Below are 44,197 nucleotides of genomic sequence, written 5' to 3' on the forward strand. Positions count from 1 at the left end.
TCCGGTGCTGAATAAGCTGCTCCAGCATGTTTGTATACCGCCCTCTCAGAAAGGCTTCTGTATTGGCGCATGACTCTATGGCTTCCTGTCCGTAATCCGCATGCAGCGCCTCGCTTTCTTGCGAGTTAGCCTTCATGAGCTCCTTCAGCAGAAGCAGCAGCTCTTGCGCGACCTGGTCGAGCATCGCCGGCTTCGTCACGCCATTGCTCTCGAGTTCCCTCATCATATGGCCAAGTGTTGCCGTTACGCCTTCAAGGTTGAGATCGTTATAATGGGATCTAACCAGCTGCTTGAAGGTGGCGAGCGAATAAGACAAGTCCAGTGATAAGGGACTTCGTTCGTTCTGGGCAGCTTCCAATACCCGCTTGCAATTTTGCAGTGCGTTATTTAGCTCCTTAGGATCAACTGGCTTCAATAAATAATCAACCGCTTTATACCGAATTGCATGCTTTGCATACTGAAAATCATCATACCCGCTAATGACGACAGTTTTGATATGCTGATGCTGTTCATTCAACATTTGCAGCAGCTGGACGCCGTCAGTGCCGGGCATGCGCATATCTGTAATGACGATTTGGGGCTGGAGTTGTTCAATTAATTGGAGCGCCTCTTGGCCATCTTCCGCTTCCCCTATAATTTGCATTCCGAGCTCATTCCATTCACCAAACGCTTTAATAATATCTCTTGTCCAGCTCTCATCGTCCACGATTAATACCTTAATCATGAAGCTCACCTCCTCGTTCCATCGGAATAATTACCGTTACCGTCGTTCCTTTGTTAAGCTCACTCTCCATAGCAATACCGAAGGAAGCGCCAAAATGCATTTGAATGCGGGTCGCTACGTTCTGAATTCCGATACGGTTCCCATGCGTCCATAGTTGCCCTGTCTGGTTATGAAGCCGTTTCTGCAGGCTCGTAAGCTTAGCCTCGCTCATCCCAACACCATTATCGCTAATTTGAATTTTTACCGTTTCCTGTTCGCAATTAATCCTGATTTGAAGATGCCAATCGCCTGATTTATTTTCCAATCCATGCATAAACGCATTTTCTACGATAGGCTGCAATGTCAGCTTTGGAATCCGGCAAATCATCGCAGTCTCATCTATATCGATTGAAAAGGTTAGCCTAGAGGAGAATCGCTGCTTCTGAATAAGCAAATAATTGTTCAAATGATCCATCTCTGCCTTTAACGTGGCTAGGTCATTCGGGTCACGAATGACATATCGGAACATATCGCTTAATGAGCGAATGATCTCGTAGCTCTCGATCGGTTTTTTGGTAAAAAGCATGCTGCCGATCATTTGGAGCGTGTTTTGCAGAAAATGAGGATTAATCTGAGCTTGCAGCGCTTTTAGCTCCGCCGTCTTCTTCTCGAGGTTCATGCTGTATTCCGTTTTAATATGCTCTCTTATGCGGTAGGACATGTTGTAGAGCTTTGTCTCAAGCAAGCCGATCTCGTCTACGCGAGTAGTTTGCGGCAGTTCCGTTTCTTTAATAAGACCTAATCCTTGCATCGATCTCGCCAGCGTCACGATTGGGGTCGCCGTCCGCCATGCTAATAGCGTGGCAACAACTATCGACAATACAATCGTAATCGCTCCAATAATAAGCCCAAAATGCATCGTTGACTGGGAGCTTTTGTTAATGAAGCTGGTCGGAATGATCGTGACCAGCTTCAGCCCTACCGATTCAATGGAATTATAGAAGACATATTCCTTGGGCATACGGAAGTACCCTTGCCCTTCACCGGTTTTCTGCACCATGGCCATCACCTCATCCGACGGCTTCTCTCCAAAAGGCTGGTACAGGATATCTCCGTCTTCACCAGCAATTAAAACTTTGTGCTCTTCTCCCCTCCCGATCAAATCCAACGTTTGATCCAGCATCGACCATTTAATTTTCAACGAAATACCTCCGAGCTTGTCCCGGTTTTCGAATCGGTTAATGCTGCGGATGAGTTGAAATTCCCCACTGGCAGCCTGCGATCTTATAATCAGGTCCTTCTGCTGCTCTACCAGCTGCTTGTATGGTTCCGGAATGGTCAGTGGCGTCTCCAGATCATACTGAAAAGAGCTAATCGTAAACAGCTTGCGCGGCTCGCTTAAATAAAGCTCGACGCCGGTGACTTGGTTGCCTGCGGAATAAAACAAATTGCTGAGCGTGTCCATAATGTTTTTTTGAGCAGCGAACTGGTTATAGATGGTAGACCCTTCCGTACTCGCCAAATAGTCGTTTAGATGAGGGCTAATGAGTACGGTATAGATCATATTGTTAAGCAGAGTAAACTGATCGCCCAAATATATGCCCGTCCATTTCATATTGGAAAGATTCGTGCTGATGACCTCCTCCTCCATGGACTTGCGGTTGTTTTCGGTGGCGAGCACAGTAACCGCCACGATCGGAATGACGGACAAAAAGATCATCGTAAATATCAATTTATTGCGAATGCTTCTCCGGAATGGATCAGTGACTATTCTTATAAGCCTCTCAAGCATCAGATCGGCCACCCCCTGCTTCTCTTCTAGTTGATAGGATATCCGGGATTGTAACTTTAAATCGACGCCCACACGCAAAAAACTAACACCCGTTGTCCCAGCAGGCGTTAGTTCGTTTACTTCTGCCGTCCCGTGTGGAATGACAGCTATATAGGGGCATCATAGGTTGAAAGCTGACGCCGCAGGTATCGCCTTTTCCCTGTGCAGCTGCAGCGTTCGATCCCCATTGTATCCGTTTCAGCTCTTTTCTTGCAAATCCTGTTTATTGTAAGCGTTTTAAACAGTATAGCTCGTTCGTAAATACGTTTAATTGGATTATTTTAACCTGATCGGTTGGACTATTTTAAACTTATTGGCTTAATAGTTACCGGTCTCGTCCATGAGGTAAAATATTTCCGGCTAACATAGCCTGTCTTCACTTTCCCAAGCCTCATAATTAATTTTTTGTAGACAAACAAAAAAAATCAAATGTTTCATACACTTGATATAGATAAGTTACTCATTCATCAATCGGGGCAGCTATGCCCCTTGACCGTATCCTATTGATCAAAGGGGGTGAATCCAATACCTCTGGTCGTCCGTGCAACCTTAAATGCAACCGGCGCCATTACGTTTACAGGGAATACGCTGGGTCTTAGCCGCTCCGAAGTAGCAGGGGTTCCGGGCACATCTGACAGCATTGGCGCATTCGTTACGACAAACACTGCCGTTAGATATGGTACATACCCTCTCGGAACGACAAGCAACTATTTGGAGAACAGTTCCGCGGCCACTCTCGTACTGCCAGCCGGGAGCACTGTCCTTTATGCGGAGCTGATTTGGGGCGGAACCTATATTAATGGAACCGTTAATTTAAGCGCGGCCATCAATAATCCAGTTTCATTTCGAACACCGCTTGGCCTATCGAGCGTATCGCCAGATGCGGCAACAAGCAATACCTTTGATCTTGGGGGAGGCGCTTTCGGTTATACCCGATCGGCAAACGTTACCGCTCTTGTGCTGCCAGCAGGTGCCGGTACGTACACAACGGGCAGCGTCGTCGGAACGATTATCATACCGGGAGATTCTACAGCTAATCACGCAGGCTGGACACTGGCCGTTATTTATCAGAACCCTACCTTGCCCTTTCGCAATATGTCTCTTCGTGCGGGAGCGATTCTCGTCCAAAGCACGTCTGGACCTGTTAATACGACAATCACTGGTTTCGCTACACCGATATCCGGAGCGCTGGGCGGCAGAGCCTTGTTCAGCGGGCAGGAGGGAGATGCTAACCGTACAGGAGACCAGGCTCTCTTTGGGCCCACCGCGGCAAGCTTGGTTGCCCTTTCGGGAACGAATAACTTTGCAGCCAATTTCTTTGCCTCACAGATCAATAATGACAGCGGCGCGTTAAACACGACAGGAACCTTCGGTGACCGCAATCAAATAAACGGGGCTCCCGGTTCCAATATTGTTGGTGGTCGCCAAGGCTGGGACATTACCAACGTCGACATTTCGGCAAGACTCACCAATAACCAAAGCTCCGCGGTGCTGTCACTAACAACCTCGGGCGATGCCTATGTGCTCAATGCCAATGCGATTCAGGTCAACATTAATGCCCCTTTGATTACTGTTGCCCTAAGCGAGAATGCAACGGGGCCGACGATCGGCGACATCATTACGTTTACGGTTACGGTCAGCAATTCAGGAACGGCCAACGCTGCCAGCGTCGTATTGACCGATACATTGCCGGCCGGCGTAACCTTTGTTCCCGGCAGTGTTACGGTCGGAGGCGTCTCCAAACCGACCTTCGACATCCGAACAGGCGCTCCGCTCGGATCTCTGAATCTTTCAAGCTCGATTACCGTTACTTATCAAGCTGTCGTTACGTCTTTGCCAAGCACCGCGCAGCTGTCAAGCACTGCAAATGCTGCTTTTACCTTCCAAAGCGTCGCCGGCGGTTCGATTATCACAGGGGTTATTCCATCGAATACGGTTACGATTCCCGTATATGCCCCTAATTTGTCCATTGTAAAGAGTGCGAATACTACGAACGCAACGGTTGGCGATCAAGTCACGTATACCCTGCTTGTATCCAACAGCGGAAGCTCAGCTGCGATAGTCAATTTAACAGATAACATTCCAGCGGGGACGACGTTTGTTCCGAACAGCTTTCGCATTAATGGCGTCATCGTTCCTGGAGCGAACCCGCCAGCTGGTGTCTCTATTGGTTCCGTAGCGGCGGGAGGATCTTCTACCATCACGTTTCAAGTCCAGGTCAATTCGCTGCCCTCACCGCCGCAGCTAGTCAATCAGGCATCTTCCACCTATACGTACCAAATTCCGGATGGAAGAGTCTTTTCGGGATCACTAGCATCCAATACGATAACAATTCCAGTCCGGCTTCCTAGCGTCATGATCGTCAAGAGTGCCAGCCTCGCCGATATTGCCGTTGGTGAAATCCTTACCTATACCTTGGTCGTTACGAACAGTGGCATTGCTGCCGTTACGAACGTTATCGTGACAGATCCTATTCCTTCCGGAGCACAGTTTGCAGCGGGAAGCGTTATCGTCGCGGGAGTGTCACAACCAGCGGCAAACCCGGCAAGCGGCATATCGATTGGAACCATAGCGCCTGGCAGCTCGGTAACCGTTACGTTTGGGATTAACGCGGTAGCCGTTCCAAGCACAGGTACCTTCATCAATCAGGCTTCCGTCTCTTACAGCTCGGGCGTTTTCTCGGGTTTGTCCGTTTCAGGCTCCGTGACTACTCCCGTCTACCAACCGATTATTGGCGTTGTCAAAACAGGATCGCCAACCAATGCCACCGTCGGCGGGACGATCACCTATTCGTTCACAGTAAACAATACTGGTAATATTACCGCACAGGGCACTCTGACGGATAACATTCCAAGCGGAACAGCTTTCGTGCCCGGCAGCGTAATCGTGAATGGCCTAGCTCTGCCAGGTGCCAGTCCCGTTACCGGAATTCCGCTTGGCGCATTGACAACGGCGGCTCCTTCTACGGTTTCTTTTCAAGTGGCGCTTAACACCTTGCCATCGCCTGCCACTCTGATCAATCAAGCCGCGGTCGGCTACACCTACCAACTGCCAAGCGGTCGAAACTTATCCGGAAGCAGCAGCTCCAACACCGTAACCCTTACCGCCCAAGCTCCGAACGTAACGGTATCCAAAAGCGCAAATTCCACAGCAGCCGCGATTGGCGACATCATAACCTTTACGATTAATGTTGGGAATAGCAGCATTGTGCCCGTCACGAACGTTAATTTCTCTGACTCCATACCTAACGGAACAAGCTTCGTCAGCGGCAGCACGACGATTAACGGCGTGACAAGCGCCGCCAATCCGAACACGGGTCTATCACTTGGGACAATTAATCCCTCAACAACGGTAACCGTTGCCTTTCAGGTACAGGTAACTTCACTGCCTACTCCTGCAATTATCGCCAACCGTGCCGGCGTCAGCTATACTTCGGGCGCCTTTAGCGAATCATCTTTATCCGAAACGGTGAATATCCCCGTCTTCCAGCCAATCATAATGCTTGAGAAGCTGGCCAGCACGCAAAGCGCAACGGTCGGGGATACCTATACTTACACGATTCGGATCAGCAATAGCGGCAATACCGAAGCCACTGTGACACTGTTGGATAACATCCCTGCAGGCACAGTGTTTGACCAAAACAGCGTACTCATCGGAGGGGTTCCTTTTCCTGGCTTAAGTCCGGTTACGGGCATTCCGCTCGGCAACGTCTTCCCGGGTACAGTAACTGAAGTCAGCTTTATCGTGACCGTTACCTCCTTGCCTTCGCCTCAGCAGCTAGTCAATCAGGGTGTAGCTCAATACAACTATATCCTGCCGAATGGAAGATTGCTGAGCGGGGTTTCTTCTTCGAATACGGTTAGCATTCCAGTATCGCCGCCGAATGTCACGTTAACCAAATCCGTTGGGCCAGCTTCAGTAGTCGTCGGCGACACTTTTACGTATGCCTCCGTGGTGACGAATAACGGAATCGCTCCTGTCAACAATGTGGTGCTTAACGATGCCTTGGCGTCAAATATTTCTTTCATCGCAGGAAGCGTATTAGTAAACGGCAGTCCCCGCGTGGACGCAGCACCATCCACCGGCATTCCAATCGGTACCCTAGCCCCTGGCGGCTCTGCTACCGTAACATTTGAGGTGAGAGTAACGATGGCAGTCCCCTCCCAAATCACGAACCAATCAACAGTCAGCTTCACTTCGGGCGCTTTCTCTGCTTCATCCTCGTCCAATACGACGACGACACCTGTCACGCAGCCGCAAATATCCTTATTGCTGAGCGCAAACACGAGCAATGCTACGTTAGGAGATACGGTTACTTATACGGTTCTCGTTAGCAACGCAGGAAACCTCGAAGGCTTACTTACCCTTAGCGATTTGCTGCCGCCCGGAACAACCTTCTCTCCCAATAGCGTCGTTGTCGGAGGCGTACCGCATCCCGGGGAATCTCCGGTTACAGGCATCAACGTCGGATCCGTTCCTCCGGGAGCCTCTATTCCCGTCACTTATTCCGTTGTCATCACGACATTGCCGAGTCCTCAATTTCTGGTCAATCAAGCGACGGCTGCGTATACATTCACGCCGCCTGACGGAAGACTGCTTAACGGAACTGCCCAATCCAATACGCTTTCGATTCCCGTCTCCGCGCCTAACGTTGCCGTCGTGAAAAGCACGGCTGCGGTAGATGCAGCAATCGGAGAGGTCATCACATATTCCATAGCTGTTAACAATAGCGGAATAGAATCGATCAACAACGTCATTCTCAATGACGCTACCCCCGCAGGCGCCACTTTCGTGCCAGGCAGCGTAACCATTAACGGCACACCTAATCCAGGCATACCTGCTTCAGGCATCTCGCTTGGATCGATTGTCGCATCCGCTACAGTAACCGTAACCTTTCAGGTTACCGTGGTTGCCATTCCCGCCACAGGCCAAATTGGCAATCAAGCGAGCGTCACCTTTACCTCTGGTGTTTTCTCTGGCATGACGATGTCCAACCTCGTCAATACGCCAGTATATCAACCGATCATTTCCATGGCAAAGAGCGCAAATACCATTAACGCAACCGTCGGCGATACGGTTAGTTACCGGATCGATGTCAGAAATACGGGAAATTATGCAGGTACGGCAACCGTCACCGACAATATTCCGGCTGGTGCAGTCTTTGTCCCAAACAGCGTGTTGATCGGAGGGGCTCCACAGCCTGGCGCAGACCCTGTAGCCGGAATTCCAATTGGTGCCGTGGCGCCAAACACTACGGTTTCCGTCGTCTTCTCGGTTACTATCGATTCGCTCCCGAATCCGCAGCAGCTAAGCAATCAAGCGAACGCGACCTTCTCTTTCACGCTTCCAAGCGGACGTACGCTCGGCGGGAGCGCCAGCTCCAATACCGTTGTCATTTCGGTATCCGCGCCTAATGTTAGCGTCGCCAAGAGCAGCGCTTCTACATCCGTTGCTGTCGGAGATATTGTCACGTATTCCATTTCCATTCTTAACAGCGGCATAGCGGCCGTCAATAATGTCATATTTACGGACCCGCTGCCCGTGGGCAGCGCTCTGGTTCCGGGTAGCGTGCTGGTTGATGGCGTAGCAAGGCCTACCGCAAATCCAGCTACCGGAGTAGCGATTGGCACGATTGCCCAAGGCCAAACGGTGCTTGTTACCTTTAATGTAACCGTTACTTCCCTGCCATCCCCAGCTCAGCTCAGCAATCGGTCATCGGTTAGCTTTACATCCGGAGTATTCTCAGGCGTAACCTTCTCCAATACCGTCATTATCCCGGTGTACCAGCCAATCCTGACCGGTGTCAAAAGCGGAAGCACAAGCAACGCTACGATTGGCGACACCGTAGTTTACACGATAGCAGTGCAAAATACCGGTAACTATCCGGGAAGCGTCATTCTCACCGATATCATCCCTGCTGGTACCAGCCTTCTGCAAAATAGCGTAATCGTGAACGGCCAGCTCGTACCGGGAGCAGATCCTGCTGCTGGCATTCCACTAGGGAATGTTTCCACGACAGCAACGGTTTCATTTTCTATTGTTATCAATGCTCTCCCGCCTGGCCAGCAGCTTGTCAACCAAGCTTCAGCCACCTACAGCTTCACGCTGCCAGATGGACGCACCTTAAACGGATCTTTTAGCACAAACGTTTTGTCTATCCCGGTTTCTTCGCCGAACGTGACGGCTGTCAAAAGCACGACTGCAACGGACGCCGTTATTGGAGATATCGTCACTTACCGATTATCGGTAACCAATAGCGGAATTGCTAATATTAATAATGTGCAGGTCGTCGATCCGATTCCTGCAGGCGCCTCCTTCCAGACCGGCAGCGTGCTGGTCGATGGAGTGCCTCGCCCTGCTGCCGATCCGGCCAATGGCATTATTCTCGGAACGATTGCGCCTGGCGCAACCGTACTGGTCGATTTCAATGTGCTCGTTAATACGCTGCCAAATCCAGCATCGCTTAGCAATCGCGCCACCGTCAGCTTCACATCGGGCGCTTTCTCAGGCAGCACCTTCTCCAATACCGTGGTGACACCGATCTATCAGCCGCTGCTATCGCTGGGCAAATCAGCTGACACCTCAAATGCGACGGTTGGCGACACGATTACCTATTCACTCGCTATTACAAATACAGGGAATATTGCCGCAGACGTATCGGTGTTCGATACCATCCCAACTGGTGCGTCTTTCATACCAAACAGCGTACTCGTAAACGGAGTTCCGCAGCCAGGCGCCAATCCCGCCGCGGGCATTCCTGTTGGAAGCGTGCCTCCTGGCGCAACGGTGAACGTTGTCATCACGCTTCAGGTCACTGTCGATGCCCTGCCTTCGCCTCAGCAGCTGGTGAACCAAGCGACAGCGAACTTCTCCTTCTCGCCGCCGGATGGGCGAGTGCTTACCGGAACCATATTGTCCAATACATTAACGATCCCGGTCTCATCGCCAAATGTATCTGTCGTGAAGAGCGCTTCATCCATCGACGCGGTCGTAGGCGACACCATTACGTATACCATTATTGCAACGAATAACGGCATTGCAGCCGTTAACAATGTCATTCTTGTCGATCCGGTTCCCGCGGGCACGACCTTTACGGCAGGCAGCGTCACCGTCGATGGCTCGCCAAGGCCTTCCGCCAATCCGAATACCGGCATTTCGATCGGTACGATCGCTCCAGGAGCCAGCTCAACCGTAACCTTCCAGGTGCTGGTTACAACCATATGAGCCCGCAGCCTCTCAATCAACCAATGCTCCAAAACCAATCGCTCGTTCAATTTGCTTCGGGCAGCGTAGAGATGGTTACTTACTCCAATACTGTCAACACCGCTCTGATCGGCACCCGCATCCTAATTGACAAGACTGCCTATGAGAGCGAAGTTTTCCTTGGAAGCACGATCACGTATTCACTCGTCGCCACGAATACGGGAAACATTGCGGGAACGGTCACGTTAACCGACAAGCTGCCAGAGGGGACATCATTTGTTGCCAACAGTGTCCTCCTAGGCGGCGTTCCCGTCCCGGGCGCTAATCCTGATGCAGGGATTGCGCTTGGGAGTTTGGCGCCACAGGAAACGGCGCGCGTCGTGTTTCAGCTTATCGTAGTCTCTTTGCCGGGAAGCCTGCAGCTTGTCAACCAAGCCCAAGCGGATGCGGTATTTCAAACCGCCGAAGGACGATCCATTACAAGCACCAGCTATTCCAATAAGCTAGTCACTCCGGTAAATGCCGTATCCATCGCAGCCGTTTTAAGCGCAAGCACAAATCAAACCTTCCCGTCTGACTACGTAACGTATCAATTAACAGTCGTCAATGAAGGCAACCTCGCCCTTCGGGACGCTACCGCTTTCGTTACCCTGCCTGCCGGTGCACTCTTTGTCGCCGGCAGTGTCACGGTCAATGCCGTCATTTCTCCCGTAGCTGATCCTCGAACCGGCATACCGCTTGGCTTGCTAAGGCCGCAGTCAACTGTCGTTATTACGTACCGTACCCAAACGACGGAGGATTCTCCCGAATTGTCCGTTAGCCAAGCCATTATCCGTTATTTGGTCTTAGGCACGCCTAGCTTTGTCGAGTCTAACGCAGTTACCGTTACGCTAATTAAGCCGGAAATCACGGTTACCAAGCAGGTAGACCGGACCAGCGCGCTTCCAGGTGATTGGCTGCGCTATGCCATCACGATTAGCAATGGGCAAAACATCGCGGTAGACGCTGTACTTGAGGATATCATTCCCGCTGGCACCGCATTCGCAGCAGGCAGCTTAAAACTTAATGGCGCGCCACTGCCGGGTGAAAACATAGAGGATGGCATTATGCTCGGCACATTACTTGGTCAATCCCAAAACGTAATCACCTTCGATGCTATGATTTCCTCGCCTTTTACAGGCAGCTCGCCATTAACCAATACAGCGAGGGCTAACTATACGTTCAGGCTCTCTGATGGGAGGGTTGTAAGCAATACCGCTTACTCCAATGCTGCCGCGACAACGGTGGCTTCGCCAATTATTACGATTGCTGCGAATGTAAATCCGGCTATCGTAGAGTATGGCGATTCCATTACGATCCATTCAATGGTTTCGAATAAAGGCAATTTGGCTGCGGATGTCGCTTTTATTAGCGATTTTCCTCTAGGTGTAGATCTTTTGCCGAAATCATTTCGAGTAGACGGCAGACGCCTCCCTCCTACCGCTTTTGATGGAATAGGGAGCTGGAAGCTCGGCAGCTTACTGCCAGGCGATTCATTGCAAATCGTATACTCCGCCATCGTAACCGATGCGGTCGTTGGAGATGAAATTTTAGGGTATGCCAGAGCCAAATTCAGCTATCAAAGCGGAAACCAGACATTTACAGGTGAAGTAGAATCTAACGTACTCCCCGTAACTGTCACTGAAGATGATGAATAGAAGCCACAGCTTCTCAAGATTGAAGACTGCTTTATCCCGTCACTCCCATACCTTGTTATAGGATTAAAAAAAAAACCTGGCTGGCCTCCACTAAGCGTCCAGTCAGGCTTTTGCTATAGGCTCGATTGTTGCCACAGCTGCTGTACAAGTTTCTTCAAATATAGCGATTGCGCCCAGCGGTCGCTTATTTCGGCAGTTCTGGAACCAGCCTCATCTACTGTAATGGCATAAGGCGCTGGCCCCAATTCAATGACTACCGGGAAGCAATCGCCCTCTTTTCTTACCGCTTGTCTCCAATGCCGCATCGCACTCTCCCACCATCTCTCGAAATGCGGCAGCATGGGATGAGTACCGGCCTCTCCCGGATCAATCTGAATCTGCTCACCGTTTGAGATACGCGTGTGGATGCTAGCGGCATTTGGCAGCAGCGACTGAAGCAGCTTCTCCGCTTCTGGAGACACCGTATGCAGTTCCCCTGCTACAACATAATGAGAGTAATCGATCGTAAGCTCCAGCGATGGAAGCGACTCCAAAAATTGCGCCGTGCGAATCAAATCCTGCGTGATCGTGCCCCGATGCGTTTCAACATAGACCGGAATGCCCGCTTGCCGAGAAAGCGCATCGATGCCCGAGAGCAATTCAAGCGCCGATTCTCCAGTTAAAAAGGGCTTCATGACCTGTGCATTAACATAACGAACCCTGCCAAATGCCGCTGCCTTCTCCAAAAATTCGGCCATATCCGTTAAGCAGGCGGGATACGCATTGACACTGTAACCTAAACCGTAATGGTCCAGCAGTTCCTTCCAGCGTCCGCTCTCCTCTGGAGGCGGCACAAAGGCATTGATGCCGTCGAAACCGTTCTCTGCAATTCGTTTTACCTTCTCTTCCATTCCATCGGGGCTCCCGGCAGTTCTATGCAAGCCGTTCATCCCCCACCATGACATCTCAACCTGCAATTTTCCGTTCATGTTCTTCCCCATTTAGTGCGGATAGGCCATTTCGAAATCTATACCGCAAGGGCCCCCATCCGGATTGATTTCCAAATCGACAACCGTACCATCTTGCCTGAACAGCGGACGGTAGTGAGTATTAATATGTGTGGCGGAAGCATTCGCATAATGGCAAATAAATGCGCGGCGGAACTGATCCTTGGTCTTGTTGCGGTACGAGCCATGAATAAGGTTTCCGTTAAAAAACAATACATCCCCTTTATCCATGATGACCGGCATCGCCTTCTGGTCCTTCGGCGGCTTGACGTAATGCGTAGTAAAGGATTCCGACGAATCTGCCGTTTCCGGACAGCTCAGCTCATGCTCGCTCGTCTTCGGAACAACAAGCAAACCGCCGTTCTCTTCGTTAGCTGCATCAATCGCCGTCCATGCTGCGATGCAGTTGCCCGGCTCTACCTGCAGATAGAAATTGTCCTGGTGAAGAGCTTGGCCCCGTGAGCCTGGCGGCTTGTAATAAAACATGCTTTGAGCGGCAAGCGCCTCTTCGCCATACAAATCGGACAGTACCTCCATGACTGGCTTATGGAGCAAATACTGCTTCGCTGTCTCATCGAAGCGATGCGGATGCATAACACGCGGATACCGTTTCAAAGGATCATCGGTGCTGCCGTCAAGGACTGGCTCGAACATGCCTGGAATCGTTTGATGGCTAATTTCCTCGAACTTATCCTCAATAATACGGACATCCTCTTCCGAAAATAATCCTTTTACGATTAAAAAACCTTCTGTGCGGAACTGCTGTATTTGCTCTTCGTTTAAGACTTGTAATTCATTTGACATGGGCGGTTGCTCCTTTAGCGTTAGATTCGTTCTTCTTGACCTCATCATAAAACTTTCGCTATTTTTGCGGAAGCAAGATTACTGCTGAAAAGTAACGGTATTCTGCTATTTCCTCCAAAGCTGGCAAAGCTCTGACTCACGAATCCTCAGCTTAGGATTAAACCCAGACACTACCTGAAAACGCCTGCCTTTCTTGCGAAAATATTACCGTGCAAACCAAAAAAAGCCAAAGCTGTTCACGAGGAACAGCTTTGGCTTTGGCTTTGGCTTATGCATCTGGTCGCATAACGCAGATTTATACTTTTTGAACCGCAAGATCAAGCCAGTCCATTTCTTCCTTCGTCAATTCGATAAGCGAGCCGGCATCGCAGGAATGAAGCTCCTCCGACGTTTGCGCGCCGATCAAAGCACAGGTTGGGAATGGTTGATTAAGCACATAGGCAAGCGCAATTTGAATGGCGCTAACGCCCTTCTTCTCCGCCAGCTGCTTCGCGCGTTCCAAACGCTCCCAGTTATCGTCACTATAAAATACTCTGACCAGGTCCGCGTTATCCCGTACTTCTGGAGTGAATCGTCCCGTAAAGAATCCGCGAGCTTGCGAGGACCAGGATAAAAGCGGGAATTGCTCCTGCTCATGCCATGCGCAGGTTTCTTCATCAGCAGAAACACAGCCTGCCCAAAACGGCTCGTTCGCTTTAGCTAGGCTAAGATTAGGGCTGCTGAATGAAAATCCGACAAGACCGTTAGCATCCGCGTATTCATTCGCTTCTTTAATCCGCTGCCAAGTCCAATTCGATACGCCAATGGCGCGAATGCTGCCTGCTTTGACGTGCTCGTTTAAGATTTCGATAACCTCTCCCGCCGGCACGGCGGGATCATCCCGGTGCAAAGCATAGAGATCGATGTAGTCTGTTTTCAAACGGGCAAGGCTGGACGTAAGATCCGCTTGAATCGCTTCTTTGTTTACGCGAGGGCCATTGTGGTCATGGTGCGCGCATTTGGTCAATATCACCAGATCTTCACGATTGCCGCGCTCCTGCATATAACGGCCGATCACTTCCTCGCTCTGACCGCCGCAATAAATATGAGCGGTATCAATCGAATTGCCGCCAATCGCCATGAATGCGTCCAGATTCGCAGCCGCTTTCTCGTAAGTGTCATGATAAAAGTAATCCGAACCCTTCATTAAACGTGATACTTTCTTAGGTGAACCTTTAATTTGAATGTATTCCATCTTTGTTTCCTCCTCTAGATTTCATTTATGCTATTGGACATCACGGTTATAAATGTGTGATTTATAAACGAATTCTCGCACGATCATTCGCAGATTGCAGACAAGCATCAATCACCTTCATATTGCTGACCGCATCAGCCCCGCCGAACCGCAGCTGCGATTCTCCTAGAATCGCACGGGAGAGATGATCAGCCTGAGCCGTATACGCATTCACATGCGGCACCTCGATCTCGCGGCGTTCACCTTTGGCGCTTACGAAGAAATTCCCGCTTCCTGGCTCGCCGGTGACGAAGGCGGAAGGCACCTCGATAATGCCATCGGTGCCGAGTACTTCAAGCGGGTTGCGAAAAGCCGCCCACATTCCGCAATCAAAGGTTAAGGATACGTTATCGCTAAATTCAACTAAACCGGAGGCCATCATATCCACATGATCATGCTCCGGAGAGAACAAGGCATGTACCGTCACCGCTTCCGGCTCTTTACCCAGCAGCAGCCTTGCCGCGTTGATTGGGTAACACCCTACATCGTAAATCGAGCCGCCACCCCACTCTTTGCGGTATCTGACGTTTTCCTTATGCCCTGCGTTATTGAACGTAAAGGCGCTTCGGATGCCGCGCACCTCACCGATTTCCCCTGCTTCAATCAGCTTCTTCATCATGTCGTATCGCGGATGGTAGCGATACATAAACGCCTCGGACAAGAGAACGCCTGCCTTGGCTGCTGCTTCTTCCATCTCGGCCGCTTCCTTCGCCGTTAGAGCAAGCGGCTTCTCGCATAAAATATGCTTGCCCGCCTCGGCTGCGCGAATTGCCCATTCCCTATGCAAATGATTTGGCAGCGGGATATAGACGACATCGATGGAAGGATCAGCAAGCAGCTCTTCATAGCTGCCGTAAGCCGTAGGAATATTCAGCTCCTCGGCCGTCCGCTTCGCATTGTCCAGGTCACGGCTGGCAATCGCTGCAGCCTCATTTAACTCCGAAAGATGAAGCCCTGGTATCATGGCCCGTTTGGCAATACCCGCACAGCCTAAAATGCCCCATTTTAGCTTTTTCCTTGTCATCCCAGCATCACTCCATATCTATTATTATTATTATATTGTGATAAGAATAAGCTTCAGCCCTTTTCCCAAACCGAGATCTCCACTTATCGAGCGCTCTTAAATAAGCAGATTTTAAAGGATGGCGTATGCTTTTCTATAGTGTAAAATAGAATAAACCAAAATAAAATGATATTATTTTGTTATCACCTAAAACAATATTGTCATGAAGGGGATACCTATGCAAAGACAAAGCCATCTGCTTACGCTTCCGCAAAACCCTTTTTTTATTTTCCCGGAATCCGTCGGGAATTACTGGGAGCATCCGGAGCATTATTCCGTGCGGGAAGCCGGATCTTTAAATAACTTTAATATTCATTACGTTGTATCCGGCAAGGGATACGTCGAATGCGACGGCGTCGTCCATACGCTTGAGGCAGGGGAAGCCGTTCTCTACTTCCCGCTTCAGCAGCAGCATTACTATAGCAGCAAGGATGATCCTTGGGACATTCGTTGGGTTCATTTCTATGGAAGCGGACTGCAGGATTATATGATTGAGAGAGGCTTTCACAAAAGCCAGCTGTGGACGGTGCGACAGCCCGCTGCTTGGGAACAGGTCCATGAGGAGCTGCTCGTTGAAGCGGAAACCTTCCGCATGCTTCATCCAACGAAGCTGGCTGCCCTTACATTCGCTATTCTTGCTGTATTCGTGGAGCAGGCCGTGCCGATATCCGGCAGCAAAGCAAGCAACTCGGGCAACCGAATTCTGGAGCTGCTTCCCTTCATGCAGCAGGAAGCGGCGCAGCCTTTCGTGCTCGAATACTGGGCAGAGCAAGCAGGCGTCAGTCCGTATTACTTCTGTAAATTGTTCCGCAGCGTCATGGAAATGACGCCCATGGATTTCATTACGCGCTCACGGCTGCAAATGGCCAAGCAATGGCTGCTAGAGCGCAAAGAGATGAACATTGGGCAAATTGCCGGCGATGCGGGTTATCCGAGCGTCAGTTATTTCAACAAGCGTTTTATGGAGCATGAAGGGATGACGCCAACCGTCTACCGCCAGCTTTATGGCATTTAGCTTTGGCGGAAGCATCCTCGCTTTCTTATGTCCAAACAAAGAAGCTGCGCCCCACGGGACGCAGCTTCTTTGTTTGGTTATGAACGAATAACTGCATGAATAGGTTAAACATCTTTGTCTTACCTTTGCAGAACTTTCTTTTTACAGCTGCACGAAAGCCCCACCCTGATCTGCCGAACGAAGCTCGGCTTCAATGATCTCAAGCGTGCCTACCGCGCTCGACGGCAAGCAGGTGGTCACCGCTTTGCCTTCATTCACCGATTCGATAAAATACTTAATTTGGCGATAATAGCCCATATCCTCGGATAGCTCGGCAACAAAGCCCGGCGCATCATTCGGATTCACCTTTAGCTGTCCGTTCTCAAACACTACATTTCCGCCTTCGAAATTGACGCGGAACGTCATGGAGAAGCCATAGTCTCCTTCTAATGTCCAATCGGCCTGTGCATTCAGCACTTTGCCGTCAGGATACACGTAATGCGTGGAGACCACGTCATAGCCGCTGCCCGGAATCACATTGCGTGCAAGCGTAGACACCTTCTCCGGTTTGCCGAACAGCCAATGGATCATATCGGCATCATGGATATGCATGTCTAGCAAGCAGCCGCCGCTTTTGCTGCCATCGAGAAACCAACCCTTAGGCGCCGCAGAGCCTCTAAAGAAGTAACCGCCAGTTACCGCTCCATAACGGCCATCAGACACGGCTGCCTTTAAATATTCATACGCAGGCCAGAAGCGCAAGCATTGGCCGATCATCAACGTGTTCCCTGTAGCCTCCGCTGCATTGGCCATGCGCCATCCGTCCTCCGACGTTCCGGCTACCGGCTTTTCGCATAAAACATGCAGCCCACGCTCCAGCAGCAAACATGTCAGATCCGCATGCAGGTAGGTAGGCAGCGTAATATCCACGACATCCAATTCCTCATTCTCCAGCATCGCCGTAATGTTGTCGTACAGGCGGTAAGGGGTAAGATCGTATACCTCTTGCTCTGTCGCCATATTGCCTGATGCCTTGCCTTCTTTAAGCTCCTCAATGAGCAGATCGCAGATGGCTACAAGCTGCACGGGAGCCCCCTCAGCCGCTAAGCGAACATAGTTGTCAAAATGCATGCGTCCCATAAATCCAAATCCGATTAATCCAACTTTTAACATATCCATAACCTCCGTTTCTTATTAACTAGTTGTGTTGACGTCCCAATATTGCGTCCATTGCTTTGGATGTATTAAAAATAATTTGCTCTGCATGATGCGTATAAGGAGGGATCATTTCCCCGGTAACGTAATTGTTGTAATCAATCGCACGCAGCGCTTCCATGACCGCAGGATAATTAACGTCTCCTGCCAGCAGGTCGACAAAGCCATGCAAGCCGCCTGCCTGACGGCGATAATCCTTGAAATGCACCTTTTTGATCCTTTGTCCTAATATGCGAATCCATTGCTCGGGATAACCGTTTTGGAGCGCATTCCCTACGTCGAAATAAGATCCTATGAAGCTCGACTGGTGCGCATCGATAAAGGTGCGCAGCTCAAGCGGCGAGAGCAGAAACTTGTTCCATACATTTTCAATGCCGATGGACACGCCAGCGCTTTCGGCATATGGAACCAGCTTGCCAATGGATTCTAACGCCCGCTCGTAAGCATACTCATAATCCGTTACCTCGCTGCCCGGAATAAAATCCACGCCGACGGCTCCAGGAATGACCAGGATCGCGTCAACGCCAAGCGCTGCCGCAAGCTCCAGCTGCTTCTTGGCTACATCGACTGCTTTCTCACGAATGGCTGCATCCCCGCTTGTCATCGGGTATGACCAATACAATCCCGTAGCGAGTCCTGCGATCTCCAGCTCTGCATCCTCGAGTCTTGCTTTGATCTCGTTAATCTCCTTGTCCGTGGCAGCAAGGCTAAGCTCTCCCGTTTCATTCAACGAAAGCTCAATGCCGTCAAAGCCAGCCTTCTTCGCCGTTTGAATGCAATCTGCAATCGTCGCGCCATCTTTGAACGACCAAATGTTAATCCCTTTTTTCATAAATAAACCTCCTGTATGTTAAAATCATTCATTCGTTGCTTGCATTGCCTGATATTTTTAGCTAATTACGAGATATTGAATCTTAACCACTCACATGTGATAATACATATATTAAACGATTTATCATCTGATTTATTTAGTTGAAATAGTGATTAGTTGGACGATTCCGTGCAATTTCTCATAAATCGTTAGGAAGGAATGCTGACTCTTGGAAAGCTCCCCCAACCGTTATCCGCAGCAGCGTTCGGCAGCCCTAAGAGAATGGTCGCCGAGTGTGCATTATGCCCAGTTTCAACGCATGCCCACGGGCAGGCTCCCTGAGCGGAGATTGTACGATTTCGAGCTGCTTTACGTCTGTCAAGGCGAAGCTGCTACTCTCATGCAGGGACAGCGTTACAAGCTTGAAGCCGGGCAGCTTATCATTCTGCCTTCCGGCGTCTTTCACCAGAATGAGATCGTATCCGCTCCGGATGCTCGTTTTCTTGGCATTCATTTCGACTTTTTTGATGAGCTGGATATTCAGACGGAAGCTGATATGATCGTCAACGAATCAGCCTTATGGCCGCAAAAATTTTGCTATGAAGCCGTTGCGGAAGGCCAGTCTCCTCTAACGGAGCATCCGGTTTATACGCCGCCCCTTGCCTGCGTCCAGCTCATGGAGCTGCTTGTCGAAGAATTTACGATGCGCCGGCTCGGATACGAGCTGGCTTGCAAAGGGCTAATGCTGCAAATTCTAACCCTGCTGCTGCGCACGCCTTTATCGCGCACACTCTCGCAAGCGACCGTACACGGCGCACGCCTGGCTGGGCTGATAGAGCAAATCGAAGCAGCCCCTTCCCTGCAGTGGACGAACTCCACGATTGCGAGCAAAATGAATATGAGCGTCGACCATGCCGCAAAGCTCTTCAAGCAAATTGCAGGCATGCCGCCAAGCGAATTCGTGCAATCCATCCGGCACAGGGAAGCAAGAAAGTGGCTTCGCGAATCCGATTTAACCATTGAGCGGATCGGTGATCTCGTTGGTTATTCGGATATTCATTATTTCAGCCGCATTTTCCGGCGTCATGAAGGCATTTCCCCACGCGAGTACAGGAAGCTGTCTAAGATTTTATAAGGGGAGTAATGGAGGAACGCAGAAAAAAATCCCCAAAGCCGACATTGGCTTTGGGGATTTTTGAGGTTAAGGATAATCAGCTCCTGCTATTTAATAGCGCGTTCAATTTTGGATCTCGTTGAATGCCTCAGCATGCATTGGTACGGAATGATCATTTTAACCGGAATCGTATATTGATTCTCCAAATAATCAAGCAATAGCTTAACGGCAAACATTCCCATCTCCAGCTTGGGAACGTGAATGGTTGATAGCGGCGGCGAGGTGAATTCCGATATTTCTATATTGTCTACGCCAAAAAAAGCGATGTCGTCCGGAATTTTCAGCTCGCGTTCCGTTGCGGCCCGCATTGCGGCTATCGCCATCATATCGCTCGCGGCAAAAATTGCCGTTGGCGTATGGTCGTTTTTCTCGAACGCCTGCCTCGTCAGCTCATAGCTTAAGGCCACATCCCATTTGACATCGATCACCCAATGATCATAAATAGGCAGACCCGCTTCTTTCATTGCGCTTTGATAGCCTAAAAAACGTTTCTCATCACGGAAATCGTCATCCAGCTCCGCCCCGCCAATGTAACCGATTTGCCGGTGTCCCTGCTCAATCAAATGCTGAACCGCTTCCTTGGCCGCGGCTACGCGATCATAGCTGACAACGGGAACCTCTTTGTCCGAAATATCGACGCCTACGACAGCCCTTACGTTCGCTTTTATCCATTGGTAGGCTTCGGAATCGATGCGTTCCACCACAAGCATGCCGTCAATGCGATGCTCCTTAATGAGCGTGCGAAGCTGATCGACATCCGATTCATTTTCAATGCTGTATACAAATTCAAGGCGCATTCCCGCTGCGGCAAGCGCCTTTTCAATGCCTTCCAAAATAACCGAGAAATAAGGATTGTTATATTTATTTTGTGGAATCGCCACGACGCAGCCAATATGATACGCGCTTTTGGATTCATTTTTTTTCGTCTTTGGTGCACGATTCGTCCGGTAGCCGAGCTGCTCTGCCGTTTCCCAAATTTTTTTGCGCGTCTCATCGCTAACCGACCGGTTGGCGTCATTTTTCATCACTCGTGATACCGTCGAGATGGATACGCCAACCCGATCCGCAATATCTTTCAGTTTAGCCATTTTCCAGCCCTCTCTCCACAAAACAAAATCTAGGCACGCTACCTTTATTGGGGCAACTTTTACATTCCTCACAAAAAATTGCGGCAAATTTAATTTTATATTGCTTGGATTAGGATGTCAAGAATTCAAGCGCATCTAGCATAAAAAGCAGGGCAAACGCCATTCCAGCGTTTGCCCTACTTTTTCTTCACAGCCTGATAATGACAGCTGCTATTTGACTTTGGATGCCAAATCGCTAATGGCGGCTTGCAGGTCGCCTTCACCCGCTAGCGGCAGCTTTAATGCCTGTTCGCCATACGTCCATACCAAGTCGGTTTTTTTCGCCGTAAACGGCGAGATGATTCCGTATTGCTGCGCATCAAGGAAAATTTTATTCTCGCTGCCCGCGGTTTGAATATAAGCATCCGCTGCCGCTTTGTTCGCCGGAATGGAGTAGCCCTGCTTTGCAAGCTCGGTTTGGCCCTCTGGACCAGCAAGCCATGAAAGCAATTTAACGGAAGCCTCTTCATGCTTCGTATTCGCGCTGATCGCCATGCCTGCCGGCTGAACGACCGTTTGGTTCGTCTTAAACTTCGGCAAATAAGCGATGCCGTATTTAATGCCAGCTTCTTTGTAATTCGTTGTATTCCAGTTGCCGCCTGGATTCATAGCAACCTTGCCCGTCGTAATGCTTAGATTAACTTGGCCGCCCAAGCCTTCGATTTGTGCTGGCGTCGTGTTTATTTTCTTGTTCTTGGTCAGGTCGATAAAAAAGTTAAGTACTTCAAGCGCTTCAGGCGTATCCAGTGCGAGCGAGCCGTCATCATTAACTAATTTGGCGCCGTTCGACCACAGCTCGGGCTCCAGAAACCAATCCATCGTAGAGCCAGGAGAGATGGACATGCCCCATTGCACAATATTTTTGGCATCAAAATCAGCTTCGCCAGCATGCTTACCGTTTTTATCGAGCGTCATTTTCGTGGCGATATCTACGATTTCAGCCCATGTAGGTTCAAGGCTTGGCATCGCCGCGCCATAAGGATTTGTTTTGGAATCCGCAAACAGCGCCGTATTGTAATACCACACGATCACATTGGCATCGATCGGCAGTGAAACCTGCTTCTCCTGATACTTATGCAGACCCAGCAAACTTTCATCAATATTAGCTAGATCGAAAGAGTTCGCAGCCAGCAGCCCATCCAGCTCTTTGAAAATACCGAGTTCTGCATATTTTTCAATGTAAGCATAGCTGGTTTTAAACACATCCGGCAGCGTGCCGCCAGCGGCATTGGCTGTCAGTCCATCCCAGTAGCTGCCCCAATCCTTGCCTTCCAGCTTTACTTTAATGTCTTGATTCGTTTCCATGAATTTATTAAGAAGTTCCTGTGTACGCTGCAGTTCCTCTGCCGTTCCCCACTGGGAATAAGTAATCGTTACAGGCTCGCCGGAAGGCGCTGTTCCGCTCCCTCCGTCAGGCTTGTTTGGAGCATTCGTGCCGCTGCTGCCATTATTGCTGCCGCAACCTGAAAGGATTACTGCCGTTGCCAAAACCATAACCCAAGCACTGAACATCCATCTGCGTTTCGTATTCATGTAAAGTTCCCCTTTTACAATAGTTTGGAAGACAATAAACACGAGCCTAACTCATACGGCTATCCTTTCGATCCTGTAAGGACCACCCCCTCAACAATGTAACGCTGAGCAAAAAAGTACAGCAGCCCAATCGGAATAATGCTTATGAATGCGCCGGCGGCAAGCGCCGGGAAATCCTGGCTCGTCTGTCCGATCAGCATTTGAAGACCTACGCTGAGAGTAAACAGCTCGTTGTTTTTGATATACAGGAACGGCCCTAGAAAATCGAGCCACGAATTAACGAACGCAAAAATGATCGTCGTCATGATAATGGGCTTAGATAACGGCATGATAACCTTCGCATACACCGTCCAGCGGTTGCCTCCATCGAGATAGGTCGCTTCATCCAGCTCCTGCGGAATCGTAAGAAAGAACTGCCGGAACAAGAAAATATAATAGGCTCCGCCTAACCATGCAGGTACGATGAGCGGCAGCCAGGTGTCGATCCAGTGCAGCTTCGCAAAAAGCACATAGGATGGAATCATCATGATGGAAGGCGGGATCATTAGCGTCAGCAATACTATCGGAAACAGCTTGTCTCTATATTTCGTGGCAAACCGCGAGAAGCCGTAGGCGACGATCGAGCTGGAAATGACCGCTCCAAGCGCAACAAAGATCGATATCGCAAACGAATTTTGTATCCACTTCCACATGAGCGGCTGTACGGTAAATAATCGGTCAAAGGCCTCAAAGGTAAGCTGCTCCGGCAATATGGATGGAGGAACCTTGTAGGTTTCCATCTTTGTCTTCATCATCGTCGAGAGCATCCAGAGGAGAGGCCCGGCAAACAGCATCAGTGTCGCGCACAGCAAGAAATATTTCAGCGTTGTGCCGGCCAGGCTGGTTTTTTGTCCGCCATTCATATGTGTTTCCCCCTATTTCTCACCCTCGTAATAGACAAAACGGTTGGACAGCTTCATTAGCACAAAGGTAACCAGCGCGATCAAGGCAAATAAGAATATCGATTGCGACATGGCCATACTGAACTTCAGATCGGTAAAGGCCGACTTATAAATGTTGTACACGAACGTATAAGCCGCGTAGTTAGGTCCACCCTTCGAGAGCAATAGAGCTTCTGTAAACATTTGAAAGTTGTACATCGTTTGAATGATAATGACAAATAAAATCGATGGACTGATCATGGGGAGCGTAATCGAGAAAAAGCTTCTGAGCCTGCCTGCTCCATCAATCTCAGCCGCTTCATAGAGATGCCTCGGGACATTTTTGAGCGCGGCCAGAAAGATCAGAACACCGCTGCCGGATATCCAGACCTGAAGCAGGATAATGACTGGCTTAATCGTATGCTCTCCGCCGATCCAGTCGATTTTATCCATTCCGAAGATGCTAAGACCCGCATTTAAAATGCCAAACTCGGAGTTGAATACAAGCCGCCAAATAATGACCGTGGCCACGATTGGGACAAGCGTAGGCAAATAGTAGAAGGTACGGAACAATGCGATCCCTTTTACGTTAAAATTCAGCAGCAAAGCGAGCAGCAGCATTCCCGTCGTTACAATCGGAACACCGAATACGACGAAATACATCGTATTGAGCAAGCTTTTCATAAAAATCGGATCATCGATCATATGAATGAAATTGCTGAAGCCGACAAAGTTATAATTAACCGCGCCAGGCAGCTTCGCGTCGGTAAAGGCATAAAACACCGACGTCCCAAACGGAATAAGGAAAAAGGTTATAAATCCGATGATCCACGGCATAATGAACAGAAAAAACAATAATGTGTCATACTTCCTCAAGCTCTTCATCATGACACCCCTTAGCTCGTTAGTTCTTCCAAATAGACATACCGTTCCTCAAGAATGGACTTTTCTGCAGCAAGGGCAATCAAGAGCGCATCTCTTCCAATTTGCGCAGTTGCGAAAGGCTGTTTTCCTTCATGAATACATTTGATAAACTCAATGCGCTGGGTTTGCCCGCCAGTATGTCCACCCATGATCGAGTCCGAGGTTACATCCATCTCAAGATGATCCTTCGTGAAGTCCTCACCGCCAACGATATCAATCGTCTTATCGTTCTTAGCCACCATTTGTCCACCATTTTCCCCGATTAAGCCAATTTCAAGTCCTTCTCCCATTAAATTTCTTGGCTTAAGGTACATGCACAAACCGAGATTCGCTTTGCTTCCATTATCGTAATCCACGGTGATAAAGGCATGGTCGACGATCGACGTATCCGCAATGTTTTTGGCAGGATAATGGCTGTACGAATTGGTAATCCGATTTTCCTGCCCCTGCTTCATCACATGCTGGCCTCCCGAAGCAAACACCCGAACGGGCTTTGCTTTAATCATCCAGTTAAAAATATCAAAGTGATGACAATCCTTCTCGACAATTGCCCCTCCCGATTTGGATTTGTCATAGAACCAATCCGTGGGCGGAAACGGGTCGCGGAACTCCTTGCACCACATTAACTTCACATCGCCAAGGCGTCCCTTCTCCAGCTCCTTAGCCATCCTGCGATACAGATTCGAATAACGATATACAAGGCCGATTTGCAAAATGCGGTCATGCCGCTCCGCAGCCTCGATTATGGCATCGCAATCCTCGAGCGTATGGGCAACCGGCTTCTCCAGAAAGACGTGCTTGCCGGCCTCCAAGAATGCAACCGCTACTTCTCTGTGCAAATAGTTCGGAACGCTGATGACGACCGCATCTAAATCCTCTTTGCCAAGCAGCTCGCGATAATCCGTGCAAATCACCGGCTCACTATTCGCTAGCTCCGCCAGTGTACGCGCAACATTGGATTCATTCATGTCGCATATATACTTCACCTCGCATTCTTCCAGCCTGTCAAAGCCGATGCAATGATGCGAGCCCATATCACCAACACCGATAAATGCCATTCTAATCTTTCCCATGTCCGCACACTCCGTTGTCATTTTTTGCGCCAATCCCGTTACCAAAAAATAGATGTCAGATAAGCTAACCAGCTTCAGTTCATGTTTTGATAGTAATGCAATTTTTTCATATTGTCAATATTTTTTGGCTAATTATTTTCTTATATTTGCGGCAAATATCACGAAAATATAAATATAGCTAAATACGCCCTAGTATTGGCGCTTTTTTGTTAGTCATTACGGTATTCCGATTTCAAAATCAGTTATCATGAAAAATGTAAGCTTTTTCATTTGCCGCAAATTACAGCATGTTATTTGCGTGTTAGATTCGTATTTCCCTCTTTTTTCTTACGATATCAGCCAAATATCGTTCAGAATAACCAAAATAAGCCGGCACCCTCATTTCGGGTACCGACCGTTTGCTTTTGTTTTCTATTTTTTTGAACCCTATCGGATTATCGAATGTCCAGCCAGCTGTGGGATAGCCGCTTTCAAGGAAAGTCTCAAGACTTCCAAAACAACCCTTCCCGATCAATCTCCACTTGTTCAAGCTGTCGCTCGAAATCTTCGCTCGGAGAAATGATTTCTACAAAAGACCATGTATTTTCACCGTTCTTCGCGTACACTTTCCATTGCTGCGATTCGAAACGAAATTGTACGATATCGACACGCTCCCACTCATTTCGCAGCGAGGTTGCCCGCTCCTCTGCCAACGTCAGCTGATTGTCTACAATTTCATGCTTCAGTCTAACAGATACCTTTAAATCGCCAGGAACCTTCTGATGAATATAGCCATCCATAATCGACTCGATTCTTCTTAGGGTAAATGGATCCATGATCAAGAATCACCTCTTTGAATCTTGTAAAAAGCAGAGATTGCCTACCAGCTTGCTTTTTTGACGCCAGGGATTTGACCGGCATGGGCAAGCTCGCGGAATTTAATCCGAGATACTTTGAATTTGTTCAAATAGCCGTGAGGACGTCCCGTCAGCTCGCAACGGTTATGCAGTCGGGTTGCCGATGAATCCCTAGGCAGCTTCTGCAAAGCCGCATAATCCCCCTTCTCCTTCAGTTCTCTCCTAAGATCCGCATACTTGGCGACAAGCGCTTGTCTTTGCTGCTCTTTGACCACTTTAGATTTTTTAGCCATAGCTCTCCCTCTTTATTCGTAATTATTACTAATTAAATATATCAGATCATTCATCGTTTGCAAAGACTTGGACAAAATAAAATGGCCTGCTTCGTTTTGTCCATTGAGTACCGGCAATCATTCCATTACGATTGTATACATCGATAATGATTCTCATTATCTTACATCAATTTATTTATCGGAGGAGAAATAACATGTATCGAGGCACGAAACCCGCTGCTATTTTGGCTACATTTACATTAATGGGGGCATTATTGCTAGCCTGCGGCAGCAACGAGAACAAATCTGTAAATACTGCGAGCCCTACTGCAGAAACGACAGAAGCACCTACCACAACAGAACAAGCGGCAGAAACAACCCGTATGTTTACTGACTGGACCAAGCATGAGGTCGAGGTTCCTACAACCCCGCAGCGTGTCATTTATCACGGCGAAACAACGGGTGACCTGCTTGCATTGGGTGTTAAGCCCATTGGCATTATGACGGATGCTATTCAAGGTACGGTCATGGAAAATCTATTGCCGGATGCCGAGGATGTTGGTTTTCCGTTAAGCGTAGAGAAATCATTGTCGCTCAAGCCTGACTTGATTATTTTCTCTAATTCAGACGAACAGCAGTACGAGGCCATCTCTAAAGTGGCTCCGACCGTAACCTTCAACACCTTTGACAAGCTCGATGTGCGGATGCGTACGCTTGGGGACCTGCTGAATAAGAAACAGGAGGCTGAAGACTGGCTGGCCGCATACAAAGAAAAAACGGCCAGCATGTGGAAGCAGCTGCATGAGAGCGGCATAAAAGAAGGTGAAACGGCTTCTGTGTTCACGATGTATCCGGGCAACCGACTCTTCATTATGGCCATCGCCGGCCTGCCACAGTTCTTATATGAAGAAGGCGGCTTTAAGCCCACGCCAATTATTCAAGACCTGCTCGATAAAGAAACCGGCTTTGCAGAAATATCTCCCGAGCTGCTGTCCGAATATGCAGGGGATCGGATTTTCATTCTGAATCCCGTTGTTCCAGAAGCTCAGCAATCGACCAACGAGCTGCTCGAAAGCGAAATCTGGAAGAAGCTTCCCGCAGCCCAAAGCGGACAGGTCTATACCATTGATATTAACAAAGCATCCAGCGATGCTACTTCAAGAGAATGGCTCATTGAAGAGCTACCGAAAGTGCTCTTGAATAAATAATGCCCTAGTTTACTAACAATTCGAAGAAGCTCTTCAACATCTGTTGAAAAGCTTCTTCTTTTTGTCTATAATCAAATTAATTGATAATTATTCTCAATACTGAAAAGAGGCTGTATCATGTCTGCATCGCCATTAGCCGCTTTACCGCTGCGATCCTTGCTTTTTCATTTTATAGATATGGAGCTGTTCAGCTATTCGGAAGGCGCTGTGTTAGCCGAGGACATGGCCTCGAGCCATATGCTGATTGTATTCAAAAGCGGCAGCGGCCACCTTTATACCGGAGAACAGGGCTGCCTATTTACACCGGAAAGCTCATTCCTACTCTCCCCCTCCACCTCCTACCAATTTGAGAGCAGCGAGGATAGCAAAATCGAGTTTTACCGAATCTGCTTTCATGTTTTCCATGTCGAGAACGGAATTGCCCAGCCATTCGTCAAGCCTTTGTTCGCTGACCGGCAAGAGCTGCGTACCTATCCGCTCGTACATTGGACGGACCTCATCAATCAGCTTAATATCGGCCAAACGAGCCGTGACGATAAGGAAGCTCATCGCCAGCAGATGCATTTTCAGACGGTCATCGCTTTTTTGCTTGAGCATAATTTAAAGTTCGAACCCGCGGCAAGCTCCGCGCAAACCGTCGAGCATACCATTGCATATATGGAAATGAATTTTCAAGATAATATTACCGTCAGGCAGCTTGCCCAGATGGCCCATGTACCCGCTTGGCAATATACGTCCATTTTCAAGGAGCTGACCGGCAAAAAGCCGTTGGATTATTTAACGGAGCTTCGAATTAACCGCGCGAAGGAATGGTTGGTTCATACCGAAAATCCGCTCCGGGAAATCGCTGAGCGCGTCGGCTTTGCGGACGAGTATTATTTTAGCCGGCGCTTCCGTCTGATGACCGGTTATTCTCCCAGACAATACGCTATATCTATGAGTCAAAACATTCTTGTAAAGGACTGGATCGGACATGAAGTGCGAATCCCTTCGCAGCCTAGCCGCGTACTTTATTGCGGGGAATCCGTAGGCGATATGAAGATGCTGGATATTCCGCTAGTCGGAGACCAAATGTTCTGCAAAGATACGCCTATCAGTGAAGAGGAAGCTACCCGGCTCTCACCCGATTTAATTATTTTCGACCATTCCGATGAGAAGCTGTACGCCAAAATATCGCAGATTGCCCCTACTCTTACCTATAATTCACGCGGCTCGCTAGATGCCAGATTGATGATGCTTGGGGAGTGGTTTGGCAAAAAAAAAGAAGCCCAACAATGGCTTCTTCGTCATAACAGCAGCACGTCATTTATGTGGCAGCAGCTTCGGGAATTTGTAGGTCCGGAAGAAACAGCTTCCGTATTCGTCTTTCACCGGGGTAAACGGCTATTTGTTATGGGCAATATTGGTTTATCTTCGATCTTGTACCACCCCAAAGGCTTCCGCCCAGCTGGCAAGACCCAGGAAGTGATCCGATCAGGCAGGCCATATAAAGAAATCACGGCCAGAACGATTCATCATTATGCAGGTGACCGTGTATTTATGATACTTCCCGAGAGCCCAGAATCTCGGGGTGCCATGGAAGAGCTTATGAGCAGCGCGCTATGGAGAAACCTTCCTGCCGTTAAGAACGGGTACAGCTATTTGTTGAACGAACAGGACTGGAACTATGAGGATGCAGCTACGAGAGAGAAGCTGTTATCGCTTCTCCCCGAGCTGCTCATCCAAACCTCTTGAAATTTCTTAAGCGCCAAATTGCGCTTGGTGAAGGCGGCTGTATGCGCCCTTGGCAATGATCAGTTCCTCATGATTGCCCTGCTCGGCAATCCCTTGCTCAGCAACGACCACAATTCGGTCGGCATTCTTAATCGTTGCCAGGCGATGGGCGATGACAAGCGTCGTGCGGCCGCGTGACAGCTCGGCAAGGGCGAGCTGGATGGCTGCCTCCGTCTCGGTATCGAGCGCTGAGGTCGCTTCATCCAAAATGAGTATCGGCGGGTTCTTCAAGAACATACGGGCGATCGAAAGCCGCTGCTTCTGGCCTCCCGAGAGCTTGACGCCCCTCTCCCCTATCAACGTATCAAGCCCCTCAGGCTGCGACAATACAAGCTCCTCCAGCTGTGCCTGGCGCGCAGCCTGCATAACTTCCTCGTCCGACGCCCCAAGCTTGCCATAGGCAATATTTTCTCTGATGCTTCCATCAAAGAGGAATACGTCCTGCTGAACAATGCCGATATTCGAACGCAAGGATTCCAGCGTCATTTTGCGAATATCTACATGATCAATTGCGATAGAGCCTTCCTCCACATCGTAGAAACGCGGCAGCAAGCTGCAAAGCGTCGTCTTACCTGCTCCAGAAGGGCCAACTAACGCGACCGTTTCACCTGCGCGAATGGACAGGTTTAGTCCCTTCAGTACTTTATCTTTATTCTCATAACCAAAGGTAACATTTTTGAACTGAATATCGCCTTTCACGCTGCTCATGGCCACTGCATCCGGAGCATCGTCAATATCAGGCGCTGTTTCGAGCAGCTCCAAGTAACGCTTGAATCCGGCAATCCCTTTTGGATACGTTTCGATAACCGAATTAATTTGTTGGATGGGGCTTAAGAATACGTTAGAGAGCATAACGAACGCAATAAACTCACCGTAGCTCATTTGCCCTTGGATAACAAACCAAGTGCCGCATACGAGAACGAACAAAGAAATCAATCTCATCAATATAAAGCTGATCGATGAGTTCCATGCCATCACGCGGTATGCAACCAGCTTCGTCAAGCGGAATCGGCCGTTATTTTCAGCAAAACGAGCCATTTCATGCTTTTCGTTAGCGAAAGCTTGCACTACGCGAATGCCGCTTACGTTATTTTCAACGCGCGCATTGTAATCGGCAATATCGGAGAACATCCGTTTGAATGCCGCCGACATTTTCCGGCTGAAATACAGTGATAAATAGATCATAAGCGGAATGATAATAAACGTCATTAAGGCAAGCTGCCAATTGATGCTTAGCATGATCGCGAATGCGCCGGTGAGCGTCATCAAGGCAATAAACAGATCCTCCGGCCCGTGATGGGCAATCTCTCCGATATCCATCAAGTCATTCGTCATACGCGAAACTAGGTGGCCGGTCTTATTGTTGTCAAAGAAACGGAAGCTTAGCTTCTGTACACGGTCGAACAGCTGCTTTCGCATATCCGATTCAATATTTATGCCCAGCTTGTGTCCCCAATAGGTAACCACGTAATGCAACGCGGAGCTAAATATGTAAATAGCGAGCAGAGCGATACACGCATACAAGATCCACTTCCAGTTGCCGCTCGGCAGCAAGTCGTCAACGACGCGGTTGACCGCAAGCGGGAAAGCAAGTTCCAGCAACGCGGCCAATATTGCGCAGGAGAAATCCAAAATAAATAGCTTCTTGTAAGGCTTGTAATAAGCAAAAAAACGGCGCAGCATAAACAACTTCCTTCCTATCCTATTTATAATATGTGTAAATGAAAATCGTTATCAATTACATCTGTTTTATCGTATAGCATTATTGCTTTGGGTGGCAATGGACAAACGTGAGCATTTTTTTGTACAAAATGAAGACTAATCCCCCCCTTCGATGTCATGATTTTGTAGATTCCATGTCCTTTTCTCACAATTTCATGCGCCCTGCAGCTGTGCTAAAGTAGAAGCAACACAATGAAAAGAGGGAAATCGAATGACGAGAACGATACGAATTGGAATTATCGGAAGCGGCGGCATAGCAAGAGCGCACGCTTCAGCCTATAAAAAAATGCCGCTGCACGTAGAAATCGTAGCCGTAGCTGATAGCTTGCCCGGCAGAGCACAAGCATTCATCGAGCAGGAAGAGCTCGTCCATGCCACTGCATTCGAGGATCACCGCAAGCTGCTGGAGCTTGATTTGGATGGCGTCAGCATATGCACGCCTAACTTTGCTCACCATGAGACGTCTGTAAACGCTTTAAACGCGGGCAAGCATGTACTTGTCGAGAAGCCGATGTCAGTCACGCTGCAGCAGTCTATTGAAATGGTAGAAGCTGCTGAGCGCAGCGGAAAGATGCTGACTGTAGGCTTTCAACCTAGATATGACCCGAACATGTCATTAATTAAAGAAATTGTACAATCTGGTAAGCTAGGCAATGTGTATTTTGTTGAAACTGGCGGCGGCAGACGGCGCGGAATGCCTGGCGGCACCTTTATCAGCAAAGAGCTTGCGGGTGCAGGCGCAATGGCTGATATCGGCTGTTATTCTCTAGACATGGCACTTAATGCGCTCGGCTATCCGAAACCATTGACCGTCTCGGCCTACACGTCCAATCATTTCGGAACAAACCCGCTTTACCACAAAGAGGCGTCAAAATTTGAAGTCGAGGATTTTGGCGTAGCGATGATCCGGCTTGAAGGAGATATTGTGCTAAACTACAAAATCAGCTGGGCGATGCACATGGATTCACTCGGAGCAACCATGTTCCTCGGTACGGATGGCGGCCTAAAAGTGACGCCGGCAGGCATTGGTCCATGGAGTGGCGTATGGGATGGCAGCGTAGGCAGCATGACGCTCTTTCATGATGTCGTGAATCAGCACACGCAATCGGATATTCCCGTTATTGAGCACGGATTGAATTTGTTCGATGAGAAGGTCAGGGACTTTGTTGCCGCGATTACCGAAAACCGCCCTGCCCCTATTCCCGGTGCAGAAATATTGTACAACCAAGCGATTATTGACGGCGTTCTCCGCTCTGCCGCAAGCAAACGCGAGGTTACGATTGAATTGCCATAACAAAAAAAAGAATCCGCTCTCTTATGAGAGCGGATTTACTATTTGTGCCTGCCGATTATACAGAAGTAATGATGCCCCGATTGCTGCTTTTGGCGTAATTGATGATGGACTCGTACTGCGTCTTCGCAATTCGACGGTCAGACATCGGAAGGTGAGGGTTTTTCACAATCTCCGCTAGCTTCCTCAGCTCCTGCATTTCTTCAGGAGTTACTTTGACCGATTTTTTCCCCACATGCTCCACCCTCCTTAACGTTAATTTAGGATAGATAACTGCCCTAGAAGGCACGAGTTAATGTTCTATGGTCATTATACGCAAATCGCAAGCAAACTTGCATGTTATTTCGGTGGCGTTCGCGGATTTGGGTCATCTATTTCTTCCGGGAAAAGGTCTGCAAACTCTTTGTTTTGCTTGCCCTTCAAATAGGATAAGCCCGCATAACCTGCAAGCAAGGAGCTGCTCACCACCGCAAAATTATCGCTTGTATTCGCCATGGAGAGCGCTGTCTTCGCAAGAATCCCCGTCCCTATGGCAATCAGCAAATCGCCCAAAAAGCCTAGATCAAAAAAAATCTTTTTCTTTGCATTGCTGTTATCCCTAAACCCAATGACAAAAATAATAAAATAATACACGCGTTGAAGCCACTTCATCAGCCAGTTCGAGGACAGCTTTAAATCATCCTCATCGTATTCGATGACGAGCTTCGGCAGCTCGATAATGCCATTTTTCACAAAATGTCCGATAAGCCCGCCAACCAGGCTCATTGAAATGGATAAACCAAACACCTCGATAAAGGCTTGAAAGCTAGCAATGACCATCGCCGCATGACCACCCTTCAACCAGCGCATTTTCGCTTGGTAGCATAAATTGCACTACTTTCACTTTATGTCACTGCTTCGGGGTTCACTACTTTTTATTTCAACTGTTCATCATCGAACAAATCCATAAGCATCGTCGGAATGGAGAAACGTTGGTTGTTCATCAAGAGCTGGATCATTTCATCCCCGATGTCATTTTCCCGTTCTTCCTTGATGGCTTCGATTTCGTTATGAAGGCGCTCCATTTTCTGATCGAGCGCAGAAGCCGAATCCGCCGCTTCCTTTAGTTCGCTTAATAGCCGGGGCGGAATCGCTTGCTGATATTTATAATAAATTTTATGTTCCAGGCTAGCCCAGAAATCCATGGCAATCGTGCGGATTTGCACCTCTACGCATACGTTCTCACGACGATCCGAAATGAACACCGGCACTTCGATGAGCAGATGAAGACTTTGATAGCCGTTTGGTTTCGGGTTTTTGATATAATCTTTAACTTCCAGCAGATTCAAATCACTCTGATTTTTCAGCATATCGCTTATGCGGTAGATGTCAGAAATAAACGAGCAAGTAATCCGCAGCCCTGCAATATCTTTAATATTATTCCGAATGCTTGAGAACGTAAGCTCGCTTTGCTTGCGGTGAAGCTTCTCCAGAATGCTCTTTGGCGATTTCAACCGTGAGCTCGTATGCTCAATGGGGTTATAATCGTGCAGAAGATGGAACTCTTCCTTCAAAATTTCGATTTTTGTTTCCAGCTCCTGCAGCGCAAACTTGTACATCATTAGAAAACGAGTAACCTGCTGCTTCATATCTTTCATTTTTTGCATTTGATCGATGACCATATACTATTGTTCTCCTCCCACATGCTGTGGCTAACTGATCGTTTGTCAGGGGCTAATCATTAAGCAACGTAAATATTCTCTTTAATTGAGCCAAATCCTGCTTGGATATACGTTCGTTTATATAGCGGATTATCATTTCATCATTCTCTTTAAATGAATCAATATAAGTCCTGCCTTCATCTGTAATGGCAAGATAGACAACCCGTCGGTCTTCTTCCCCGCGGTATCTGCAGATCAACCCTCTTTCTATAAGCTTGTCTCCCATTAGCGTGACGCCGCCAGCAGTAATGAACAGTAATTCCGAGAGATCCGTTGACTTCATCGGACTGTGCTTACTAAGATATTGTAACATTCTCGTCTGGTTAATGGAAAAGCTGCAATCCATGCCTTTATACCATTCCGCTTTTATCTTTTTGTAGACACCCTTTAAAAGCGGGGATAACTCCTTCCACTCTTCGTAATCGTTCATTTTGCACCCCTCTTCATGCCTCATATTGACTTCATCGTATATGTGTTACTATAATTGCCTTGGCAACCGGTATAACGGTATAATAAATTCACCGAGGTGAATCGAATGAGCGTAGATAAATATGAAAATATGCCGGCGCTTGTGGACGTGTTCCAGCAGTTTGCCCGGGCGGATTGGCGCAAAAAAACAATGTGGGGCGGATTAAAGGCCAGTGAAGTCCGGATGCTCGTATGTGTCAAGCAAAGCAACGATAAAGGGACGACAGGCACGACCGTAACCGAAATCAGTAAAATGCTGCAGGTGACCTCGCCTACCGTAACCCAAATGCTCAACAGCTTGATCGCTGCCGGCTATCTCATTAGAACGGCCGACAAGAATGATCGCAGAATAACAGAGATCACGTTAACGGACAAAGGCGATCAGATTGCACAGAAAGCGGTAAATCGCTATCAAGCTATTTTCACCGGCATGATTGATCAATTGGGCAAAGAAAAAAGCGATCAGCTGGTCGAAATGCTGAACGAAGTATTCCAATATCTAGAGTCCGCTAATCGCAATGAAGACCTGTAACACACAAAGGGGATTCCGCTGGTCGCAGAAACTGCAGCTGGCGGAATCCCTTCTTTTGGAGTCTGTTAATTTAGAGCAGGCTCTTTTTTTAGTTTGTCTGCAGTTTCAGGACTTGCTTTCGCTTTCGCATCGTTTGCAGAGCGAAGCGGTATCTCTTTCAAGAAGAACACGAGCACAAACGCTACGATGAGCAGCGACATTCCGAACAGGAATACCACCGTTAAAGATTCACTTAACACGCCGCGTACCATTTCAATAATATGCGTAAACAAAGGCTGAATTTGTTCTGGCAGCGTAGCATGCAGCTCCTTCAGCTTTGGCTGATCGAGCAGCATTTGCGGATTTAGGAAGCTGGATAAATTTTGAGCCGTTTCAGCGTCTACCTGCGATAAATCCGGTCCTTCGCCTGCTTTGACGGCTGCCTCAAGCTTGCTTGACATGGTGGAGTTCATTACGGTTCCCATCACCGCAATCCCGATGGTACCGCCGAGGTTACGGAACAAGGTAGCTGTAGCCGTTGCAACGCCAAGCTGTGTTGGAGCAACCGCATTTTGAACCGTTAATGTAAATACAGGCATCGAAATACCCAATCCGATCCCGAATACGATCATTGCCGCTACCGCAACGCCGACATTGTTCATAAAGGCCATCATAAGCATGCCGACAACCATGAACGGCATGCCTGCAATCGCAAACCGTTTATATTTACCGGATTTGGAAATCCAACGTCCTGACAATGTGCTCAGGAAAATCATCGCGATGGACATCGGCATATTGACAAAGCCTGAATAGGTAGGCGAAATGCCGAGAACCCCTTGGACGAAAAACGGAAGGTACATCATCGCGCCCATCATGCCGGCATTCATCAAGAAGCCAATGGAATTCGAGATCGTAACGATACTGTTTTTAAACATTGACAATGGCAATACCGGACTTTTCGCTTTACGTTCAACCAACAGCAAAATGACCAATAAAACGAATGCTGCAGCAAACATGCTAATGATTTGAGGAGAACCCCAAGCGTATTTTGTACCTGCCCAAGAGAAGCCAAGCAGCAAAACAACCAACATAAGGGACAATAACAGGGAACCAGCATAGTCAATCGATTCCGTTATTTTGCGAGCCGTTTTTGGAAACATGGACCAAATCATACCGAATGCAACTAAGCCAAGGGGAAGGAAAATCCAGAAAATCCACTTCCAAGCGATATGGTCGACCATGAAGCCGCCCAAGGTTGGCCCGATGACACTCGAGAAGCCGAATACAGCCATCATAATGCCGGTCCATTTTGCCCGCTCCCGAGGTGCGAATAAATCACCGACGGCTGTGACTGTGGCCGACATGAGAATACCGCCGCCTAAACCTTGAATGCCTCGATAAGTAATAAGCTGAAACACGGTTGTCGATGTGCCGCAAAGGAAGGCACCAATAATGAAAAATACAATCCCGACTAACAGGAATGGCTTCCGTCCATAAATATCGGATAACTTGCCGACAAGCACTGTAGCAATCGTGGAGGTAAGCATATAAATGGTAATGACCCAAGTATAATATTCAATCCCTCCAAGTATGGCAATTATCCTAGGCATTGCTGTACTTACAATCGTCTGATTAATAGCAGCAAAGAACATCGCCGCCATCAGAGCAATCATGATGGTCACTTTCTTCTTTTGCGTTAATTGCTCCATATGCCCTACACTCCTAAACCTTTTAATTTATTATGGCCCATTGGCGACAAAACTAATTTGCTATTTTAGTTAGGTTGCCAACCTATTATATGATCATACAATAACTTTAGTACTAAGACAACTGCCAAATCTTCTAAGCGATTCCTCTGGAATCCAACGCCATACGGAACACAAAAAAGGCAAACCGAAGGTACTTCGGCTTGCCTTTTTTGTTCATTTTTTTCGCGCGCGCTTTACTCCACAAACACCCCCCATCGCCTTATTAAAAAAGCTTATGGGTGGATTTCATCTATATTAATCGCCTAACGGAAACCAGCCCGGCGTATGAACGATTGCTTGCCAAAGCGGGGTTGGCACGACCAAACGGTCTTGGTCTGCCTTGCTAAGCGTAGTTTTTATTTCATCCTCGCGTCCTTCTGCGACCTTCTCCACCCAATCTGGCTCGACAATGAGTTCTCTGCCGATGGCAACAAGCGGAACTCCTGTTGAAAGAGCTTTGATGGCATCGTCAGGCGTGTGGATGGAACCAACGCCAATGACGGGAACAAGGTGGCCTACGCGTTCTTGAATCCATTCGAGGCGAGTCTTCGACTCGGCTGCCCCGCGTCTAGGCAATGACCAATATTCCATAAGCGACACATGCAAATAATCAAGATCTTTCGTCGCAAGCTCATCAACAAGTCGGAACGTATCCTCCATCGTAATCCCAGGCGTGGTTGCTTCTTCAGGCGAGAAACGATAGCCAACGATAAAAGGCTGCTTCGCATGGGCAGCTGCCACCCGCTTCACTTCATCTACGATCGCAAGCGGAAAACGAAGGCGGCTCTCCACATTGCCGCCCCAGCGGTCATCACGCGTATTGGAATGCGCGGAGAAAAATTGCTGTACAATATAACCGTTAGCGCCATGGATCTCTACGCCGTCAAAGCCGGCCTCAATCGCTCTTCTTGTCGCCTCACCAAAATCGCGAATGATCGACTCGATTTCGTCATCCAATAATGCGCGCGGTACGACATTTGGATTTTGCTCGGAAGCTACGGCACTAGCACTTACAACATCGCCTCCAGGCACCAAGCTTACCGGACATTCTCTTCCGCCATGGAAGATTTGAAGCACAGCCTTTGCCCCTTTTTCCTTAATCGATGCAGCCAATCGACTTAAGCTAGGAATCATTTCATCGCTATGGGCTCCGAATTCACCTTGGAAGCCTTTGCCGTTGGGCGTGACATAGACGCATGCCGTAACAACAAGGCCTACTCCGCCTGCACGGCGCGTATAATAAGCTAGCTCAGAATCGGAGACCGTTCCATCATCATGGGAAGAAAAATTCGTCATAGGTGCCATCACGACACGGTTTTTCAACTCGCTGCCTCCAGGCAACGATATTTTTTCGAACAATGGTTTATAGTTTGATTTCATTTTATTCATCTCTCCCACAATCTATTTAGCAGCAAACTTAACTGTATCTTTTTTCAATACTGTAATCTTAATTTATACAGTTACGGATGTCAAGCAGCAAAACAAAAAAACATTTCGGCTTTTCAGCTCGAAATGCTTTCTTAGCATGGCGAATTAGGCTTGCAAATATAAATATTCTTTTTCATTCCGGTTTGTATGCAATACCCAATATTGCTCGGCAATCGCATCTGGATCAAAAAAGCTGCCTTTCTGCACATAGCCGCCAATCGTTACTGTACCAACATAAATGCCATGCGGCTTAAGCTCATCCGCTAAAGTAAAAGCAAGCGAACGAATGCCCGCTTTGCCGATGGACAAGGAAGCTGACGTCACGGAAGGGTATAGCGACAAGCCGCCACCGGTAAATAATATGGTGCCTTGATTTCTTGCGATCATATCCGGAATGACTTGCTTCGCGCTCGTCAAAGCGCCAACCACATTAACTTTGAACTCCTCAAGCAGCTGCGTCTCCGTCAATTCCGTCGGCTTAAATCTAGAAATGACCGCCGCATTATAAACAAGCACATCCGGCGCTCCATGCTGCTTGTATATCGTTTCGAATGCTGCTGACAAAGAAGCCGGATCTGACGCATCTGCTGTCAGGCCATGCGCTTCGATTCCCAGCTCGTTAAGCTCATTCGTATACCCTTTGAGCGCCTCAGCCCTTCGGGCCAACAGTACGACGCGAAAACCCTCGTTCCCAAATCTCTTGGCGACAGCCGAACTTACGCCCGGTCCCGCGCCTACGATGACCAATATAGGTTTGCCCATTTTTTTGTCCTCCTCATTGCTTTCGCTTTTTTCAACCAAATAAGGTACAGAATATATTCCCGCTGCTTACAAGCCAATCGCATTGCTGTAAACGGATTTTAACATTCATTTCCTATTCTTGCTAATTCATAAAATCTATAACGTTATTAAAATCAGACCCATAATACAAAAAAATCCCCCTTGCGGGAAGAATGCTAGGCATTCATCATATCCGGCAAGAGGGACGATCCTTCATTATACCTTAAATAACAAATTATAAATCACTTGGGCGGCTTCGGCCCGGTTGGAAATGCCTTTGGGCACAAATTGATCCTTAGTACGTCCTTGCAGCAAGCCAAGCTCTACTGCCTTGCTCACATCCGCGCCTGCCCATACGCTAATTTGGGCTGCATCCTTGAATGTACCCGCAACACCACCGGATGCTGTTGTACCGGATTGGAGCTCGAACGCCCTAAGCACAAGGACAGCCAGCTCTTCGCGCGTAATTTTCTCATTTGGCGCAAACACCGCTGCGCTTCGTCCTTGAATCAAGCCCGCTTTTACCGCCATGTTAATATCAGCTGCATACCATTCCGTACCTTTCACATCCGCAAAGGTGGAAGTGCCTGTTTCCGTAAGCTTCAACGCTCTGACGAGCAGCGACGTGAATTCAGCGCGTGTGACGCTCCGCAGCGGTTCAAAGGTTATGTCCCCCGTTCCGGTTACGATTTGCTTGGCCGCCAGCTCCTTAATAACGGAGGCTGCCCAGAAATCGGCCTTTACATCGGCAAACGATTTGTTGATTTCCAATAATGCATATTTGCTAAAATGGCTAATTTGGGCTTTCATCTGGCCGCCAGTATGCTCGCCACCGACAAATTCCAGCTTTCCGTTTTCCGCCACATAATAAATATTCGAAAGCTTGGAGTCGATCCCGCTGCCGGCTGCGATATGAATCGTCATCGCCTCGTTAAAATCTTTCAACTCGTGCATTCCGCCATCCTTGGTTTGAAGGTAGAGATTAAACTCATAAATGTCTCCGCCTGCTTTCACGCCTGCTTTGGACTCGGAAGCAATTAACGCAAGCAAGGCATCCGCTTGGCTTTTGACTAAGGTCTCGATTTTCAAAATAATGGCGCTATCCTTCAACTGCTCAGCGGGAACCTTTCCCTCAAGCTGCTTAAATAGCGAGCTTGGCACAAGCAGCTTCATTTCGCCTGCATTTACCTCGAGCTGTTTGCTGCCGAGCAATTCAAACGCGTTATAAGGCAGCCTTACTTTTGTCGCGCTTTCTGGCAATTGAACAACTACCGTGCTGCCGGTTGCATTGGCCAGCTGCGAAGATATTACGTCTACCACGTCAGTATCCGTCGAAGGACTTGGGCTTGGGCTAGGCACTGATCCGCCTCCGCCACCTCCGCCTGCAATGGTGATATTAGCTGAAACCGCCGCTGCCGCGATCTGATGCAGACCCGAATCAAGAAGCTTAACATCCTTTAGCGTAATGACGGCATTTGCAGCTTTTTTGGCTGCGAATGTGAAAGTAACCAGCTCTGCCGATCCGTTCACGCTTGCGGTCGTTCCTGTTTTCGTATGGGCAAATATAAGATGATGACCTCCAGCCTCTGACTGCTTCACAGGGACAGCAAAGCCTTTTAGCTCTGTTTTTTCGCTGCCTTCCTGAAATTCCAGCTGAGCCGGATCATAATACAGGGATAGCTCGAAGGCATACAAATCAGTCACCTGCTCCGCCTTAACGGTGACTTGAATGTTCTCCTCCAGGGCAGGCTGATCATTTGAAACCAGAATAGATACCGCAGGGGTCTCAGCTGCAAAAGCTGCTACGGGAAGCATGAGCATAATTAGAAGTAACGAGCTGCACAGAAGAAGCCATTTACGTGCCATAGGTAGATCTCTTCCTTTCAAGTTGAAATGATGCGCATAGATGGATGAAAGGGGCTGGATCAGCCCCTTTCATCGTCCAATTGCTATTTTCCGTTTAAGCTGCAGGCACAAGTGCAGGCGGCGTCTGCGGCCCTTCAACAAGAGCCGGCGTTGTCGATGGAGCTTCACGGTGGTGCGTGTGCTGCTCGAAAGAATAAGCAAGCTTGATTAAGGTTTGCTCATCGAATGGTCTGCCTAGCAGCTCAATGTTTTGAGGTAGCTTTGGCTGCGCGCCGTTATCGACAAAGCCTGCCGGTACCGAAATAGCTGGGAATCCAGAGAACGGGCTAAGTCGGTTGGCACTGCCTGCGTTCGTTGTTGACAAGCTCGTAGGCGGGTTTGCCGTTGACGGATAAAGAAGGGCATCCAAATCATTGTCCGTCATCGTTTTAAGCAGCGAAGTCTGAGTGATTTTAGGACGATTCACAATAATGTCCATATAATCCGTATTCGTACTCAAATCACCAATCGCATTTCTCGTCTTGTAAGAAGACAATTGGCTGCCGAGCAGGTCGGTTTCCGATGCGATAATGTCACCTAGCGAACGATAAGGCACGAGTGTACCAGGTACATTATTGATATATTTTTCAAAATATTCATTAAGCTGCGATTTGAATTCAAAGCCGCTTAAGCTGCTGTAGCCTAAAATTTTAGTTAAATTAGGAACCTCAACATGAACAATCGTTGCGCCCGCCGCTTCCATATCGGCGATCGCTTGCTCCGTCAAACCTTTAACCTTCGCATTCGTGCCTAGCAGCGCGTCTATAACTCCGATGCGCGCTCCCTTTAGACCATCAGCATCCAAAAATGCCGTATATGTGCTAGGCGTACGGCCAACACTATACAATGTTGCAGCATCCTCCGGATCGTAGCCTTTCATCACATCCATCGAAATTGCGATATCGGTTACCGTTCTGGCGATCGGTCCGCCAACATCCTGTGAAAGTGCCAGCGGGATGATGCCTTCCCGGCTGGTTAAGCCAATCGTTGGACGAAGTCCAACCAGATTGTTATAGGAGGATGGAACGCGGATGGAACCGCCCGTGTCCGTGCCTAGGCCGATTACGCCAAAGTTTGCCGCAAGCGCTGCGCCTGTACCGCCGGACGAGCCGCCTGGATTTTTAGTCAGATCATAAGGATTCAGCGTTTGTCCGCCAAGCGAGCTGATTGTAGAAAGACCAAATGCGAATTCATGCAGATTGGATTTTGCCAGTATAATCGCGCCAGCATCCTTCAATTTTTGCACCATAAACGCGTCGCTCGTCGTAAAGTTATCCTTCAAACACGTACAGCCTGCCGTCGTCGCCATACCAATGGTGTTGTAATTATCCTTCACGATAATCGGAACGCCGTGCAGCAGGCTTCGGGGGCCTTTCGTTTTGCGCTCTTGATCGAGTTCTGCTGCGATTGTTAACGCCTCTGGGTTGACAGAAATAATAGATTTCAGCGTCGGACCTGCCGAATCATACGCAGCGATCCGATCCAAATACAGGTTCACCAGGTCTACAGCGCTTAGCGTTCCGGCTTCCATCGCATTTTGAATATCCATAACACTGGCCTCCATCACCTCAAAGGGTTTGCCGGCATCAAAAACGATAAGCTTGCCCAGCGCAGCCAAATCTGAGATTTCAATGATACCATTCCCGTCAAAATCGGCAGCGACAGCCTTTGCCCAATCCGCGCTGCTTGAATCGATTCCGAAATATCCGATCAATAAGGCCAAATCACCAATATCAACGACGTTGTTGCCGTTCAGATCTCCCTTGACTCCCGTTTCGTCTGCCGTAACCGCAACGCCATGCGTGGATGCTTGTGTCGTCGAAGTCGTACCCTCGTCACCCAAGCCAAGCTCAGCCGATACCGTTATGTTATTTACACCGGCTCTCGCCTTTGCAATGAAGGAAAGGTGCAATACTTGTTCCCCATCCGCAAGCGCACTGCCCGTAACCGCAGTAACAATCGTCACTTGGCTAATGCCTTTATTTTCGCTGAGGATTTGCGTCTTGTCCGTCGCCGGACTGGAAGATACATATTCAAACAAGGCCGAATTGTACTCTATCGTGTATTTGCCAGCCTTCACGTCACTGGCGGAAGAAGATAATGAAACGTTAACCTGGAACTGCTCGCCGACTTTTGCCAGTACAGGGCCACTAATGCCAAGAACGGGTGATCCCGCTGCGAGAGTAATAATATTTTCTGTTTCTTGTTCATTTACAGCAACCGGCTCATCTTGCTGCGCATATGTACGGGTTGGAGCGGCTATGAAAACAAGACTCGTAAATAGGGTGGTCGTCACAACAGCAGCACAAAACTTCTTCATTAATGAGTTTTTCATCATATCCTCCTCAATCGCCTACGAAATGTAAATAAAACTAACATTTGTTCCACTCAAACAACTACAAGACTACTAATTTGATCTGAAAAAAGGTTTTCCATCTCCTATCTCTATATCTTATGTTATATTAACTAACATATAATCATTTAGTATATTTACTGCTGACCCCTTTATCAAATCGATTTTAGCCAGAAAAATCGCTTTCATAGTTCAAAATCTAGCAAATCCTCTATCATTCTCTCCCTATCTCTCTATTACATAGAAAACGCTTATAACCTGACATGCCAAAAAGGCTTCCCGAAAGTTCGGGAAGCCTTCCTTATTTATATAATAAAAGCGCAGTTAGTTCAGTTGAATTAACCATTTGCGTTTTGATCACTATGCGAGAAGATCATGCTTTAAGGACTCTGTTGTAGCCAGATTCTTTGATTAACTTAAACATGTAAAGGCAAGAATCTGACTCCAAAGGCGAGCACTGCGTTGCTCTAGAACGATCTTCTCGCTTCGCAAAACTTCATTCCTTTCGTTCAACTTCTCTATTTCTCCAAAACCCCGCTAGCTGCCCATTCGAGGAAACCTTGCTTTATTAGATCTATTTTTTAGACCTATTTCATCAATTTCAGCTATTTGCACCAGATTAGATCTATAAATTAGATCTATTTCTCCAAAACCGAGCCAGATTCTGCCTAATTGGATCCTCCGGGCTAATTTAGATCTATTTTTTAGACCTATTTCATCAATTTTAGCTATTTGCACCAGATTAGATCTATAAATTAGATCTATTTCTCCAACACTCGGTCAAGTCCAAATTTGTGTGTAAAATCTCATCTAGCTTATCGGAATGGATATCAACGGTTGTTTCGCCATTCATGGTAGGCAGCCATGTCCA

General features: G+C 48.4%; 33 protein-coding genes (1 of these 33 running past the window's edge). 8 read left to right on the forward strand and 25 right to left on the reverse strand.

The window, feature by feature from the left end; translation table 11 throughout:
* Both FJQ58_RS06130 and FJQ58_RS06135 read right to left on the reverse strand, forming a co-directional pair.
* A protein-coding gene (locus FJQ58_RS06130) for a response regulator transcription factor (RefSeq protein WP_139991548.1) crosses the window boundary here: on the reverse strand, window positions 1-724 show its 5' portion. It extends 332 nt beyond the left edge of the window; 724 of the gene's 1,056 nt are visible here — the first part of the coding sequence; it begins with the start codon at window positions 722-724; its stop codon lies beyond the left edge, outside the window.
* Window positions 717-2,495, reverse strand: a complete 1,779-nt coding sequence (locus FJQ58_RS06135) for a sensor histidine kinase (RefSeq protein WP_139991549.1) — start codon at window positions 2,493-2,495, stop codon at window positions 717-719. The genes FJQ58_RS06130 and FJQ58_RS06135 overlap by 8 nt, the downstream gene beginning before the upstream one ends.
* Window positions 2,496-3,059: 564 nt before the next feature.
* Between FJQ58_RS06135 and FJQ58_RS06140 the strand changes: the two genes are divergently transcribed.
* Together FJQ58_RS06140 and FJQ58_RS06145 are read left to right on the forward strand one after the other, a co-directional pair.
* Window positions 3,060-9,758 carry a DUF7507 domain-containing protein gene (locus tag FJQ58_RS06140; RefSeq protein WP_420799818.1) on the forward strand — a complete coding sequence of 2,233 codons (6,699 nt, stop codon included), beginning with the start codon at window positions 3,060-3,062 and terminating at the stop codon, window positions 9,756-9,758.
* A complete protein-coding gene (locus FJQ58_RS06145) occupies window positions 9,755-11,434 on the forward strand; it encodes a DUF11 domain-containing protein (RefSeq protein ID WP_139991551.1) in 1,680 nt (559 codons plus the stop codon). Before FJQ58_RS06140 ends, FJQ58_RS06145 begins: the two co-directional genes overlap by 4 nt.
* Before the next feature lie 113 nt (window positions 11,435-11,547).
* Here the strand turns inward: FJQ58_RS06145 and FJQ58_RS06150 are convergent, their stop codons facing one another.
* The 4 genes from FJQ58_RS06150 to FJQ58_RS06165 form a co-directional block, all read right to left on the reverse strand.
* Window positions 11,548-12,402: a sugar phosphate isomerase/epimerase family protein gene (locus FJQ58_RS06150; RefSeq protein WP_238403840.1), complete on the reverse strand. Its 855-nt coding sequence runs from the start codon at window positions 12,400-12,402 to the stop codon at window positions 11,548-11,550.
* A gap of 12 nt (window positions 12,403-12,414) precedes the next feature.
* Window positions 12,415-13,224, reverse strand: coding sequence for a phytanoyl-CoA dioxygenase family protein (locus FJQ58_RS06155; protein WP_139991552.1), 810 nt, complete (start codon window positions 13,222-13,224; stop codon window positions 12,415-12,417).
* 295 nt (window positions 13,225-13,519) lie between these two features.
* Entirely contained in the window at window positions 13,520-14,458 is a 939-nt protein-coding gene (locus tag FJQ58_RS06160) for an aldo/keto reductase (protein ID WP_139991553.1), read from the reverse strand.
* A gap of 61 nt (window positions 14,459-14,519) precedes the next feature.
* Window positions 14,520-15,521, reverse strand: coding sequence for a Gfo/Idh/MocA family protein (locus FJQ58_RS06165; protein WP_139991554.1), 1,002 nt, complete (start codon window positions 15,519-15,521; stop codon window positions 14,520-14,522).
* A 217-nt stretch (window positions 15,522-15,738) separates the two neighbouring features.
* Between FJQ58_RS06165 and FJQ58_RS06170 the strand changes: the two genes are divergently transcribed.
* A complete protein-coding gene (locus FJQ58_RS06170; protein ID WP_139991555.1) occupies window positions 15,739-16,575 on the forward strand; it encodes an AraC family transcriptional regulator in 837 nt (278 codons plus the stop codon).
* Window positions 16,576-16,716: 141 nt separating this feature from the next.
* Here the strand turns inward: FJQ58_RS06170 and FJQ58_RS06175 are convergent, their stop codons facing one another.
* Both FJQ58_RS06175 and FJQ58_RS06180 read right to left on the reverse strand, forming a co-directional pair.
* Complete coding sequence (locus FJQ58_RS06175) at window positions 16,717-17,727, reverse strand: Gfo/Idh/MocA family protein (RefSeq protein WP_139991556.1); 1,011 nt, start codon at window positions 17,725-17,727, stop codon at window positions 16,717-16,719.
* A gap of 25 nt (window positions 17,728-17,752) precedes the next feature.
* On the reverse strand, window positions 17,753-18,601 hold the full coding sequence (locus tag FJQ58_RS06180) for a sugar phosphate isomerase/epimerase family protein (protein ID WP_139991557.1): 849 nt from the start codon (window positions 18,599-18,601) through the stop codon (window positions 17,753-17,755).
* Window positions 18,602-18,809: 208 nt separating this feature from the next.
* Between FJQ58_RS06180 and FJQ58_RS06185 the strand changes: the two genes are divergently transcribed.
* Window positions 18,810-19,715, forward strand: a complete 906-nt coding sequence (locus tag FJQ58_RS06185; RefSeq protein ID WP_139991558.1) for an AraC family transcriptional regulator — start codon at window positions 18,810-18,812, stop codon at window positions 19,713-19,715.
* Window positions 19,716-19,801: 86 nt separating this feature from the next.
* On the opposite strand, the gene FJQ58_RS06190 is transcribed toward FJQ58_RS06185, so the two are convergent.
* The 7 genes from FJQ58_RS06190 to rpsN form a co-directional block, all read right to left on the reverse strand.
* Window positions 19,802-20,842 (reverse strand): LacI family DNA-binding transcriptional regulator, encoded by a 1,041-nt coding sequence (locus FJQ58_RS06190; RefSeq protein ID WP_139991559.1) that lies wholly within the window; start codon window positions 20,840-20,842, stop codon window positions 19,802-19,804.
* A gap of 210 nt (window positions 20,843-21,052) precedes the next feature.
* On the reverse strand, window positions 21,053-22,414 hold the full coding sequence (locus FJQ58_RS06195) for an ABC transporter substrate-binding protein (protein WP_139991560.1): 1,362 nt from the start codon (window positions 22,412-22,414) through the stop codon (window positions 21,053-21,055).
* Between the two features lie 59 nt (window positions 22,415-22,473).
* Window positions 22,474-23,316, reverse strand: a complete 843-nt coding sequence (locus FJQ58_RS06200) for a carbohydrate ABC transporter permease (protein ID WP_139991561.1) — start codon at window positions 23,314-23,316, stop codon at window positions 22,474-22,476.
* Window positions 23,317-23,328: 12 nt separating this feature from the next.
* Window positions 23,329-24,219 (reverse strand): carbohydrate ABC transporter permease, encoded by an 891-nt coding sequence (locus FJQ58_RS06205; RefSeq protein ID WP_238403843.1) that lies wholly within the window; start codon window positions 24,217-24,219, stop codon window positions 23,329-23,331.
* Window positions 24,220-24,230: 11 nt separating this feature from the next.
* Entirely contained in the window at window positions 24,231-25,331 is a 1,101-nt protein-coding gene (locus FJQ58_RS06210) for a Gfo/Idh/MocA family protein (protein WP_139991563.1), read from the reverse strand.
* Window positions 25,332-25,813: 482 nt separating this feature from the next.
* The gene (locus tag FJQ58_RS06215; RefSeq protein ID WP_139991564.1) at window positions 25,814-26,146 is read right to left on the reverse strand and encodes a DUF3024 domain-containing protein; all 333 of its coding nucleotides are present in this window, start codon (window positions 26,144-26,146) and stop codon (window positions 25,814-25,816) included.
* Window positions 26,147-26,190: 44 nt separating this feature from the next.
* Window positions 26,191-26,460, reverse strand: a complete 270-nt coding sequence (gene rpsN, locus FJQ58_RS06220) for a 30S ribosomal protein S14 (RefSeq protein WP_139991565.1) — start codon at window positions 26,458-26,460, stop codon at window positions 26,191-26,193.
* Window positions 26,461-26,654: 194 nt separating this feature from the next.
* Between rpsN and FJQ58_RS06225 the strand changes: the two genes are divergently transcribed.
* Together FJQ58_RS06225 and FJQ58_RS06230 are read left to right on the forward strand one after the other, a co-directional pair.
* Window positions 26,655-27,647 (forward strand): ABC transporter substrate-binding protein, encoded by a 993-nt coding sequence (locus FJQ58_RS06225; RefSeq protein ID WP_139991566.1) that lies wholly within the window; start codon window positions 26,655-26,657, stop codon window positions 27,645-27,647.
* 117 nt (window positions 27,648-27,764) lie between these two features.
* Window positions 27,765-29,381: an AraC family transcriptional regulator gene (locus tag FJQ58_RS06230; protein WP_139991567.1), complete on the forward strand. Its 1,617-nt coding sequence runs from the start codon at window positions 27,765-27,767 to the stop codon at window positions 29,379-29,381.
* Window positions 29,382-29,387: 6 nt separating this feature from the next.
* Here the strand turns inward: FJQ58_RS06230 and FJQ58_RS06235 are convergent, their stop codons facing one another.
* Entirely contained in the window at window positions 29,388-31,103 is a 1,716-nt protein-coding gene (locus tag FJQ58_RS06235; protein WP_139991568.1) for an ABC transporter ATP-binding protein, read from the reverse strand.
* A 250-nt stretch (window positions 31,104-31,353) separates the two neighbouring features.
* On the opposite strand from FJQ58_RS06235, the gene FJQ58_RS06240 reads away from it, so the two are divergent.
* Window positions 31,354-32,436 carry a Gfo/Idh/MocA family protein gene (locus FJQ58_RS06240; RefSeq protein ID WP_139991569.1) on the forward strand — a complete coding sequence of 361 codons (1,083 nt, stop codon included), beginning with the start codon at window positions 31,354-31,356 and terminating at the stop codon, window positions 32,434-32,436.
* 55 nt (window positions 32,437-32,491) lie between these two features.
* Here the strand turns inward: FJQ58_RS06240 and FJQ58_RS32260 are convergent, their stop codons facing one another.
* From FJQ58_RS32260 to FJQ58_RS06255, 4 genes are all read right to left on the reverse strand, one after another.
* Window positions 32,492-32,668, reverse strand: coding sequence for a hypothetical protein (locus tag FJQ58_RS32260; RefSeq protein WP_161601598.1), 177 nt, complete (start codon window positions 32,666-32,668; stop codon window positions 32,492-32,494).
* A gap of 104 nt (window positions 32,669-32,772) precedes the next feature.
* Window positions 32,773-33,252 (reverse strand): hypothetical protein, encoded by a 480-nt coding sequence (locus tag FJQ58_RS06245; protein ID WP_139991570.1) that lies wholly within the window; start codon window positions 33,250-33,252, stop codon window positions 32,773-32,775.
* A gap of 95 nt (window positions 33,253-33,347) precedes the next feature.
* On the reverse strand, window positions 33,348-34,094 hold the full coding sequence (locus tag FJQ58_RS06250) for a GTP pyrophosphokinase (RefSeq protein WP_139991571.1): 747 nt from the start codon (window positions 34,092-34,094) through the stop codon (window positions 33,348-33,350).
* A 52-nt stretch (window positions 34,095-34,146) separates the two neighbouring features.
* Entirely contained in the window at window positions 34,147-34,563 is a 417-nt protein-coding gene (locus FJQ58_RS06255; RefSeq protein WP_162341347.1) for a MarR family winged helix-turn-helix transcriptional regulator, read from the reverse strand.
* Between the two features lie 105 nt (window positions 34,564-34,668).
* Between FJQ58_RS06255 and FJQ58_RS06260 the strand changes: the two genes are divergently transcribed.
* Entirely contained in the window at window positions 34,669-35,133 is a 465-nt protein-coding gene (locus FJQ58_RS06260) for a MarR family winged helix-turn-helix transcriptional regulator (protein WP_139991573.1), read from the forward strand.
* A gap of 65 nt (window positions 35,134-35,198) precedes the next feature.
* On the opposite strand, the gene FJQ58_RS06265 is transcribed toward FJQ58_RS06260, so the two are convergent.
* The 5 genes from FJQ58_RS06265 to FJQ58_RS06285 all read right to left on the reverse strand — a co-directional run bounded on the left by FJQ58_RS06265 (window position 35,199) and on the right by FJQ58_RS06285 (window position 43,308).
* On the reverse strand, window positions 35,199-36,821 hold the full coding sequence (locus tag FJQ58_RS06265; RefSeq protein WP_139991574.1) for an MDR family MFS transporter: 1,623 nt from the start codon (window positions 36,819-36,821) through the stop codon (window positions 35,199-35,201).
* Between the two features lie 294 nt (window positions 36,822-37,115).
* A complete protein-coding gene (locus FJQ58_RS06270) occupies window positions 37,116-38,240 on the reverse strand; it encodes an NADH-dependent flavin oxidoreductase (protein WP_139991575.1) in 1,125 nt (374 codons plus the stop codon).
* Window positions 38,241-38,393: 153 nt separating this feature from the next.
* On the reverse strand, window positions 38,394-39,050 hold the full coding sequence (locus FJQ58_RS06275; RefSeq protein WP_139991576.1) for an SDR family NAD(P)-dependent oxidoreductase: 657 nt from the start codon (window positions 39,048-39,050) through the stop codon (window positions 38,394-38,396).
* A gap of 234 nt (window positions 39,051-39,284) precedes the next feature.
* The gene (locus FJQ58_RS06280) at window positions 39,285-40,934 is read right to left on the reverse strand and encodes an S-layer homology domain-containing protein (RefSeq protein ID WP_139991577.1); all 1,650 of its coding nucleotides are present in this window, start codon (window positions 40,932-40,934) and stop codon (window positions 39,285-39,287) included.
* Between the two features lie 94 nt (window positions 40,935-41,028).
* The gene (locus tag FJQ58_RS06285; RefSeq protein WP_238403845.1) at window positions 41,029-43,308 is read right to left on the reverse strand and encodes an amidase family protein; all 2,280 of its coding nucleotides are present in this window, start codon (window positions 43,306-43,308) and stop codon (window positions 41,029-41,031) included.
* Window positions 43,309-44,197: the final 889 nt, after the last annotated feature.

The organism is Paenibacillus paridis, assembly GCF_006345825.1.
GTDB classification, from domain to species: domain Bacteria; phylum Bacillota; class Bacilli; order Paenibacillales; family Paenibacillaceae; genus Pristimantibacillus; species Pristimantibacillus paridis.

Excerpts from the sequence above, each read along its gene's own strand:
- FJQ58_RS06135 (WP_139991549.1), bottom strand. The coding sequence starts at position 2,495 with ATGCTTGAGAGGCTTATAAGAATAGTCACTGATCCATTCCGGAGAAGC.
- FJQ58_RS06145 (WP_139991551.1), top strand. The coding sequence starts at position 9,755 with ATGAGCCCGCAGCCTCTCAATCAACCAATGCTCCAAAACCAATCGCTC.
- FJQ58_RS06150 (WP_238403840.1), bottom strand. The coding sequence starts at position 12,402 with ATGAACGGAAAATTGCAGGTTGAGATGTCATGGTGGGGGATGAACGGC.
- FJQ58_RS06155 (WP_139991552.1), bottom strand. The coding sequence starts at position 13,224 with ATGTCAAATGAATTACAAGTCTTAAACGAAGAGCAAATACAGCAGTTC.
- FJQ58_RS06160 (WP_139991553.1), bottom strand. The coding sequence starts at position 14,458 with ATGGAATACATTCAAATTAAAGGTTCACCTAAGAAAGTATCACGTTTA.
- FJQ58_RS06165 (WP_139991554.1), bottom strand. The coding sequence starts at position 15,521 with ATGACAAGGAAAAAGCTAAAATGGGGCATTTTAGGCTGTGCGGGTATT.
- FJQ58_RS06170 (WP_139991555.1), top strand. The coding sequence starts at position 15,739 with ATGCAAAGACAAAGCCATCTGCTTACGCTTCCGCAAAACCCTTTTTTT.
- FJQ58_RS06175 (WP_139991556.1), bottom strand. The coding sequence starts at position 17,727 with ATGTTAAAAGTTGGATTAATCGGATTTGGATTTATGGGACGCATGCAT.
- FJQ58_RS06180 (WP_139991557.1), bottom strand. The coding sequence starts at position 18,601 with ATGAAAAAAGGGATTAACATTTGGTCGTTCAAAGATGGCGCGACGATT.
- FJQ58_RS06190 (WP_139991559.1), bottom strand. The coding sequence starts at position 20,842 with ATGGCTAAACTGAAAGATATTGCGGATCGGGTTGGCGTATCCATCTCG.
- FJQ58_RS06195 (WP_139991560.1), bottom strand. The coding sequence starts at position 22,414 with ATGAATACGAAACGCAGATGGATGTTCAGTGCTTGGGTTATGGTTTTG.
- FJQ58_RS06200 (WP_139991561.1), bottom strand. The coding sequence starts at position 23,316 with ATGAATGGCGGACAAAAAACCAGCCTGGCCGGCACAACGCTGAAATAT.
- FJQ58_RS06205 (WP_238403843.1), bottom strand. The coding sequence starts at position 24,219 with ATGAAGAGCTTGAGGAAGTATGACACATTATTGTTTTTTCTGTTCATT.
- FJQ58_RS06210 (WP_139991563.1), bottom strand. The coding sequence starts at position 25,331 with ATGGGAAAGATTAGAATGGCATTTATCGGTGTTGGTGATATGGGCTCG.
- FJQ58_RS06215 (WP_139991564.1), bottom strand. The coding sequence starts at position 26,146 with ATGGATCCATTTACCCTAAGAAGAATCGAGTCGATTATGGATGGCTAT.
- rpsN (WP_139991565.1), bottom strand. The coding sequence starts at position 26,460 with ATGGCTAAAAAATCTAAAGTGGTCAAAGAGCAGCAAAGACAAGCGCTT.
- FJQ58_RS06225 (WP_139991566.1), top strand. The coding sequence starts at position 26,655 with ATGTATCGAGGCACGAAACCCGCTGCTATTTTGGCTACATTTACATTA.
- FJQ58_RS06230 (WP_139991567.1), top strand. The coding sequence starts at position 27,765 with ATGTCTGCATCGCCATTAGCCGCTTTACCGCTGCGATCCTTGCTTTTT.
- FJQ58_RS06235 (WP_139991568.1), bottom strand. The coding sequence starts at position 31,103 with ATGCTGCGCCGTTTTTTTGCTTATTACAAGCCTTACAAGAAGCTATTT.
- FJQ58_RS06240 (WP_139991569.1), top strand. The coding sequence starts at position 31,354 with ATGACGAGAACGATACGAATTGGAATTATCGGAAGCGGCGGCATAGCA.
- FJQ58_RS06245 (WP_139991570.1), bottom strand. The coding sequence starts at position 33,252 with ATGGTCATTGCTAGCTTTCAAGCCTTTATCGAGGTGTTTGGTTTATCC.
- FJQ58_RS06250 (WP_139991571.1), bottom strand. The coding sequence starts at position 34,094 with ATGGTCATCGATCAAATGCAAAAAATGAAAGATATGAAGCAGCAGGTT.
- FJQ58_RS06255 (WP_162341347.1), bottom strand. The coding sequence starts at position 34,563 with ATGAACGATTACGAAGAGTGGAAGGAGTTATCCCCGCTTTTAAAGGGT.
- FJQ58_RS06260 (WP_139991573.1), top strand. The coding sequence starts at position 34,669 with ATGAGCGTAGATAAATATGAAAATATGCCGGCGCTTGTGGACGTGTTC.
- FJQ58_RS06265 (WP_139991574.1), bottom strand. The coding sequence starts at position 36,821 with ATGGAGCAATTAACGCAAAAGAAGAAAGTGACCATCATGATTGCTCTG.
- FJQ58_RS06270 (WP_139991575.1), bottom strand. The coding sequence starts at position 38,240 with ATGAAATCAAACTATAAACCATTGTTCGAAAAAATATCGTTGCCTGGA.
- FJQ58_RS06275 (WP_139991576.1), bottom strand. The coding sequence starts at position 39,050 with ATGGGCAAACCTATATTGGTCATCGTAGGCGCGGGACCGGGCGTAAGT.
- FJQ58_RS06280 (WP_139991577.1), bottom strand. The coding sequence starts at position 40,934 with ATGGCACGTAAATGGCTTCTTCTGTGCAGCTCGTTACTTCTAATTATG.
- FJQ58_RS06285 (WP_238403845.1), bottom strand. The coding sequence starts at position 43,308 with ATGAAAAACTCATTAATGAAGAAGTTTTGTGCTGCTGTTGTGACGACC.